Source organism: Loktanella sp. M215 (genome assembly GCF_021735925.1).
Classification (GTDB): Bacteria; Pseudomonadota; Alphaproteobacteria; order Rhodobacterales; family Rhodobacteraceae; genus Loktanella.
On sequence record NZ_WMEA01000004.1, the window covers coordinates 1 to 56,563 of the forward strand.

The 56,563-nt window shown below is 60.2% G+C and carries 53 protein-coding genes and 5 pseudogenes (1 of these 58 cut by a window edge); 21 read left to right on the forward strand and 37 right to left on the reverse strand.

The genetic code is table 11. The features are described from left to right. The 6 genes and pseudogenes from GLR48_RS19995 to GLR48_RS26120 form a co-directional block, all read left to right on the forward strand. On the forward strand, nt 1-588 hold a 588-nt coding region (locus GLR48_RS19995; protein ID WP_237064671.1), incomplete at its 5' end, for a type IV secretion system protein. Between the two features lie 33 nt (nt 589-621). Further along, complete coding sequence (locus tag GLR48_RS20000; protein ID WP_237064673.1) at nt 622-1,377, forward strand: virB8 family protein; 756 nt, start codon at nt 622-624, stop codon at nt 1,375-1,377. Beyond that, complete coding sequence (locus GLR48_RS20005; RefSeq protein ID WP_237064675.1) at nt 1,374-2,075, forward strand: TrbG/VirB9 family P-type conjugative transfer protein; 702 nt, start codon at nt 1,374-1,376, stop codon at nt 2,073-2,075. Before GLR48_RS20000 ends, GLR48_RS20005 begins: the two co-directional genes overlap by 4 nt. Next, entirely contained in the window at nt 2,068-3,378 is a 1,311-nt protein-coding gene (locus GLR48_RS20010; RefSeq protein WP_237064684.1) for a TrbI/VirB10 family protein, read from the forward strand. The genes GLR48_RS20005 and GLR48_RS20010 overlap by 8 nt, the downstream gene beginning before the upstream one ends. Beyond that, the gene (locus GLR48_RS20015; RefSeq protein WP_237064686.1) at nt 3,378-4,364 is read left to right on the forward strand and encodes an ATPase, T2SS/T4P/T4SS family; all 987 of its coding nucleotides are present in this window, start codon (nt 3,378-3,380) and stop codon (nt 4,362-4,364) included. Before GLR48_RS20010 ends, GLR48_RS20015 begins: the two co-directional genes overlap by 1 nt. 324 nt (nt 4,365-4,688) lie before the next feature. After that, nucleotides 4,689-4,826 (forward strand): annotated as a pseudogene (locus GLR48_RS26120) (IS66 family transposase); the annotation flags it as partial. Nucleotides 4,827-4,853: 27 nt separating this feature from the next. Here the strand turns inward: GLR48_RS26120 and GLR48_RS20020 are convergent. Together GLR48_RS20020 and GLR48_RS20025 are read right to left on the reverse strand one after the other, a co-directional pair. Continuing rightward, nucleotides 4,854-6,926, reverse strand: coding sequence for a recombinase family protein (locus tag GLR48_RS20020; RefSeq protein ID WP_237064688.1), 2,073 nt, complete (start codon nt 6,924-6,926; stop codon nt 4,854-4,856). Beyond that, nucleotides 6,913-7,092, reverse strand: coding sequence for a hypothetical protein (locus tag GLR48_RS20025; protein WP_237064696.1), 180 nt, complete (start codon nt 7,090-7,092; stop codon nt 6,913-6,915). The genes GLR48_RS20020 and GLR48_RS20025 overlap by 14 nt, the downstream gene beginning before the upstream one ends. Before the next feature lie 306 nt (nt 7,093-7,398). Between GLR48_RS20025 and GLR48_RS20030 the strand changes: the two are divergent. The 8 genes and pseudogenes from GLR48_RS20030 to GLR48_RS20065 form a co-directional block, all read left to right on the forward strand. Then, nucleotides 7,399-7,626 (forward strand): annotated as a pseudogene (locus tag GLR48_RS20030) (transposase domain-containing protein); the annotation flags it as partial. Nucleotides 7,627-7,686: 60 nt separating this feature from the next. Then, nucleotides 7,687-8,541 carry a helix-turn-helix domain-containing protein gene (locus tag GLR48_RS20035; RefSeq protein ID WP_237064698.1) on the forward strand — a complete coding sequence of 285 codons (855 nt, stop codon included), beginning with the start codon at nt 7,687-7,689 and terminating at the stop codon, nt 8,539-8,541. 116 nt (nt 8,542-8,657) lie between these two features. Next, entirely contained in the window at nt 8,658-11,642 is a 2,985-nt protein-coding gene (locus GLR48_RS20040) for a xanthine dehydrogenase family protein molybdopterin-binding subunit (RefSeq protein ID WP_237064702.1), read from the forward strand. Continuing rightward, nucleotides 11,639-12,466 carry an FAD binding domain-containing protein gene (locus GLR48_RS20045; protein WP_237064703.1) on the forward strand — a complete coding sequence of 276 codons (828 nt, stop codon included), beginning with the start codon at nt 11,639-11,641 and terminating at the stop codon, nt 12,464-12,466. Before GLR48_RS20040 ends, GLR48_RS20045 begins: the two co-directional genes overlap by 4 nt. Next, on the forward strand, nt 12,454-12,960 hold the full coding sequence (locus GLR48_RS20050; protein ID WP_237064705.1) for a (2Fe-2S)-binding protein: 507 nt from the start codon (nt 12,454-12,456) through the stop codon (nt 12,958-12,960). The genes GLR48_RS20045 and GLR48_RS20050 overlap by 13 nt, the downstream gene beginning before the upstream one ends. Then, a complete protein-coding gene (locus GLR48_RS20055) occupies nt 12,953-14,482 on the forward strand; it encodes an AMP-binding protein (RefSeq protein ID WP_237064707.1) in 1,530 nt (509 codons plus the stop codon). Before GLR48_RS20050 ends, GLR48_RS20055 begins: the two co-directional genes overlap by 8 nt. Before the next feature lie 46 nt (nt 14,483-14,528). Then, nucleotides 14,529-15,323, forward strand: coding sequence for an enoyl-CoA hydratase/isomerase family protein (locus tag GLR48_RS20060; protein ID WP_237064709.1), 795 nt, complete (start codon nt 14,529-14,531; stop codon nt 15,321-15,323). Nucleotides 15,324-15,359: 36 nt separating this feature from the next. Further along, a complete protein-coding gene (locus tag GLR48_RS20065) occupies nt 15,360-16,619 on the forward strand; it encodes a benzoate/H(+) symporter BenE family transporter (RefSeq protein ID WP_237064711.1) in 1,260 nt (419 codons plus the stop codon). Nucleotides 16,620-16,757: 138 nt separating this feature from the next. Here the strand turns inward: GLR48_RS20065 and GLR48_RS20070 are convergent, their stop codons facing one another. The 9 genes and pseudogenes from GLR48_RS20070 to GLR48_RS20100 all read right to left on the reverse strand — a co-directional run bounded on the left by GLR48_RS20070 (nt 16,758) and on the right by GLR48_RS20100 (nt 27,610). Continuing rightward, nucleotides 16,758-17,360, reverse strand: a complete 603-nt coding sequence (locus GLR48_RS20070; protein WP_237064713.1) for a plasmid pRiA4b ORF-3 family protein — start codon at nt 17,358-17,360, stop codon at nt 16,758-16,760. Then, nucleotides 17,357-19,005: pseudogene (tnpC, locus tag GLR48_RS20075) on the reverse strand (IS66 family transposase). The gene GLR48_RS20070 and the pseudogene tnpC overlap by 4 nt, the downstream one beginning before the upstream one ends. Nucleotides 19,006-19,064: 59 nt before the next feature. Next, the gene (gene tnpB, locus GLR48_RS26125) at nt 19,065-19,205 is read right to left on the reverse strand and encodes an IS66 family insertion sequence element accessory protein TnpB (protein WP_442915864.1); all 141 of its coding nucleotides are present in this window, start codon (nt 19,203-19,205) and stop codon (nt 19,065-19,067) included. A gap of 34 nt (nt 19,206-19,239) precedes the next feature. Further along, nucleotides 19,240-19,416: pseudogene (tnpB, locus tag GLR48_RS26130) on the reverse strand (IS66 family insertion sequence element accessory protein TnpB); the annotation flags it as partial. Nucleotides 19,417-19,548: 132 nt separating this feature from the next. Beyond that, nucleotides 19,549-19,812 carry a transposase gene (locus GLR48_RS26135; RefSeq protein WP_442915856.1) on the reverse strand — a complete coding sequence of 88 codons (264 nt, stop codon included), beginning with the start codon at nt 19,810-19,812 and terminating at the stop codon, nt 19,549-19,551. Nucleotides 19,813-20,231: 419 nt separating this feature from the next. Next, nucleotides 20,232-22,322 (reverse strand): UPF0149 family protein, encoded by a 2,091-nt coding sequence (locus tag GLR48_RS20085; RefSeq protein ID WP_237064715.1) that lies wholly within the window; start codon nt 22,320-22,322, stop codon nt 20,232-20,234. A 352-nt stretch (nt 22,323-22,674) separates the two neighbouring features. Beyond that, nucleotides 22,675-24,690, reverse strand: coding sequence for a type IV secretory system conjugative DNA transfer family protein (locus GLR48_RS20090; protein ID WP_237064724.1), 2,016 nt, complete (start codon nt 24,688-24,690; stop codon nt 22,675-22,677). Continuing rightward, on the reverse strand, nt 24,687-27,065 hold the full coding sequence (locus GLR48_RS20095; protein ID WP_237064733.1) for a relaxase/mobilization nuclease domain-containing protein: 2,379 nt from the start codon (nt 27,063-27,065) through the stop codon (nt 24,687-24,689). Before GLR48_RS20095 ends, GLR48_RS20090 begins: the two co-directional genes overlap by 4 nt. Next, on the reverse strand, nt 27,062-27,610 hold the full coding sequence (locus tag GLR48_RS20100; protein ID WP_237064735.1) for a hypothetical protein: 549 nt from the start codon (nt 27,608-27,610) through the stop codon (nt 27,062-27,064). Before GLR48_RS20100 ends, GLR48_RS20095 begins: the two co-directional genes overlap by 4 nt. A 668-nt stretch (nt 27,611-28,278) precedes the next feature. Here GLR48_RS20100 and GLR48_RS20105 point away from each other — a divergent pair. Both GLR48_RS20105 and GLR48_RS20110 read left to right on the forward strand, forming a co-directional pair. Continuing rightward, nucleotides 28,279-28,980, forward strand: a complete 702-nt coding sequence (locus GLR48_RS20105; RefSeq protein ID WP_237064737.1) for a ParA family protein — start codon at nt 28,279-28,281, stop codon at nt 28,978-28,980. Then, on the forward strand, nt 28,980-29,465 hold the full coding sequence (locus GLR48_RS20110; protein WP_237064739.1) for a hypothetical protein: 486 nt from the start codon (nt 28,980-28,982) through the stop codon (nt 29,463-29,465). The genes GLR48_RS20105 and GLR48_RS20110 overlap by 1 nt, the downstream gene beginning before the upstream one ends. Nucleotides 29,466-30,240: 775 nt before the next feature. Here GLR48_RS20110 and GLR48_RS20115 read toward each other — a convergent pair. From GLR48_RS20115 to GLR48_RS20130, 4 genes are all read right to left on the reverse strand, one after another. Further along, on the reverse strand, nt 30,241-31,425 hold the full coding sequence (locus GLR48_RS20115) for a helix-turn-helix domain-containing protein (RefSeq protein WP_336886660.1): 1,185 nt from the start codon (nt 31,423-31,425) through the stop codon (nt 30,241-30,243). A gap of 225 nt (nt 31,426-31,650) precedes the next feature. Beyond that, nucleotides 31,651-32,610 carry a ParB/RepB/Spo0J family partition protein gene (locus tag GLR48_RS20120; RefSeq protein WP_237064745.1) on the reverse strand — a complete coding sequence of 320 codons (960 nt, stop codon included), beginning with the start codon at nt 32,608-32,610 and terminating at the stop codon, nt 31,651-31,653. After that, nucleotides 32,610-33,827: an AAA family ATPase gene (locus GLR48_RS20125; RefSeq protein ID WP_237064748.1), complete on the reverse strand. Its 1,218-nt coding sequence runs from the start codon at nt 33,825-33,827 to the stop codon at nt 32,610-32,612. Before GLR48_RS20125 ends, GLR48_RS20120 begins: the two co-directional genes overlap by 1 nt. A gap of 1,265 nt (nt 33,828-35,092) precedes the next feature. Next, entirely contained in the window at nt 35,093-36,013 is a 921-nt protein-coding gene (locus GLR48_RS20130) for an ArdC family protein (RefSeq protein WP_237064756.1), read from the reverse strand. Nucleotides 36,014-36,523: 510 nt separating this feature from the next. Between GLR48_RS20130 and GLR48_RS20135 the strand changes: the two genes are divergently transcribed. Next, complete coding sequence (locus tag GLR48_RS20135) at nt 36,524-36,994, forward strand: hypothetical protein (RefSeq protein ID WP_237064758.1); 471 nt, start codon at nt 36,524-36,526, stop codon at nt 36,992-36,994. Nucleotides 36,995-37,207: 213 nt separating this feature from the next. Here the strand turns inward: GLR48_RS20135 and GLR48_RS20140 are convergent, their stop codons facing one another. From GLR48_RS20140 to GLR48_RS20155, 4 genes are all read right to left on the reverse strand, one after another. Then, the gene (locus GLR48_RS20140; RefSeq protein WP_237064759.1) at nt 37,208-37,396 is read right to left on the reverse strand and encodes a hypothetical protein; all 189 of its coding nucleotides are present in this window, start codon (nt 37,394-37,396) and stop codon (nt 37,208-37,210) included. Nucleotides 37,397-37,449: 53 nt separating this feature from the next. Next, on the reverse strand, nt 37,450-37,641 hold the full coding sequence (locus GLR48_RS20145) for a hypothetical protein (RefSeq protein WP_237064761.1): 192 nt from the start codon (nt 37,639-37,641) through the stop codon (nt 37,450-37,452). A gap of 67 nt (nt 37,642-37,708) precedes the next feature. Further along, nucleotides 37,709-38,221, reverse strand: coding sequence for a hypothetical protein (locus GLR48_RS20150; RefSeq protein WP_237064763.1), 513 nt, complete (start codon nt 38,219-38,221; stop codon nt 37,709-37,711). A gap of 229 nt (nt 38,222-38,450) precedes the next feature. Continuing rightward, a complete protein-coding gene (locus GLR48_RS20155) occupies nt 38,451-38,906 on the reverse strand; it encodes a hypothetical protein (RefSeq protein WP_237064765.1) in 456 nt (151 codons plus the stop codon). Nucleotides 38,907-39,061: 155 nt separating this feature from the next. Here GLR48_RS20155 and GLR48_RS20160 point away from each other — a divergent pair, with 155 nt between their 5' ends. Beyond that, entirely contained in the window at nt 39,062-40,156 is a 1,095-nt protein-coding gene (locus GLR48_RS20160; RefSeq protein WP_165798175.1) for an IS110 family transposase, read from the forward strand. 211 nt (nt 40,157-40,367) lie between these two features. Here GLR48_RS20160 and GLR48_RS20165 read toward each other — a convergent pair whose 3' ends face one another. From GLR48_RS20165 to lspA, 7 genes are all read right to left on the reverse strand, one after another. After that, nucleotides 40,368-40,598 (reverse strand): hypothetical protein, encoded by a 231-nt coding sequence (locus GLR48_RS20165; protein ID WP_237064767.1) that lies wholly within the window; start codon nt 40,596-40,598, stop codon nt 40,368-40,370. Nucleotides 40,599-40,627: 29 nt separating this feature from the next. After that, nucleotides 40,628-40,831 (reverse strand): hypothetical protein, encoded by a 204-nt coding sequence (locus GLR48_RS20170; protein WP_237064769.1) that lies wholly within the window; start codon nt 40,829-40,831, stop codon nt 40,628-40,630. 307 nt (nt 40,832-41,138) lie between these two features. Then, nucleotides 41,139-41,456 (reverse strand): hypothetical protein, encoded by a 318-nt coding sequence (locus GLR48_RS20175; RefSeq protein WP_237064771.1) that lies wholly within the window; start codon nt 41,454-41,456, stop codon nt 41,139-41,141. A gap of 57 nt (nt 41,457-41,513) precedes the next feature. After that, complete coding sequence (locus tag GLR48_RS20180; RefSeq protein WP_237064779.1) at nt 41,514-43,361, reverse strand: ParB/RepB/Spo0J family partition protein; 1,848 nt, start codon at nt 43,359-43,361, stop codon at nt 41,514-41,516. Nucleotides 43,362-43,467: 106 nt separating this feature from the next. Continuing rightward, the gene (locus GLR48_RS20185; RefSeq protein WP_237064782.1) at nt 43,468-43,839 is read right to left on the reverse strand and encodes a DUF3768 domain-containing protein; all 372 of its coding nucleotides are present in this window, start codon (nt 43,837-43,839) and stop codon (nt 43,468-43,470) included. A gap of 712 nt (nt 43,840-44,551) precedes the next feature. Beyond that, nucleotides 44,552-45,334 (reverse strand): ZIP family metal transporter, encoded by a 783-nt coding sequence (locus tag GLR48_RS20190; RefSeq protein ID WP_237064784.1) that lies wholly within the window; start codon nt 45,332-45,334, stop codon nt 44,552-44,554. Between the two features lie 94 nt (nt 45,335-45,428). Continuing rightward, entirely contained in the window at nt 45,429-45,893 is a 465-nt protein-coding gene (lspA, locus tag GLR48_RS20195; protein ID WP_442915865.1) for a signal peptidase II, read from the reverse strand. 164 nt (nt 45,894-46,057) lie between these two features. Between lspA and GLR48_RS20200 the strand changes: the two genes are divergently transcribed. After that, on the forward strand, nt 46,058-46,732 hold the full coding sequence (locus GLR48_RS20200; RefSeq protein ID WP_237064786.1) for a L,D-transpeptidase: 675 nt from the start codon (nt 46,058-46,060) through the stop codon (nt 46,730-46,732). Between the two features lie 419 nt (nt 46,733-47,151). Here the strand turns inward: GLR48_RS20200 and GLR48_RS20210 are convergent, their stop codons facing one another. The 9 genes from GLR48_RS20210 to GLR48_RS20250 all read right to left on the reverse strand — a co-directional run bounded on the left by GLR48_RS20210 (nt 47,152) and on the right by GLR48_RS20250 (nt 53,302). Next, nucleotides 47,152-47,607: a DUF411 domain-containing protein gene (locus tag GLR48_RS20210; RefSeq protein WP_237064795.1), complete on the reverse strand. Its 456-nt coding sequence runs from the start codon at nt 47,605-47,607 to the stop codon at nt 47,152-47,154. A 3-nt stretch (nt 47,608-47,610) separates the two neighbouring features. Further along, nucleotides 47,611-48,984, reverse strand: coding sequence for a M23 family metallopeptidase (locus tag GLR48_RS20215; RefSeq protein WP_237064797.1), 1,374 nt, complete (start codon nt 48,982-48,984; stop codon nt 47,611-47,613). Then, nucleotides 48,981-49,607: an SCO family protein gene (locus GLR48_RS20220; RefSeq protein ID WP_237064799.1), complete on the reverse strand. Its 627-nt coding sequence runs from the start codon at nt 49,605-49,607 to the stop codon at nt 48,981-48,983. Before GLR48_RS20220 ends, GLR48_RS20215 begins: the two co-directional genes overlap by 4 nt. Further along, nucleotides 49,607-50,074: a copper chaperone PCu(A)C gene (locus tag GLR48_RS20225; protein ID WP_237064800.1), complete on the reverse strand. Its 468-nt coding sequence runs from the start codon at nt 50,072-50,074 to the stop codon at nt 49,607-49,609. Before GLR48_RS20225 ends, GLR48_RS20220 begins: the two co-directional genes overlap by 1 nt. Nucleotides 50,075-50,109: 35 nt before the next feature. Further along, nucleotides 50,110-50,769 (reverse strand): DsbA family protein, encoded by a 660-nt coding sequence (locus tag GLR48_RS20230; protein ID WP_237064802.1) that lies wholly within the window; start codon nt 50,767-50,769, stop codon nt 50,110-50,112. Next, nucleotides 50,759-51,190: a disulfide bond formation protein B gene (locus GLR48_RS20235; RefSeq protein WP_237064804.1), complete on the reverse strand. Its 432-nt coding sequence runs from the start codon at nt 51,188-51,190 to the stop codon at nt 50,759-50,761. Before GLR48_RS20235 ends, GLR48_RS20230 begins: the two co-directional genes overlap by 11 nt. Further along, nucleotides 51,187-51,717: an SCO family protein gene (locus GLR48_RS20240; protein ID WP_442915866.1), complete on the reverse strand. Its 531-nt coding sequence runs from the start codon at nt 51,715-51,717 to the stop codon at nt 51,187-51,189. Before GLR48_RS20240 ends, GLR48_RS20235 begins: the two co-directional genes overlap by 4 nt. Nucleotides 51,718-52,526: 809 nt before the next feature. Next, nucleotides 52,527-52,850: a YnfA family protein gene (locus tag GLR48_RS20245; protein ID WP_237064816.1), complete on the reverse strand. Its 324-nt coding sequence runs from the start codon at nt 52,848-52,850 to the stop codon at nt 52,527-52,529. A gap of 8 nt (nt 52,851-52,858) precedes the next feature. Next, a complete protein-coding gene (locus GLR48_RS20250) occupies nt 52,859-53,302 on the reverse strand; it encodes a MerR family transcriptional regulator (RefSeq protein ID WP_237064817.1) in 444 nt (147 codons plus the stop codon). Nucleotides 53,303-53,389: 87 nt separating this feature from the next. Here GLR48_RS20250 and GLR48_RS20255 point away from each other — a divergent pair, with 87 nt between their 5' ends. Both GLR48_RS20255 and GLR48_RS20260 read left to right on the forward strand, forming a co-directional pair. Further along, the gene (locus GLR48_RS20255; RefSeq protein ID WP_237064819.1) at nt 53,390-55,663 is read left to right on the forward strand and encodes a heavy metal translocating P-type ATPase; all 2,274 of its coding nucleotides are present in this window, start codon (nt 53,390-53,392) and stop codon (nt 55,661-55,663) included. A gap of 220 nt (nt 55,664-55,883) precedes the next feature. Further along, nucleotides 55,884-56,063: pseudogene (locus GLR48_RS20260) on the forward strand (hypothetical protein); the annotation flags it as partial. On the opposite strand, the gene GLR48_RS20265 reads toward GLR48_RS20260, so the two are convergent. Together GLR48_RS20265 and cydB are read right to left on the reverse strand one after the other, a co-directional pair. Then, nucleotides 56,053-56,163 carry a DUF2474 family protein gene (locus tag GLR48_RS20265; protein ID WP_237064829.1) on the reverse strand — a complete coding sequence of 37 codons (111 nt, stop codon included), beginning with the start codon at nt 56,161-56,163 and terminating at the stop codon, nt 56,053-56,055. The pseudogene GLR48_RS20260 and the gene GLR48_RS20265 sit on opposite strands and share 11 nt — an antisense overlap. Beyond that, nucleotides 56,163-56,563, reverse strand: the final stretch of a protein-coding gene (gene cydB / locus GLR48_RS20270) for a cytochrome d ubiquinol oxidase subunit II (RefSeq protein ID WP_237064831.1). It continues 610 nt past the right edge of the window; only the last 401 of its 1,011 coding nucleotides appear in the window; its start codon lies beyond the right edge, outside the window; it ends in the stop codon at nt 56,163-56,165. The genes GLR48_RS20265 and cydB overlap by 1 nt, the downstream gene beginning before the upstream one ends.

A 56,563-nucleotide genomic window follows, 5' to 3' on the forward strand; every position in this document is an offset into this window, starting at 1 on the left:
AAAATCATGATCGGTATTCTGGTCGGGCTGGCACCCTTCGCCATTGCGGCAACATGCCTGAACCGAACGCAGTTTCTTTTTGAGGCATGGGTGTCGTCGTTAATCGGTTACTTCATGTATCCGGTCGCCGCTGCCGGTGTGATGGGGTTCGTCGCAACGGTGGCAGAACGGGCGTTTTTGGCACAAAGCGAAGAAACCTTGATCGGAATTACTGGCGTCGTCGTCATTATTATTGTGGGCATCTACGCTTTGCTGACGATCCCGCAGGTCGCCTCGAACATCACCGGACAACTGAACCTCGGCGGCATCGCCCCGCAGGCATTGAGCATCGTCAGCCGTCCGGGAATCGCTGCCGGTGGGTTTATCAAGCGGTCGGGTGCGCAGGTTCTAAGCGGTGCCACCACTGGCGGCGAAACTGCCCAGCGTGCCGCCCAGACCCGCCGCTTCGGATCGGCCATGGACATGAAGCTGGCGAACGTCGGCGCGAAACTTTCAGAGAACGCGGCTGGGCGTTTCGTCCAGCGACGGCGCGACGTGCAATTTGCCCGCGCGTCCAACGAACGCCTCCGGGCCAAAGCCAAAACTTAACCGCAAACGCGACCTCATAGATTGGAGAACGGCATGACCTCGCTCACTGCTGAACAGAGAAAGATTCTCAAAAGCCCACTTTCAAAGGTCGAACCGCATGACCGCGCCGACGTGGAAAAAGCGGTCGCTGCGGCCAGTGAAGCGGGCGGTTCCTACTTCATCGCTGAAACGATCCTTGGGATGCGCCAGCGGGAAAAGCGGGCATGGGCCGTGGCCGTCGTCGGGATGGTTCTGGGGCTCGCCGGGGTCGGCATGGGGGCCTACGGGCTGGCTCATAACGAGACCCAAGCCTACCTCGCAATCGTGGACAAGGACACGGGCGTGGTGGAGCGCGGTGTCAGCGTTGACCGCGCCAGCGTGGACCAGCAACAGGCGGTCGTGGAAAGCCTGATCTACGCCTACGTCATGGACCGCGAAACCTACGATGCGGACGACAACGAATATCGCATCCTGTCCGTGTTCAAGCGGTCTGCGATCCCGGTTCGCCAGTCCCTCGAACGGTTCTGGACGCCGGGCAATGCCAACTATCCGCCCGAAAGCTACGGCGTGGACGGCACCGTCGATGTGTCGATCAACAACGTCCTGATGATCGACAACGACACGGCACAGGTCCGGTTCACCAAGACGCTGCGGCGTCCCAACGCCCCCGTCCAGCGCGGCGATTTCGTCGCCACCGTCACCACCAACTTCAATCCCAGCACGGTCGATAACAACCTGCTCCTTTGGCAGAACCCGTTCGGGTTTCAGGTCACTGGCTACCGTGTCGCATCGGAAGGAACGCGCGAATGAACAAGCTGCTGTGCGCCGCCTTGTTGGCGGCACTTGCCACCCCTGCCCTCGCGGAGACAACGCCGCGGTCCATGCGCGTCGATGCGCGGAGTGCTGTCGCGATCTATCAGGAAGGTCAGGTTTACAAGATCAACACTCAACTGCGCCGGGTCACGCTGATCACGCTGGCCCAAGGCGAACGCTTTGTGGATTTCAAAGCCGGTGACACGGAAAGTTTTCAGTTTGCCGACACGGGCGGCGGCAACGCCATTCTGGTCAAGCCGGTGATCGCGGGGGCCGTGACCAATGGCGTGATCGTCACGAACCAACGGTTCTATCTGGTCGAACTGCACGAAAGCGCCACGGCGCGTCCGCACTATTCGGTTAGCTTTCAATCGCCTGCCGGAAGCACGGCGGCGGCGGCGCAATCCTCGGTCCCTGCGGGGAAACCGCAAACCTATGTGATTTCCGCCGCCACGAAGGACGCCCAGATTCAGCCGGTAAATGTCTATGACGACGGCAGGCGCACGTTCTTCACCTTCAGCCCCGACGCGCCGATCCCCAGCATCTACCGGGCCGACGCTCAAGGCCGGGAATACATCGTCAACGGGCGCACGGATGGCACGCGCGTGACGGTCGGATCGCGGTCTGACCGCTGGGTCATTCGCTACGGCGACGCATATATCTGCATCCAGAGTGGGAACGTGACCAATGGCTGATGCAGTGGCAAACCGCGCTGCCCGCTTGAAGGGTGGCAAGAAAAAGTCGAACGTCCCTGCCCTGCTCGGCATTACATTGGTCGTCGGTCTTGGAGCTGGCGGGGCCGGGGTAGCCCATCTGATGGGACGGGATGGATCGGTGACGATCCAGCAACGCGACACGTCGGATGCGTCCGAGTTTCCGCGCAATTCTTCTGACGGCATGACCTCTGTCATCACGCCAGAGCCCGCCTTTCCAGTGACAGAGGCCGGCCCCTCTGAAGCGGAAATTGCGCTGCAAAAACGTCTGGACGAAGTGAACCGCCTGCTGGATGCAGCCCGCAATGAGGCACCCGCCGCCCCGGTCATCGATACGGCACAGCTTGACGCGCTACGGACACAACTTGACGGGCTGGCGGTTGATATGGCGGCACGGTCGGCGGAAGTGCAGGACCTGACCATTGCGCGTGACCAGCTCACCCGTGACCTTCAGCGCACCCAAGCGGAAAATTCCAGTCTGCTGCTGCAACTCAATCAGGCCAGTGACGACTCACTGGCCGAACAGATGATGGCGGAGGAAAGGCTGGCGCGGCAACAGGAACTCGAACGGCGGCGGGCGGAAGCGGAATCCATTCGGCAAGCCCAGATCAACAGTCCCATCGACGGCATGTCAGGCGGCGGGACGGAAAGCGAAGGCCGCGACTATACCGGCGATGAGGCGTTCATCCGTGCCGGGTCCGACAAGATCGCGCCAACGCAATCGCGGGTCATCGGTGCGCCGTCCAATACCGTCATGCAAGGCACGGTGATCGAGGCCACGCTGACGACCGGCATCAACTCGCAACTGTCTGGCACGATCACGAGCACGGTCTCCTACGACATTTGGTCATTCGACATGAGTCGGGTCCTGATCCCGCGCGGGTCCCAGATGTTCGGGCGCTACTCGAACGAGGTGGCCGTTGGTCAAAAGAGGGTGCTGGTCGCATGGGACCGGGTTGTCACGCCGAACGGTCAAGTGGTCGACCTTGAAGCCTACGGGTCGGATCGGCTGGGACGGTCTGGTCTGACGGGCAAGGTCAACAGTCGGTTCCTGCAACGGTTCGGGTCTGCGGCGCTGATTTCGGTATTCAGCGCGGCTCCGGCTGCTGCTGCGGCAAGCGTTCAGAACGATGAAAGCGCGATACTGGCAGAGGCCGTCAGCACGGACGCCAGCGACAACGCCAGTGCGGTGATCGAAGAATACCTGTCACTGGCGCCGATCATCACGGTCGAGCATGGCTCGGTGATTATGGTCATGGTCACGAACGACATGGAGTTGTTCTAGTGTCCTCTTACCTCGCGGAATATCTCAAGCCGTTCGATCCTCTCTTTCAGGACCCTACGGTGATTGAAGTCGTCATAAATGGTGATGGTCAGTGCTACGTCGAACGACAGGGCTTGGCCCAGATGGTGCGGGCCTCTGAACACGACATTACGCCGCAAGCGGCCAAGGACATTGCACAGCAAAGCGCGAATGCAAGCGCTGTGGCGCTGACGGAAAAAGCGCCATTGCTGTCCACGTCGGTTGAACACGCGGGGATGATGCTGCGCGTCCAGGCGGTAATCCCGCCCGCGTCAGCCAGCGGCACGGTGTTGTCGTTTCGGATATTCAGACCGGGCCATACCGGCGAGCCGCGCACCTTTTCCTTTCTCCGAGATGATGTGACGGCTTCTCAAGATGAAGAGCGGATAGAAAAGCTGCGCCACATTGAGGTTATCGCCCGGGCGGGAAGCGTCGATGATTTTTTGAAGGAAGTGCTGCGGCTGGAACTGAACATCGTGATCGCGGGCGGCACGTCCACCGGGAAAACGGAATTGGGGCGGCGTATGCTCTACCTGATCTCTGACTACGAACGGGTAGTGACGATCGAGGATTCCTCCGAACTGCGCCCGCGCCAGCCCAACGTGGTCAGCCTGATTGCAGACAGATCCCCGGCCAGCCCGCGCACAGCGGAAAAACTGCTGCAAGCGACTCTGCGCCTGCGTCCTGACCGGATCATCGTGGGCGAGCTGCGCGGGTCAGAGGCCGCGACGTTTCTGGAAGCGATCAACACGGGCCACGGCGGATCATTCACCACCCTGCACGCCCAGACCGCCCGCAAGGCAATGGATCGGTTGGCGCTGATGGTGATGGGGACAGGAACGCAACTGCAATATGCGGAAGTCATGCGGTATCTTCGGTCCACAATCGACCTGGTGATTCAGGCCGGTCGGGTGGGGAATGAGAGGGGCATTGTAGAAATCTACGTGCCGCCGCTTGATGTTTTGTAGCTGTCAAACGTAGTGAATCGCTGTCTCAGAGGGTCGGATCTTCGGTGTCCAATCGGCTCGGACTGTCAGGCTACCCTGACCCAAGCACCAAGCGCGTCTGACCGAAACCGGAACTTCGCCGCGGGGCGAACGTAGGTCTGCTGTGCGGACATCGTATGCTTTCGCTGCAAGCGCGAAAAACAGGACACGAGCAGATTGGCATCAACAGAATGGGCGGGGAGCGGACGTTCGCCGCGCATGGCTGCAAAGTTTGTTGAGCGGACGTTGCGGACGGTCAGGTATGCCGTCATCCTCCGCCTACAGTGACACGAAGGGACGCCAGTGTCTGAGCACAATCCCGTCGCGAAGGCGATCAGCTACATGTTCAAGAAGGACCGGTGGGATGCCTTCACGATGTTCCTTAAGGATGGGCGCATCTGCGTGACAAACAACGCGGCTGAGCGCGCACTGCGCGGTATCGCGAAGTGTGTTTCATTATGCACTCCTTCTTCAAGTGACTGTAAACATTGGAAGTGTGTCGGCATCAGTGATGCGACACGGGCGTCCTTTTCGGGCTAAGGCAGTTTTGACTGCCTCCAACGCCAGGTCTTCGGCACGGATTTGATAAGGCGCACCGGATACAACCTGCACAGCCGGAAGGATGCCGGTTTTGATAAGGCGCCGTATCAGGTGGTTTGTAACGCCTGATGCCTTTGCTGCTTCAGTCATGGTGAGCCATTCGCCATCTTTTTCAGCGGATCGGTAGGCGGGGATCCCGCGAACGCGCCGAACGGATGCCACGCGGTGTGCTGTCCAGGTCTTGCCTTGCCCGGTGGGCAAACCCATCCGATTGAGCGACGCGGCGATATGCTCGTCAGACCAACGCCCAGCCATGCTGCGCATTACAGCCAACGCATCGTCAGCTGTCGCACAACCATGCTCCCCGGTCTGGGGTTTACGAACGCGCAATTCCGAGTGCTGGCCGCCTCGCCAGTGGATCGTAAGAACGACGTCACGCACTGCATCGTCGACATCGACGATGATGTCGGCAATCAAAGTGCGCAGCAGTTGCTGACGCGCTCGCATCGTCACATCGGGACTGTGCCAGGCTGCCGACAGGTTCTCGGCCATGTTGGCAAATGCGGATGGATCGACTTCGAGGGTCGATGCGCTGTCAGTCGGCTGTCGTGCTTCGAGATCTTGCACACGGCGCAACGCGATTTCCCAGTTCTTCTCCAACTGGGCGGCGATGAGACGGTTGTCGGGATCGCATGCTGCATAGCGACGCTCAGCCAGGCCGGCCTCGTAACGGGCCTGCTGAAGTTCCAGATCGAGGATCTGGCGTTGATCATCCTGTCGTTTCCGATACATCCGCTCCGCCTCGAACGCGGCCTCGATCGCCAAAGGTTCTACCGCGCGCAACAGTTCACGCGCAACAGCCACGTCCACGCGGGGGCCCCCGAAGGTCATACACCGGGGTAGGCCCATCATAAGATTGGGCTTGTCGCAGCGATAGACAGGGCGGCTTTGCGGGTTCCCGGTATAAGCAACCGAGAGCCGCCGTCCGCAACGGGCGCATGTCATCATGCCCGAGAGCAGCGCCCGACCTCCTCGGCCCGATTTCACGCCGCCGGCGCGACCATAGTTGTTCAGCGCCAACTGCTTTTGGTTTCGTTCATATTCGCCCCAGCTGATGTAACCTTCGTGATGATCCTTGATAAACACGTCCCAGGTTCCAGCCGGCTTGATATGGCCATAACTCCGCCGGGCACGCCCATCGACAATGGACGTTCGCTTCTCGCTTTTGCCATAGACATAAACGCCCGCGTAGAACGGGTTTTTGAGCACAGAGATCACGTTGCGATATCGGATCGGCAGCCATTTGAAGCTGGTCATGCGCCCCTCGTCTGAGGGCCGCGGGAAGTGGATTTGATCAGCCGTCATCGACAACAAAACCTGGCGCGCGCTGCCGAGATCACTGAAGCGGGTAAAGATGAGCCTGATTACCTCCTGCAAACGCAGATCAGGATCGAGCCCCAGACCCGCTTCACGGTGCCAGATGTAACCGAACGGGACTGACAAGCGCAGCTCACCCCGACGCGCTTTTGCCTTGGCGGCATCAATCATTCGCGTCCTGAGCACGCCAAGCTCAAACTCGCTGATGCTGCCTTTCATGCCCAGGAGCAGGCGGTCATTCGGCTGGCAGGGATTGTAGATGCCATCATGGTCGATGACACGGGCTTCAACGAGCCCACATAGTTCCAGAAGATGGTGCCAGTCCCGACCATTTCGCGCAAGCCGCGACGCATCTTGGCATAGAACAGCGCCAACCTTGCCTGCACATAACCACGCGACCAGACGATCGAAGCCGGGGCGCGCCACAGTTCCGCTCGCGGATCGCCCAAGATCGTCGTCTATAACCTCGACGTCGATAAAACCGTGCTCTCGCGCAATGTCGACGAGGTCATATTGCCGCCGCTGGCTTTCCAGATTGGTCATGACCTGAGACTGTGTCGATTGGCGCACATAGACGACTGCCTTGCGCTTCAGAAGTTGCGCGGGGATCAGATCAACGCTGGTCATCTTCAAGCTCCTCCACGATGAGGCCTGCGGCCTGCATCAGAATCTGGGCAAGTATGGCTATGCACTCTGCCCTCTCCACGTCGTCCATCCCGTCCACATTGCTGGGTTCGAACATCAGGCTCATCTGCCTGCCCGAAGTCGGCAATGACGCTTTGTGCTGTTTCATTAGGTTTCTCCCTTACGACTCCGCCTTCGCGCAGGGATTTTGTGGGAGCAGTAGCCCTCATGACCAGACTTTTGAGCTCCAACAGCGCCGCGAGATCAACTTGGGGCTGGCCAGTGTTCATGTCGGCGCAAACGAGGGGATCCACCATCCAGCCAGGTAGCGAGATGACAACCCCAGATGGGCCTTCGACCTTAAGAAACTGGCCAATCGAGCGCTGTTCCACCCGCCGGATACAGACCTTCAGGCCGAAATAGGGATGCCACCGATAATGGACTTCTCGCTCTTCGCCGACATGGGCAGAATGAACGGGCAATGGCATTGGGACGGAAATCCTGGCTCTTCGCCGGCTCCGAGCGTGGAGGCGACCGTGCCGCCTTCATGTATTCCCTGATCGTCACCGCCAAGATGAACGGCATCGGCCCGCAGGCCTGGCTCGCCGAGGTCCTTGCAAAGCTCCTCAATACAACGGCTTCACGCGTGCAGGAATTTCTGCCGTGGAACTGGCAGTCATCGGGGCGCCAACTCGCTGCATGACCGCGGCCTACGCCGTATGTTTACGATTGACCCATTTGCGAAGAGTGATAACAATATCAAATGTCTTCTGCGCTCAGGATCGCCATCGGGAAGTTCGGAAGGGTCGCTCTGCTGGACATGGACCGGCCCCTTGTCAAGCATGCCCATGCGCAATGCCACGTGTTGCTGAAGGTCGAGGGCGTCGATACGGAGTTCGATGTGGGCGGGCGGCGCGTGGCGCTGACCAATGAAAGCGCTGTGCTCATTAACGCCTGGGAACACCACAGCTACGTGCACCGCGCGGGCCAACCGCCGACGATCATCCTAGCGCTTTACATCGAACCAAAGTGGTTGAGCGCCTTTCGCGGCAATTGGCAGGCGAGCGCCGAACCTGGGTTTTTCCCGCATCCGGGCGGTGCGATTACCCCACAGATTCGCCGCCAGGTCTGCGAGACCGCTGAGGCGATGGTGCAGGACCCGGGCGATGCCGCCACACATGAGCGGTTGATCGGTGGATTGATGGTCTCGATCATCGAACGTTTGGCGCTATGGCGAGAGGTGCGGCCGTCGTTGCGGGAACGGGCTATGGCGATGAGCGCGCCCGACCGCCGGATTGCGCAGGCCCTCGCCCTGATGCGCGCGGAGACAGCCCGCATTCCCTCGATGGAATGGCTGGCGCGCGAAAGCGGCTTGTCTCGCTCACATTTCTTTCGGCTGTTCGAGACAGAAACTGGCATTTCTCCGCGTGTCTATTTGAACACCCAGCGGGTCGAGCGCGCGGTGCAGGCGGTCGCGAATGACACGCGCAGCTTCACCGACATCTCGGACGACCTTGGATTCTCGGTGCCAGCGCATTTTTCGCGCTTCTTCCACGACCATGCGGGTTCGTCGCCAAGCGTCTTTCGGCAGGTGTCAGCGCTGCGCGACAAAGGCTGACCCCGACTTTTTGAGACTCCTGGGTAAGGTCCGAGACCTGGCGGGATCGCCGGGCCTACGGACGCACGCCTAACGTCACTTCCCAGGGGCTTGCCCATGACAAGCCGGGAGGAGACATGAAAGATACCGTTGACAATCGGCTGATCGGCCGCTCGGTCGCGCGCGTCGAAGATCCGGCGCTTTTGTCGGGGCGCGGGCGCTATATCGACGATTTGCCGGTCGCACCCGGAACGTTGGCGCTGGCCTTCGTGCGATCGCCGCATGGCCACGCCGACATTCGTTCAATCGACATCGGCGAAGCGCAGCGCGCGCCCGGCGTCGTCGCTGTCATCACCGGACGAGACGTAGCGGCGCGCACCCGGTCGATGACCGTGGGCGTGAAGGCCGATGTCGACTGCTGGCCGATGGCGGTTGATCGCGTGCGCTATGTCGGGGAACCGCTGGCCATGGTCGTGGCAACCGACCGCTACCTTGCCGAAGATGCCGCCGATCTGGTCTTGGTCGATTACGCCCCGCTCGGCGTGGTCGTCGATCCGGTCGCGGCACTGTTGGAGGACGCGCCGGTGCTGCATCCCAGCCTCGGCGGCAACCTCATCAACGAACGGCACTTCCGCTATGGCGATCCCGAAGCGGCATTCGACGCAGCCCGGCACCGGATCGGGATCGATGTGACCTATCCACGCAGCGCCTGCACCCCGATCGAGACCTACGGCGTGATTGCCAGCTACGAGCCGGGCGAGGATGCCTATGACGTCACCGCAAATTTCCAGGGCCCCTTCTCGATCCACGCGGTGGTGGCCCGGTCGCTGAACGTGCCGGGCAATCGATTGCGGCTGCGCACACCGCCCGATTCCGGTGGCTCCTTCGGTATCAAGCAGGGCGTCTTTCCCTACATGATCCTTGCCGGCATCGCCGCGCGCATCGCGGGCGTACCGGTCAAGTGGATCGAGGACCGGCTGGAGCATCTGTCGGCCAGCGTCTCTGCAACCAACCGCCAGACCCGGATCGATGCGGCGGTCGCGGCGGATGGCCGGATCACCGCGCTCGACTGGGACCAGATCGAGGATTGCGGCGCCCATCTGCGCGCGCCGGAGCCTGCCACGCTTTACCGGATGCATGGCAACATGACCGGCGCCTATGACATACAGAATCTTGCGATCCGCAACCGCGTCGTGCTGACGAACAAGACGCCGACGGGCCTCAATCGCGGCTTCGGCGGCCCACAGATTTATTTCGCGCTGGAGCGGTTGATGGATGCCATCGCGCGGCAGTTGGGCCTTGACCGGCTGGAGGTCATCCGCCGCAACCTCATTCCCGCCGACGCATTTCCCTACCGGACCGCCAGTGGCGCGCTTTACGACTCGGGCGATTACGCCACCGCGATTGATCGCGCGGTCGCGGAAGGCGGTCTGGCCGATCTTTACGCTCGCCGCGACAAGGCCCGCGCCGAAGGTCGGCGCTACGGCATCGGTTTTGCCTGCGTGGTCGAGCCTTCGGTCTCGAACATGGGATACATCACCACTGTCCTGACCCCGGAAGAGCGTGCCAAGGCGGGGCCCAAGAACGGCGCGCAGGCGACGGCGACCATCGCGATCGACCCGCTCGGCTCTGTGACGGTTAAGGTCGCCTCGGTCCCGCAGGGCCAGGGACACAGAACCGTGCTGGCGCAGGTGGTGGCCGACAAGCTTGGCCTGTCGATGGCGGCGGTGCGCGTCTTGGCCGATGTGGACACGATGCGTGACGCATGGTCCATCGCCTCTGGCAACTACGCCTCGCGCTTTGCCCCGGCGGTTGCCGGCGCGACCGAGATCGCAGCGTCGCGGCTGCGCGACAAACTGGCAAAGGTCGCGGCCGCGCAGTTGAACATTTCGCCAAACGACGTGTCCTTCGCGGACGGCCGCATTGCTGCGACGAGCAATCCTGACAACAGCCTGTCCTTCGCGCGGGTGGCGGCAATGGCACATTGGTCGCCGGGCACCCTGCCGGACGGCGTGGATCAGACGCTGCGCGAGACGGTATTCTGGAGTCCGCCCGAACTGGAGGCCCCGACTGCCGAGGACGGGATCAATTCCTCGCTCTGTCACGGCTTCATTTTCGATTTCTGCGGGATCGAGATTGACCCGGAGACCGCAGAACCCAGGATCGACCACTACGTCACCATGCATGACTGCGGGAGCATCCTGCATCCCGCGATGGTCGACGGACAGGTGCGCGGCGGCTTTGCCCAGGCGGTCGGGGCGGCGTTCCTTGAGGAATATGCCTATGGTGCGGACGGCTCGTTCCAGTCCGGCACGCTGGCCGACTACCTCTTGCCCACAGTGATGGAGGTGCCCGATCCTGTCATCCTGCATCATGTCACCCCGTCGCCCTTCACGCCGCTCGGGGCCAAGGGCGTGGGCGAAGGCAATTGCATGTCGACGCCCGTCTGCATCGCCAATGCCGTAGCCGATGCGCTGGCTCCCGACGGCGATGCGCCCGATATCGTCCTGCCGGTGACCGCATCCAAGCTCGCGTCGCGCATCTTCGGCGACGAACCCACCCCGAAGAACCCCGTGCCCGAAACGGAAGCCGGGCCAGTGACGGGCGGGCGCAAGCTCACGGGCGAGGGTCGTGCCGTGGTCAAGGCCAGCCGCACAGAAGTCTGGGAAATGTTGCTCGATCCCGCGACACTTGATGCGATCATTCCCGGTTCACATGGCGTCCAGAAAGTCAGCGACACCCGTTTCAAGGCGGATGTGACGCTGGGGGTCGGACCTGTCCGCAGCCGATACAAGGCCGACATCGAACTGTCTGACCTCGATCCGCCCAACGCCGTGACCTTGTCAGGGCAGGCCGTCGGCGCGCTCGGCACCGGCGGCGGACATGGCCGCATCACCCTTACCGACACCGACAACGGCACCGAAATTGCCTACCGATATGAGGCGGAAATCGGCGGAAAGGTCGCTTCGGTCGGCGGACGGCTTCTGGACGGCGCGGCCAAGGTCGTGATCGGTGAGTTCTTCCGCGCACTGGCCCGCCATTGCGGCGGCAGCGCGCGCAGCGGGCCTTTTGCGCGGCTCATTGGCCTTTTCGACCGCATCAGAAAAGGAGGCCGGTCATGAAGCCCGCCCCGTTTGATTTTGTCGCCGCCACCGAGATGAGCGAAGCGCTGAACGCGTTGCATCAGGGCGGCACCGAGGCCCGGGTCATCGCTGGCGGCCAATCGCTGGTGCCCATGCTGAACATGCGCCTGGCGCGGCCGGCTACGCTCGTCGACATCACCCGCATTCCAGAGCTGTCGCGGATCGAGGCCACGGGCGATCACGTGACCATCGGGGCCGCCGTGCGGCAGAGCGCGCTGGAACGCTGGCCGGAACTGGCGGATCGCCTGCCGCTGGTGCGCGCCGCGCTGCCTTGGGTCGGACATATGCAACTGCGTAATCGCGGCACGGTCTGCGGCTCTGTCGCTCATGCCGATCCCAGCGCCGAGCTGCCGCTTTGCCTCATCGCTCTCGGCGGCACCGTGACCCTGCGCAGCCGCCGCAAGACGCGCACTGTCGCGGCGCGCGATTTCTTCTTGGGCATGATGTCGACCGACCTCGCACCCGGCGAGATGATCGTGTCCGTGACCTTTCCCGCGCCACAGGACGGAACGGGCTTCGCCTTTCGCGAGGTAGCGCGCCGGCATGGCGATTTTGCCATCGTGGCCTGTGCCGCGACCGCCCGGCCGGACGGCACCGCCACGCTTGCAGTGGGGGGCGTTGCCGACACCCCCGCCACGCTCGATCTGCCTGCCAACCCGACGGACCTCGATGACCGTCTGAACGAATTCGCCTGGCACTTGCAGGCCCGCGACGACCTGCACGCCACCGCCCGTTACCGCCGCGATCTGGTTCGGCGCCTCGGACACGCAACCCTCAAGGAGGCTTTGTCATGCCGCGACTGACCAAGGACGCCGCGCAACCTGTCGGCTTTAGCCTGAATGGCCGGCCCGTCGTGGTCCGCGTCACACCGCGCACGCTGCTGACCGATGCGCTGCGCCACGAAATCGGTGCGACGGGCACGCATGTCGGCTGTGAACACGGCGTCTGTGGGGCCTGCACGGTGCAGGTGGACGGAGAGCCCGCCCGCGCCTGTCTGATGCTCGCGCACCAAGCCGAGGGCTGCGAAATCCGCACGGTCGAGGGACTGGCGCGGGGCGATGCGCTGACCACGCTGCAAGAGGCCTTCCGCGCGCATTTCGCGTTGCAATGCGGTTTCTGCACCGCGGGCATCCTGATGACACTCGACGCGCTGTTTTCGCGCCAACCGGACGCGGATGAGGACGCGATCCGTGAAGCACTTTCGGGCCACCTGTGCCGCTGCACGGGCTACGCGCCCATCGTTCAGGCGGCGCTGGCCGCCCGGAACCGCATCAAGGGAGGACCAATCGATGCTTGACCTCGGAACCAGCTTTCTTGCGTCCGTGGAACGCGACCCCGGCGCGATGGCCGTCGCTGCGGGGGACCTGACGCTCAACTATGCCGACTGGTATCGCCGGATCAGCGCGCTCGTGGATGGGCTTGGCCAGATTGGCCTGCGCAAGGGCGACACGCTTGTCACTGCCATGCAGAACCGTTGGGAAAATGCTTCGTTGCATTGGGCCTGCCAGCTTGCCGGGATTGTCGTGACGCCCGTGAACTGGCGCGTCACTGCCGATGAACTGGACCACGCGCTGCGCGACAGCGCGGCCCGCGTCCTGGTCCATGACGATGCCGCTGCGGCGGCCGTGGCCGGATCGACCCTTGCGACGGACCTCAGCGTGGTGGCGCTGGACGGCGAACATGGTCTTGCCACCATGCTGGCGGGACGCGCCGCCGACGCAATGCCACAGGCCGGGGCGGACGACCTGTCGGTCATGCTCTACACATCCGGCACGACCTCAAGGCCCAAGGGTGTGCCGCGAAGGCACCGGGCCGAGCGCGCCGCTGCCATCGCCCATGTGGCGCAGAACATGTATCACCACGGCGAACGGACGTTGGGCGTCATGCCGCTCTATCACACGATGGGCATCCGTTCTCTCCTGTCCGCCAGCGTGATTGGCGGCGCCTTCATCTGCCTGCCGCGCTTTGACGTGCCCGGCGCGCTTGACGCCATCGAGACGCACCGGGTCACCAACCTTTATCTGGTGCCGACGCTCTATCACGACATCGTCCACCACGCCGCATTCAAGACGGATCGTGTGGCAAGCGTGCGCAAGCTGGGCTTTGCCGGTGCGTCGATGACCGATGGCCTGGTGCAGAAACTTGTGGAGGCGTTTCGGCCCGATCATTTCATAAACCATTACGGCTCGTCCGAGATCTACACCTTTTCGATATGCCAGAACGCGGCGGCCAAGCCTGGATCGGCCGGCCGCGCGGCGATCAACCAGCGCCTGCGCGTCGTGCCGCTCGGCGCCGCGGATGCGAGCAAGGTCTGCGCGCCGGGCGAGGAAGGCGAAATCGTTGCCTCCATGCAGGGCGACGAGGCTTTCGAAGGCTACTGGAACCGCCCGGAGGCTGACCGCAAGGCGATCCGCGATGGCTGGTATTTCACCGGCGATTGCGGGCTTTTCGACGATGACGGCGATCTGTTCGTCACAGGCCGCACCGACGACATGATCATCACCGGAGGCGAAAACGTCTCCCCCGTGGAGGTGGAAAGCTGTCTCTCGCTGCACCCCGCCGTGGAAGAGGTCGCGGTGGTCGGCCTGCCGGATGCCCGCTGGGGCAAGATTGTGACCGCCTTCGTCAAACGCGCCGGCGACGTGACCGAGGATGAACTCGACGCCCATTGTCGCAGTTCTGACTTGTCCAGTTTCCGCCGTCCGCGCCGCTACGTCTTCGTGCGCAACATCCCGAAATCGCCGGTCGGAAAGCTCCTCCGCCGCCTGCTCGTCGCGGGCGAATACGAGGCCGAGACGACCGAGACAACCACCGCGTAAATCCAGAAAACACACCGAAATGAAAGATATACCGATGACAGAACCCATGACCTTCAGCGACCCGCGCCTCGCCAATCTCGACGGCTTTCGTGTGGAAATCGACGCCGGCAACGAACGTGCCGACATCATCCTCGCGCGGCCGCCCTACAACGTCATCTCGATGGGTGCGCGCGATCAACTGCGCCTCGTGTTCGAGGCTCTCGATGCCGATGACCGCGTGCGCATCATCGTGATCTCGGGCGAGGGCGAGCACTTCTCGTCCGGTGGCAACATCAAGGGTTTTCTCGAAGCAAGTCCCGAGCATGTCTCCCACCTCGCCTGGAACATCGCTGCGCCGGCTCGTTGCACGAAGCCCGTGATCGCGGCCAACCGCGGCTATACCTTCGGTGTCGGCTTCGAACTGTCTCTCGCCTGCGATTTCCGGATCGTCTCCGAAACCTGTCGCTACGCGCTGCCCGAACAGAAACTTGGCCAGATCCCCGGGTCGGGCGGCTCTGCGCGACTGCAGAAGATCGTCGGGGTGACCCGGACGAAGGACATCGTCATGCGATCGAAGCGCATCCCGGGGAAACAGGCCCTCGACTGGGGGATCGCGACCGAATGCGTGCCCGACGGTGATCTGGAACAGACGGTGGCCGACCTCGTCGCCGAACTGAGGGAATTTTCACCGATGGCACAACGCACGGCAAAGAAGCTGCTGAACGACACCGACGATGCGCTTCTGAGCACCGCGATCGAGATGGAGGGGCTGAACTACAGCCGACTGCGCCAGTCCGAGGATTTCCGCGAAGGCGTCGAGGCGTTCCATGCCAAGCGCAAGCCCGCATTCACCGGCCGCTGAGCCGCGCGAAAAGCACAATCAGGGGAGGAGACCCAGATGCGACAGACAGAACAATCGAAGTGGATAGAGAAGGGGCCGGGCTTCACCGCCGGTCTGTCCGGCCTACGCCAGGCGCTGGGCATCAAGACCGCAAGCGCGGGACTGGTCGCGGCGATCTTCGGATGCTCGGGCCCCGCGTTGATCGTGATCGGCGCGGCCAACAATGGAGGGCTCACGGAAGGACAGACCGTCGCCTGGCTCCTAGCGATCTATGGCCTCGGCGGGCTGATCAGCCTGATCATGGCTCTCTACTACAAGCTGCCGGTCACCGGCGCCTATTCGATCCCGGGTGCCGCACTTGTCGCGGGCGCTCTCAACACCTTTCCTTTCGAACAGGCCGTCGGCGCGTTCCTGATGGCAGGCGCGATGGTGTTCGTCCTCGGTATCACCGGGCTGATCGGCAAGGTCATGCGCTGGCTCCCGATGCCCATTGTCATGGCGATGATCGCCGGCGCGCTGATCCGCTTCGGCGTCGGGGCGGTCACCTCGATCGAGAAACTGCCCATCGTGGTCGGGGCCGCGACGATTGCCTTCTTTTTGTCGATGCGCTTCCTGCGCGCAGTTCCGCCGGTGCTGACGGCACTGGTCGTCGGCCTTCTGGCCGTGACCTTGACGGGCGGTTTTCAGGGCGGAGAGGCGGCGATCAGTTTCGTCGCGCCGGAGTTTACCGCGCCCGTGTTCACCCTTGACGCCTTCCTCGCCATCGCCGTGCCGCTGGCCGTGCTGGTGATCGGGGCCGAAAACGCCCAGGCCGTCGGTGTGCTCTATGCCGAAGGTTACCGTCCACCGATCAATGCGATGACGGTGATCTCGGGCATCGGCGGGATGATCGCGGGGCTGATGGGAGGCCACAACGCCAACATTGCCGGACCGATGACCGCGATCTGTTCGTCCGATCAGGCAGGCGAGGATCAGGCGGGACGCTACGCCGCGACGGTCGTGAACGGGGTTCTTTTCGCGTCGTTCGGGATCTTTGCCGGTGTCGCAGTTCCCTTGATCATGGCGCTGCCCGGGCCGCTGGTCGGCGCGGTTGCTGGCCTCGCGATGATCACCGTCCTTCTGAGCGCGTTCCAGTCCGCCTTCGACCGCAACGCGGGTTACCAGATCGGTGCCTTTGTCGCGCTGATCGTCGCAATGTCGAATGTGACGTTCCTCAGCATCAGTGCGCCCTTCTGGGCGCTGGTCGCCGGGGCAGCGGTGTCGATGCTGAACGAACGGGTGGTCGTATCCAAGCCCGCGGTTGCCCCGGCGTCCTGAAGACCACACCAGGTGTGGTGCCAGCGATCAAACGGAGGGCGTCAGTCATCGCACTACGCCCTCCGCGAATGCCTTGTTTGTTACTGCAAAAATACTGTTGAACCGTAAGCATCCGCCGAAGGCCGCCGCTGTGCCCTATCAGACGGGCTTCGGAACCGCTTTTGGTTTGCGTGGCTTTGGTGCCCATTTTTTGGCGAGGCGCTCAAAGTTGTCGAGGATGCGGCCGATCTCTGCCTCATCTGGGTCGAACTGTCCGCCATACCATTCCAGCATCCGGTCGTGTTCCTCGTGCTTGGGATCGGTCATTGCATCAAGGAATTCAGCATAACCGGGCACGCCACCGACATCTTCCGGGGGACAAGCACCGATAGCCCTGACAAGGCGCGGATATGCGGCGCCCGGGATGGCGTCATCGATCTTCTCGACCTTGACCACATGGTGCCAGTTGTCGCCGAAGTCATAGACGTAATGAATGGTTTTGGTGCCGACATCTTCGAGCACATCGAGCAAGCTTGTTTTGCTGGCGGGCAGCGGATCATCGTAGTCGTATTCAGGATCTGGCACGCCCCAGCCGACTCCGCCGGCCCGGAACTCATAGAGATGGCTGTCGGTCCATCCCATGGCGGCTTGGATCACATCATGTAGGCGGTTCAGCTTGATCTTGAGGGGCACATCGAAGCGCCGGAGCACCTGAGGTGCGACATCGGATAATGTGACCTTGAGGCGCGCGACCGGTATCATGCAGCAATCCTCCCCATTTGCGTTGCTGACTTCCAGTGCCATGGCAGCAGCTCTGGCAGCCGTGACACGGGCAAATCCGGCAGGCGCGCGAGCACATCGGCCATCCATGCCTGCGGATCGATATCATTCATCTTTGCCGTGACGATGAGGGTATACATGAAGGCCGCCCTGTCGCCACCGCGCTCTGACCCTGCAAAAAGCCATGACTTTCTGCCCAATGCGATACCGCGCAGAGCGCGTTCGGCGGCATTGTTCGTCAGGCAGAGGCGCCCGTCATCAAGGAATGCGGTGAAGGCCTCCCAGCGACCTGTCCCGTCGAGCATGTAATTGATCGCCTTGGCGACAGGGTTGTGCTTTGACATCCGCGCCCGCTCGGCCAGCATCCAGTCATAAAGATCCTTGACCAGCGGCGCGACCCGCTGGCGCCGGACTTCATGACGCGCTGCAGCTGACAGGCCGGTGATCTCGCGCTCGACAGCGAAGATGGCATCGATCCGGGTCACAGCGTCCAGCGCGATGGGCGAGATTTCTTCTGCCACCTTTTTTTGCCCTTACGGGCGATGGACTTGATGTCGGCCAGCTCGAATAACTTGCGTCTGGCATGGCTCCAACACAGCGCAGAGCGCACCGGCCCGGACTACGATCTGCCAGATACAGGTCATTGTAGCCGCCATAGACGTCCGATTGCAGCACACCATGCCACCCGGCCAAATGCCGTGTCGGGTGTTCCTTGCGACGATCTGTTGAGAAGTGGAAGAGCGCGGCAGGCGGCGCACCCCCATCCCATGGTCGGTCATCGCGCACATAGGTCCAGAGCCGCGCAGTCTTGGTGCCGCCGCGCGCCAGAAGCGGCACGGTCGTGTCGTCACCATGCAAACGGCCACCGTCCAGCACGTGGCGCGCGATCAGCGCATGAATGGGGGCCAGTGCTATACAGGCATGACCGATCAGATCAGCCAGGGTAGACAGGCTGAGATCGACACCTTCCCGCGCAATCCGATCGGATTGGCGGTTCAGTGGTTGGTGCTGTCCATACTTGTCGAAAGCAATCATGGCGATCAGCTGCGGCCCGGCCCAACCGCGCGGAATGGCGTGGAAAGGCGCTGGCGGCTGGCTGATCTTCTCGCATGACCGACAAGTGAACTTTTCGCGGACGGTCTGGATCACCTTCCACTGCCGCGGAATAACTTCCAGCGTGTCGGTAATGTCTTCACCCATCTTCACGATGCGGTCCGAGCCGCAGCAGGTGCAGTTGGTCGGCGCCTCAACCACCACACGCTCGCGCGGCAGATGCTCGGGAAAGGGTTTGCGCACCGGCTTGCGCCGCGTGAAGGCGCGCACGGTGCTGGCCTTGTCCTGCGCTGCGGCTTGTTCAGCCGCCAACGCATCCTCGGTGGCAGCTGCTTCCAATTCCTCAAGCTGCAATTCCAGCTGATCGATCAGCCGCGCGCGACGCTCGGAAGAGATGCCGTATTTATCGCGCCGCAACTTTGCGATCTCCAGCTTCAATTCCCGGATCATTGCTTGCGTGCAAGAGGCCGGGGGCGCGGGCCTGTGCCAGTTCGACCTCCGCCGCGTGCGCGCGGGCTGTCTGCGCGGCAAGGGCGGCACTCAATCTGGCGATTTCGGAAGCGGCATCTGACATGGCAAATATTTACCACAGACAGCATGAAGCGCCAATAAAAACAGGCGTTTCACCGTAATTTACCCAGCCGTTTTGGGCCTCTGCGTCCAGCGTGGGTTTCTCCAGTCGATCCCTTCCAGAAGATAGCCGAGCTGGGCGGCGGATATCGAAACAGCCGTCCCATCCTGGCTGACCGGCCAGATGAACTTCCCCCGCCTCAAGCCGCTTCAGATACAACGACATGCCGACACCGTCATGCCAGAGCAGTTTAACCAGATCGCCTTTTCGCCCCCGGAAGCAGAAGATCTCACCGGTATGCGGATCACGTCCAAGGCCCTGCTGGACCGACAACGCCAAGGTATTCATCCCGCGCCGCATGTCCGTCACGCCACCCGCGATCCACACGTTCGTGCCCGCCGGAAACGCGATCATCGCCCCACCGACAGACTGTTGAGCAAACGCGCTGCAGCCTCCATGTCAAAGTCGGACGGGATCGACACACGACAGCGCGCGCCAAAATCGACAGTCATCACAGGTGCCGGCGGAGCCGGCATATTATCAGGATCAGGCCCACGGAGCTTCGTCGATGTTAAAAACACGCAAAAACTTCGGGCCAGAACTCAGCAAACCATGCCGACAACGATAGCGCCAATCGTAAAGCTGGGACCGCGAAACGTCATGGCGCCGCGCGACCTCGGCCAAGGTCACGCCATTGACAAGGCTTTCCTCAACGATCCGGACCTTCTCGTCATCTGTCCAGCGGCGACGCCGCCCAGTATCAGAGACTGATAAAACTTGAATGCGGGGGGTGTTCTCGTGTGCGTCCATAAGAACACTCGATAAACAATCACACCCACAAGCAGCCAGACGGCCCCCGGCGAATGTTTACGTTGAACCGGCGCAAATCCAAACTTTAGACAGATAGGAAACTTTTGGGCGTGGATGTCCGGTTTGGGAATCTGCGCCGCAGTGAACGTATGGACCGGGAAAGGCAGCTATGGGCCGTTCGCGTAGGGCAAGTTTTTCTGCACTCGCAAAGTTCTTCGGGACAGCATCCGGTAAAGAGGGCTCAAACCTGACCTTCGCAGCGTCAGGCACGAATGGCCGCTCTAGCACTCAACGAAGGCAGTCGCCTCGAAAGGCACAGGCTTGCGCAACCCTGATAATTTTGGGCTGACAGCAGATTTAGGATATCGAAGACTACGGGTATTGGACCGGATGAAAATCAGCATATGTGGGACAAGGTCTCACCCGTCGACCGCCCTTGCTGCCATGACTGCGAGCCAACCGGGCAGCAAAGGCTTTAACGTGGACTGGATGTTGTCATCGGATCCCCCTTCCCTGATCAGCTTCAGGATTTTCTGATCATCCTTCGAGAGCCCGCGCTTCGGCCAGGCGGCCGAGATCGTACTGGCGAGGGCAAAGCCGGCGAGCCACTCCTTGAACCGCTCTGCTGTGCGTGTCCTAAGGCCCGATCCGATGTCCCCATCGAAGGCTCCGTCTTGAATATCACCGTAACGCAACATGATGATGTCGAGCACGCGCTGTACTTTGTTGCCACCGGGAAACTCGATGCCACCCAGAAGCGGCGGCAGCCAGTCTGTTGGCGTGACGAACCGCGGTGCCACGATGACGGCCGTCAGATACCCATCAATCAGATCCGGACTGAGGGGGGTTTTGCGGAGCAGGCGCTCGAGCTCGCCTTTTGATTCAGGCGCGATGTCAGGACCCATGTCGTCGTCGTTTTCCGAATCGCCCAGCGAGGATTCACCGTCAGAATGCAGCCCGTCACCCTGTTCTGCGACATCCAGCGTCAGAGCGACGATCATCTCAAAAATGGGTATTTTTTTCAACGCCCGGCCGGTGTCCAGACCGTTCGCGACGGCCGCGAACTCAAGCCACGCATCGCCATCACCATGGCGCAAAATTGCGGCCGACCGTGCGAAGAGCGATGACCAGAAGCCGCGTTGGGTTTCCAGATGCGCCCAGACCGCCTGCGTCGCCTGACGCTCGGTTCTGACCTCCTCCAAAGCTGATGAGAGCTCCGCATTGCTGACAAACCAGCTCGACGATATCTCGTGGTCGCGCACCCACGAGATGCTGCGGTTAATGAGCTGTCCGCGTTTGGCCCCGGACAGGCTGGCCAACTGGGCGTCAGGATCGGCGATGTCGGCTGTTGACGCTGAAGAAGTATCAGAAGGTGTGATGTCGCGGAGTCCGAGCATCTCTGCCACATCCAGGAAACCGGGTGCGGGCGGCAGGTCTGCGGCGAGGCCCTCGCCCAGTGCCGCGGCCAGTGCAGCGGGCAGATAATCCGTCGGCACATCGTGCATTGGCATCGATTCTTCGATCTCAGCGAGCGTGCGCCGCTGATCGCTGGCACTGCTGCAGGGGATGGCATAAGCATCCTTGATGCCGTGACCACTCTTGAGCAGCAGCGCTGCAATGCACTTTTGGCTGCCCAGGCTGACGCTCGCCAGGATGCTCTGACTGCCGGTGCCATCGGGCAGTGACGACACCAGTCGATGAAGTGTCCATGACCGGGGGACAGACCCACCGGATGGTTCGCGCCGGAGCGCCTCCTTGATTCCACGATCCAGGATCGTCTTGGTGTCCAGATCCGGGATCCATTTGCGCAGCTGGATCAAATCGGAGAGCACGCCTGCATCCACCCCGCCCGCGTGCGCGAGATCGGCAAACCCCAAGGCCGCGGCGGTGCGCATCTCGCCCACAGGATCGAGCAAAAAAAAGCGTCCGACCGAAACAAGCTTTGGGATGCCCTGCGTCACCATCTGCGTGACCAAGAAGACCGCCGCGGGCCGGGGCATTGACCCAATCGCTTCCCGCAGGATCATGTAGGCTGGATAGCCCGTGGCATTGTCCGGGATCAGGTCACGGATCAACTCCGCAATATCGGGCATGTCCATGGTCGCGATGTCTGCATCGTCAGCGGCGACGTCGGGACTGAACCGGATCCCATCGGGAGGCTCCAGACCGGCCTCGATGAACGCCCGGCACAGTCCCACCTTTTGTCGGTTGTCAAAACTGTGCGATGCCGCTTTCACTTCAACCCAGCCATCCAGGACCGCAAAAATGTGCTGCGCATCCGCTTCGCGATTCTCGCGGTTCATGCGCATGGCGGCAAGAACAGCACTGAAGAGCGCAAGCAGGTCATCTGGGAGGTCCGGCTCGTCATCCATCAGCGCGAGAAGACCGGATACCGCATGACGATTTAATGCAATGCGCGGCGCCCAAAAGTCAGCCCACCGATAGACCAGGTGGTCACCCCCCTGCCCGGGTCGTTCTGCGATACAGGCCTGAAGTATGTTCTGTCTCATGCAGGCAATCTTATCGATTCAGGACGGCAGATAAAGGCCCGGATTTTAGAAGGCGACGAAGCCATGCCCACGCGCCCGTGACCAGTGTGAAGACATGAATAGTGACCATCAACGCCAACACGAAACGTTGGAGGCGATCTGTCATCCTTTTCGCAACGGCATCTTTCATACGACCTGTAGGAGAGACGGACGCAGACCACCACCGGTCCTACCGGAGACGACGATAAGCGTTTACGTCCTCCAGAATTGCTATGCCTTGAGCGATACGACGGTCGACCGGTCGTTCTTCCGACGCAAAACTGTTTATCGCTTCGCCGTTCGCGTTGAACGATGACGGCAGCATAATGGCGGATCAGGCGGCCTTCGGGCCGCCTTCTTGTCTCAACTGATTTTGGGCGCTGTTCATTGTATCAACCAACGCAGCTTGCGCTGCTGGCCCTAGCTTTCCTTTTGGCTTTGCTTTTGCGGGGGCCTTTTCACGCCGCCTTTGTGGCACGGTTGTTTTCGGTTCACGCGCCTTCGTCATGTTCTCGTCGCGGTGTTCAATCTCAACCTTCTGCGCCTCCGTGGCCTGCGTCGCGCGGGCCCGAACCTCCGTCATGGTCATGGCACGGTGCTTCGGATCGTCGGCGTCGGGGTAGGGATAGACGGTCTTATCCTGAGCTTCGTAGATCGCTCGGATCTGCCTGGACTCATAGTATTTGATGCGGTCGCCCAAAATTGGGTTCTGGCTATCGGGAACAATCAGAATCTTGTTGGGGTCCATCTGCCGGATTTCCTGCTTGGTCAGCAGCGGGCGCTTTTCCGTGCCGGTCGTGACACCGCCGCCGCCGAAGCCGACAGTCTTGACCTCTTTCTGACGGTTCTTGGTTGATCCCGTCCGATCCCCGAGCAGGGTTTCAATCTCGCTGGCCGTGCGGTCTTCCTTGGGCGCAAGATAGAGTTTGACCTGACAGGCGCTTTCAATCGCCTGCACTTCCTCCGGGGTGTACGGAACGGACAGAAGGCCGGGAACGGACTGGGTAACGATTGCGAACCGTCCACCGTGACCGGCCGTTTGCTTCATCGCCTGGACGACAAGGGGCATATGGCCCAACTGGTCAAACTCGTCCAACAAGATGAACACTGGAAAGGGCTCGTCGGCCTCCGGCTTTGACGACCGCAGGAATGAAATAAGGTCTGCAAAGAAAAGCCGGATCAGGGAATTCAGGTCCTGAACGTCGTCGGACAGCACTTCAAGATAGATCGACATTGGCGTGCGACGCATTTGTCTGAAGTCAAAGTCGCTTGTGCGTGTGACGCGCTCCACCTTGGGGTTCGCCCACTGCGACAGGCCCGCTGTGCTCAGGATAGAGATAAAGCTCTGCGAGATTTTTGCGTCCAGCGATGCCGTGTAGTTGAGTTGGCGTGCCGCGGGCGGATACTGGCATTCCTTTGCCGCTTCCAGCAGGCGCTCGGCGGAGGACTTGCCAATATCGGCCCCCTCGCCCGTCCCAAAAATGATCCGGTAGATTTCTCCCATCGTCGCGTTGCCACGTTGGACGGCAAGGATGCCGGCGGAGATGAACAGCAGGATCGAACCATCCAGCCAATCCTGATTGCCATCTGACTGCAGAAAAAGATGCGCGACCCGACCAATCGCCGTCCATAGCTCCTCCATGTTTTCAATATCAGCGACACCGGCCAGGGGATTGTAGTTGTGTGTCGGGTGCTTGAAGTCGAACGGCGCGAACCGGAAAACTTTGTCGCCAAGTTGTGCACGCGCTCTTGACGTCTCGACCCACAGCTCGCCTTTCACGTCCAGCGCGACCATAGAGCCGGGGAAGGTCAGCGCGTTCGGGATGACGAAACCCACGCCTTTACCGCTCCGCGTCGGCGCGACCAACAGGATGTTGCTGACGGTGCTATAGAGTGCCGCGATGTAGCGGACGCGGCGGGTGTTCAGAGACTTGTTCTTTTCGGGGTCAGTGTTGTTGGCTTTGATGTTGATCGGTCGATCCGGGTGCTGTGCTGGTGGGGCGACATGCTCACCGAGGACAAACCCTGCGCCCGGCTCGTTCAGCATCCGATTCCTGCGGACGCTCGACTTGGACTGAAACCGTCTGTCGCCGTAGTTGACAAGGCGATCCTGGGCGACGGTTACAAACGCGATAAGCAGAAAAAATGCGACGGCTGAAATGACGATCAGATGGCCGGTCAGGTATGGCTGTTGAATCAACATGCGGGCCATCAGCGTCTTGGTGTGCAACATGAGGTCGGTTGCCAGAAGGTCGCGCCCGAGGGCGACAGTCAGATAGACGCTGGAAATACCGGACCCTGCGACAAGGCCGCAGATAACTGCGATCAGACAGGCGACGGTCATTTTCATATCGAAATCCCCCGCGAGCGCGAATAGTTCGGATCAACGGCCTCAAGACCAGTTTCAATCTCGTCCAGCTCCAGGCCCACATCGACAGACTTTGCGCTTTTCAAAAGTTCCCTCGCCGCAAGTCGCTGGTTGGCGGGCGTATCGACGTATTCGGCAAGTGCATCCATGTTGCCGGATGCTATTTCCTGCATGGCCCCCCTGCCCTCTAACGCGACGAATGCTGTCAGCATTTGTCGGCCCGCGGCACTGTCCGCCAGATCGGCGCGTCCCGTCGTTGCAGCGGTGTTGGCAATGTCCTGCATAACGCGGGCAACGCCGTCACGATCATAGACCTTGCTGTCTGCGATGATCCTCTCTTCGACCTTGCCAAGATCCAGTTGCCAGTCGCGGTAACGATCGGCTGCGGCTTCGTAGTTCTCTGATACCGCCCGCGACTCGACGGCCTTCGCGCCAAACTTGCTTTCCAGCTGCAAGACGCGGCCTGCGGCCTCCTGGCGTATCATCGCTTCATTCTGCTCGCGCGTCAGATCAGGCCGCAATACCTGCCGATCATTTTCAGCTGAATCAAGATCGTTGGTCGCAACGGCCATCATTGCGGCTTTAATGTCTTTGCCGTGCCGTGCGAAAATCTCCGGCGCAACAGCATCGTAAGCCTGCTCCTGTTCTTTCGTCAGATCGCTGCGCTGCTTTGCCGTCGCAAGGTCGATCAACTCGTTTCCAAGCTGATCGAGCGCACGTTCTTTGTCGGGCCGACCTTTTGCGGTTTCCGCCTGAGAGAGTGCGATCTGCATCCCCTCAAAACGATCAAGCGGGGTCGAAACTCCATCCTCCAGGATAAGAGTAGTCGCTTCTTCAATACGGCGGGACGCATCTTCAAAAGCCTTCACGTCGCGGGGCGGCGTCGGCATCGCGGCGGCAATCGCGGCAATGTCGCCTCGCTCTATGCGGGCGTTTTCGACCGGATCACCAATCGCATTGATAAGTCGCTCTTGCATGGTGGCGCGGTCCAGGCCCATCTCGACCCCTTTCTGGACGTAGGCTTTCATCTCCTTCGGGATCTCTTCGAGCCTGTGGTTGTGCATTTCCGCATAAGCGTTAGCCACGGCGGGCATCACAGCCTTGAAGCGGTCAGGCACGTCGCCGGTCACAAGGTAGGAATCCAGCACGTTTTCATTGACGAACTCTTGTAGCAGATCGGCGTTTTCCTCTTTGACATAGAGGGCCGCGCGGGCCTCCAAAGCGCCGGTGTCAGGAACGAGATACGACGACGGCGTTTCCTTGAAAGCAGGCCAGATCGTGTCGTCCGTCAGGTCCGGGGTCACGTCCGTTTCGATGATGTTCAAAGCGGTGTCGATCTTGGACATGACCGACGCCCGACGGCTTTCTGGCAAAGCGTCAATGGCGTCTTTGTTCTGCTCGGCCCAGCCAATCAAAGATGTGCGTATGTCCTCGCGGTCTGCGGTTACATCAAGGTCAATGTCCATCATCTGTCCTTTCGGGACTTCATTGCCTGCGAAAAGGGCTGCTGCTGAAATATACGCACGCTTCGCAATCATCGGTGCGCCGATGGTCTCGGCAAATTCTGCCAAGGTGGTGTAAAGCTCTGCGGTCTCCCGCATATCCTGCCTGCGCCATTCAGAGGTCAGACTGCTTTTAACTTCGGGGGTTGCGAGCGTGCGGCCTTCGCGGGCGGCAAAGACCGCGGCACTCGTGATCGGTGCGCCATAAAGGCCCCGGTCGGCACGTGTCAGGCTTTCAAGCCGCAGGCCGTAGTTGTCTGCAATGTCGGTCATGCGATCCCGCATCATCTGGGGATTGAAAATCCCTTCTGATGAGATGGAAAACCACGTCCCATGTTCGCCCCGATTATTCAGAACGACATGAACGTGAGGATTGGCGGTGTCCGTGTGCAGGACGGCCACGTATTCCCAGGTATCCGCGATATGCGTCTGATCCTCGAACATTTCGGCGCACCACTGTTGCGCAATCACGAAGGCGGCGTCCTGGGACACGTCGTCTGGGAACGACAGCACCATGTGGCTCGTATGTCCGTTGCGGGGCCTACCCTTCCAGTCTTGCGCCCATGCACCGATCATCTGATCGAGGTCAGCCTGGTCAAAAGCGTCCTTGTCGATGCTAACGCCGGGGGCGAAGCCGAAGATGCCCTTGGCCTTGCCGTTCACATAGGCCAGCTGTCCTGCCAGTTGCTTTTGATGCTGAACGCCGGCGCCGGGAATGCGCTTGACGAAGGCGCTGCCGGTCGAGGTCAGGCTTTTCCAGATACGATTGCCGCGCGACTTCGCACCGCCAACGGATGTATGGCCCGCGCTGCGCCGCGCCCGGATCATGATATCATCGTAGAACCCGCCGCTCACAGGCGATCTCCCGCGTGCAATGCGTTCCGGCCCTGCTGTCGCACCTCGCTGAAACCGTCAGAAATCAGCCTGTCGACGACGGTAAAAGTATGCCGAACCGTCGCCAGAAACTGCTTATCCTCTGGCGATAGCCTGGCCCCACCCCGCAATGCCGACCTGTTCATCGCGTAGGTCAGCTGATTGAGGTTACGACCCTGTGCCCGCAACTCGCGTCTCGCCTCGGTCAGATCGAGCAGTTCATCGCGACGCAGCTCCAGGAAACCCGTCGCGGAGCGCACCAGTGACCGCAAGGCGGCGGTTCGCGACGGCAATCCCGCATCCACAATGAAGACGTCCAACGCCCGCAATTCGACGTCGGACAGGCGGAATGTGATGTTGTGGGAGGCGCGATCCGGCTTGGTATGGCCGTGACCCCGATCCTTTCGCAAAGCGTAGATCGTGGAAATGTGGACGCCAAATTTTGCCGCAACCGTCTTCGGGGCAGCGCCCTCCAGGAGCATAAGCGAGGCCGCGATCTTGTCCGTGGTCTTGAACGATTTCGGCATATCGAAAGCCCTAAAACGAAACTGTCTTGCAAGCGACATATCCTGCTACCTCTTCCCTAACATTATAGATAAATCACCACAACGAGTAGTTTGGTACATATCTATAATGTTAGTCCACTTGAGCGACCCGCAGGGGCGCGACGGAGCGCCCACCGAGGTAGCGACCGAACTCCGATGGAGTGACCGCCCCGCAGGGGCGAAAATTTCCACAGAGGCCCCAGCACCGACCTCTCATTGCGAAGTCGGACCTTGCCCCACCGCCCCCCCCTGCCCCGCTCGCGTTCCTCACGGCTCCTCAGCGAGCGCAAACGACGTTTCGATCCACACCTCCCTGCGCGATCCCGATGAGCTCGATATGCCGGTGCGCCTGTGCGCCTAGAATTGCTACGAGAACCAAGTCTATTCGTGCGGCACAAGGCTTGGGCAGAAGGTGGCAGGCCGCAGGTTTTAGCCGGTAAGTCGCAGGCTCGACGATATAGGTGAAAAGTTTCAGGCCACGGGATTGAGGTTTGAGGTGATACGCCGCAGGTTGCATCCAATAGATCGCAGGTAATAGGCTAAAACCTAGCGGTGGCGGGTTATAGGTTTCAGGTCGCAGGCTGTAGGCAGTCGCCTAGGACTCCGGAGGCTTCAAGCCATGCATCGGCCCCAACACTCAGGACAGCAGAATGAAGATCATTACTTTCGCTTCAACCAAAGGTGGCGTTGGCAAGTCCACGACAGCAGCCGTCGTCGCGGACAGCTTCTTTCGGAGTGGTCAGACCGTCCAGCTCATTGATTTCGACAATCAGGCCAGTGTCACGAACTGGGCGATCCCTGTTTGCGCACGCAACGAAGGCATCGATATCATCGCGTTTGATATACCGCACGACGCGACAGTGGCGGAGTGCTACAACACGATGCTGGACCGGCTTCAGGATGACACTGACTGGGTCATTATCGATACGAAAGGCGGTGAAGATGCCAGGCAAATGGCAGCTCTTGCGATCTGCGACCGCGTATTCTCGCCCTGCGGCCCCGAAAAAAACGAAGTGACCGGCGTCGAAAAAACATTGGCCTACTTCAAAATTGCTCTCGAAGCGACGGGCGATCATGAGACCGACCCCAACGACCTTTTGACTGTCATTTATCAAAAGGAGGGTCAGTTCCCGAATGCCCAGATGCTTGCTTACGAAGAACTCATTCATAGTCATTACGGCGCGATCAAAGGGCTGCATCGCTCAAGCGCGATCAAATCGTTTATTGGCGACGATATGACCAGCGACGAAGCAATCGCTGCTGCAAAATCTGACGGTCGAAGTTTTGAGGCGATCAAGAAAATACAGAAGGCTGCAGACGAACTGGCAGCGCTTATCACGGGAGAATTTTGATGGCCGTTGAACGCAAGCCCCGCCAAAAGATGCCTGTTCCGGGGCTCACTGACCGCGACCGGGCTTCCATTGCCACGACAGCGAAGGCTAACGGCCTCGGTCAAACCGAAGCTGACACGTCACAATCAGAGCCGACGCCGGCACTAAGCAAAGCGCCTCCGGCTCACACAAAGTCCGATCACGCGTCAAAGGCAGCACCTGCGGAACGACAGTCTTCGGAAGAAACAATGAACTTCGCTCCAACACCCACTGCGCAGACCCCGGCTCGCAAGCCTGAGCCAGCCGCGGTTGCCGCAGACCTCAAGCAACTGCGGGTGACCGTGGCTCATTCGAGCGACCTCGCGCTCGCCATACGCGAAAAATTATTAAGTCTGAGCCCCGATGCTCAAAAGTTCGCAAGCCCCGGGATTTTGCTGCGTGAATTCCTGCGTGACCATGACGAAGAACTGGCGGAAATCTTTCGCAAGACCAACGAACTTCAATAGACCGAGTCGTTTCATGGTCGTCCGACAGGTATGGTTTTCGGCTGGGCGACAGCGGCAGCGACAGCGGCAGCGGCTGCAATTACCCATTCTTTTGGTGTGCGCAATCCAGAGGCTTTGCTCCTAAGCCACGCGGATATCGCCCCAAGCTGCCAGATCAATCCTGGTCCGGCTTCTCCGCGACTACCGCCCCCCTTTCGGTCACTTCCGGCACTAGAGGCGTATACCGTGCGAGGACTGCGGAGGAGGTATGAAAGGTTCACGCACGCGTCTGGATCGAAATCGATCTGGACGCGCTGCTGATCTAGCTGCCGCCGTTCTACGAAGGCACCGTGAGCCCGCGGGCCACATCCGGCGGAACATCGGACGCGGATATCATCCCTCTGGTGTTCGGCAACAAAAATTTGAAGATCTATCACGTGGAGGGCTGCCCGGGCCAGGCCGCGACATCCGCAAGGAACCGGGTCCTTTTCAAGACCGAGAACGACGCATTGAGCGCGGGCTAGGGCCGGCGTCCAAAATGACTGAAGACCGTTCTTGTGCTCAAGGTCGTCACGCTGGATGACTTGAAAAGCACCTAAACCGCAGAGAATGAGCGTGCGGCGGCACGGCTTGTCGGAGAAGGTGGAGTCTAAACGGCGACGACAACTGAGGATTTGCATGCTTCACGGCCAGCCTTCAGATGAGCGTCGGGGCACTGAATATGGCGACGCGATCGCCGCTATAGCGCCGGCCATATTTTGATGGGTGACATGGCGTTAAGGCTGGGGTGGCACCCTCATTGCACTGCCGATCGCTCTTCTGCCTTACGCTCACCCCGCGGTATCACGCGCCCTGAGGCGATGGGCTGACCAGAGGCATAGCTTCTCAGCATGGATGTGAGGTATCCCTCGGGCTTAACGATATCGGCCGTCCTGCTCGCCAGGTAATCGACCACCAGGATTGTGCTGTCCCAGCCCAGTATACTTATGGCCTTGAGCATGGCGGTCTGTCCCAGTCCGATAAAAGATGAAAATTGAATTAGCACCGCTGACAAATCTCGTTCGGTGGATGGGGGGTCTGGATAGAACTCCCGCAAGGTTACGGCCTGCGCCCAAGCCAAGTGTATTTTACGAAGATCGAAAGATGTGCTTTCTTTTTTTAGATCTTTGGGTTTCGACTCTATGTGCCGGACAATCTGTCCGGCATCCGGGGTATATATGTCCTGCGCGATAGCCTTATCCGTCGGCTCAACCAGCCGGGCAGGGCAGGGGGCAATGACATCTCTCACGGCAGCGTTCTCCGGGAGATGCATGTCTGCTTCAGCCGTAATTTGGGCGATGTCGACGGCGAGTGCGTCAAGATCTTCCTGCGTCGTGCCGGTGCGACGCAGGGCATTGCGGACGGACGTGCGCAACGCATCAGCCCAGTCGGGAAGGAAACGACCCGACGATGCGAGTTGGCGCAAGGCCTCTTGGAGACGGGCGCTGAGCGCATTCTTGCGCTGGCGCAGGGCGAGGTTTTCCGCAGTCACCGTTTCCTGCAGGACCAATAACCGCGGATATAGTTCGAAGATCGGAGCCAGGTCGATTCCGTAGGCCTGCACGATTTGACCCGTGCGGTCTCGTTCAGGAAACCGCCGCCCATTTGCACTCAGGTGGCGTCGGATCAGACCGACCTCCTCCAGTCGCGCCTCACCTCGGCGAAACCGTCGCGCATCCATGCCGCAGGCTCTCTGCAGAATTTCGGTCACGTTCATGAACGAGACATTCATTCCCGATGCGATCAGTGGGCCCTGAGGCAAGACAGTAAGATGGGCGCGAAGGACCATGACATCGCGATCAGTGAGACCAATTTCACGGCGCATGGCCGTGACAAGTGTCAGCAGCTCCCATCGATCCAATGACTGGACAGGTTTGCTGTGTGTCGGGCAAGCGTCATCAGCCTCCCGGCACGGTGATACCGCGGACATAAGTTTGTTCATATGTTTTCAGAAGGCAGAATTTACCCGTTCACCGAAAACCGGTGTTGAAAACGATTCGGATAAGCGCTAAGCAGTCTGTGCAAAGAGAACTACGAAGCCCTTCCGAAGAGTGATCTTCGGGGGGGTTTTTTATGCCTTGGTCTGCTCCTGTTGCTGCTGTTGCTCGATGGTCTCGATTTACCGCGGTAAATCGAAATGTGTATTATTTATCAGTGTCTTAGGAAATCATCCTCGGACGTTTTTCTGAAATTCTGAGAGAATGGTTTCGATTTCCTGTTCGATCCTGACGAGAATTTCTTGCGGCATGTCCTTGCGCGTCTTGATCACGAGTTGCCGAGACTTCCGCACGGTCGACACGCCGCCGGAAAGGAATTCCCGATGAATCCCGGTCTTTGGCGTAGGTGATTGTTTCGCCGTCTTGCGTGCTGCTTGCACCGCCATCACGAAGGTCTCGAAGCGTGTGGAGCTGTCCGCGATATCACGGTCTACGAGCTTCACGGCGCGTTCCGGGCTGAGGTCGTTCTGGTCCATCAGCTTGACCAACGCATCCCATTTTCGCCGTCCGATACCGCGGGCAGGACCGATTGCAGTGACCAGGTCTTCGCCGACTGATCGGTAAGTGCCGACCATGAAATTGATCAGCGTGCGCGAGATGTTGAGGAACTCGGCCACGTCCTTCTGATCGAAACCGACATCCAGAGCCTGTGCGGCGGCCCGGGCGCGTTCAATATAGCTCGTCTCGAGGCGGGCCGTGTTCTCGATGCCCTGCGCAATGAAGGCTTCCCGATCGTCCATCCGGGCGACAAAGGCCTTGATCTGGTGTTTGCCGAGCTGGCGATGCGCCGCAAGCCGGCGCCTGCCGACGACGATCTCGAAGGGCTTGTCACCTCCGGAAAAAATGCGCACCAGGATCGGAATCTGCTGCCCGTTCTCGCGGATACTTTCCACCAGGGCATCGAGGTCCTCATTGACGTCGATGCGATCCATGACCGCGCTCTCCCGTATCTGGTCGACCGGAATTTCCTGGTAGGTGCGGTCCGCCCCTCCTTGTGTGGCGGCGCTGATGTATTTCGGACTTGCCGCGCCACCCTTGACGAGGGGTTTGCGCCGGGGAGTCAGTGGCTGTGCCTCCGTCGTCGCGTTCGGATCGTCCGTCGGTCCGTGCTCAAAAACGTTGCGCGCCATCATGCCACCTCTGCGCTGGCATGGATCCGACCGCGGCTTCGCATGATCTCTTCCTCGATCTCGACCGCAATTCCGTGAAGACTTTCCAGGACACGGTCGTAGGTCTTGCGGGTGAAGGTCGACGGATCGACCTCGAGTAGCGGATTCATCGTGTTGCCGGCGTCTGCGATCGCTGTCGAGGCGAGAAAGTCCGTCTTCAGCATCGCTGGTCCCAGCGTGTTGCGCAGGAAGGAACTCAGTTGCAGCTGCGCAGGGTCATGCGCTGAATATCGCGTGAGCAAGATCCGGATGAAGTGGAACCGCTTATTGGGATCCACGCCCTCGATGCTCGCCAGCGTGCTCGAGGCCAGCTCGAGGAACTTAACGAGGCTGACGACGTCGAGCATGCCGGCCGAGAGGGGGACCAGCATCGCATTGGAGGCGTAGAGAGCCGCGATGACACAGAAGGACATGTGAGGCGGCGTGTCGAACAGGATGACATCGTAGGTGTCCTCAACCAGGCTCAGCGCGTCCGAGATGCGGGTATAGAAGGGGACGCCGCGGGCTGCCGCCGATGCAGTCTCATACTCGAACTCCGTGAGCGCGATCGATCCCGGGATGATGTCGATGTTGGGGAAATACGTGGGCTGGATCGCATCGGCTATTCCGATGCGGGTGCTGTCTTGTCCTTCTTCATCGTAGCGCAGGACGTCGTAGATTGACGGCAAATCATCGAGGTCGGCCTGAATGTCGAAAAGATCCGAACAGCTTGCCTGCGGGTCCAGATCGACCATGAGGACCTTGAAGCCCCTGAGAGCCAGAAACTGTCCGAGATTGACGGCCGCAGTCGTCTTGGAAACGCCGCCTTTCAAGTTATATATCAATAACTTAGTGGTAACCTCTCCGTCGATCTTGCCCGGGAACATGTCCACGGAAATCTTGCCGGCCACGTAAAGCTTGTTCTGAATATCGATGATTTCGTCTAGGCTGAATGTGCGGCGGTTGCCGGGCTCCATGATGCCTTCAGGCAGATCGGGCACGTTCTTAAGGTGATGCCGCAGCGTATTGTAGTTCATGCGGAAGGTGATGTCGGCCATCTCGCGGATGGTGAATCTCCGCAGGCCGCCGTCTGATTTACGGGAATTTGGAGCGTGCAGCCGTGCAGACTGCTGTCTCAATGCCTGATCGAGTGCTACACTGAAGGCATCCAGGGCCTCCGAACCCACTATCTGCGTCATCCTGCCACCTGCGCGTTATTATGTTTTTTTCAGCCTTACATCAGTAAATGCCAATAATCTACAGAAAGCTGACGGGTTCATGCAAGGTGCGTGAGGAGCCACTGCGTTGATGAGTGCGCATACCCTTATTTTTGCTATGATAAACAATAATTTGTCAGAAAACGTGGGCATGATCGTGGCATCAAAAATAATTATCCACCGCCCACCGATATGCTGACCCGTCCCGTAAATCCATCATGCGATATCGGACCTCGGTCTCTCACGCCTATTTCACGTGCCCGTGATTCCCGGAAGATAGGAGGGCTTTGGCGGAAGACGGAGGCGTCGATCCCCATGCGCTCTCGGGCACGCACCCGCTTTTGACGGGGCTGCAGGGACGCCCGCAGTCCTCTTCCGCGTTGGTTGGACGCAGTCGATGAAACGAGGGCCGTAGCATTCCTGGTTATGTCCGCGAGGGACACAGGTGTGCCGGGCCCTGTCGCGGACAGCGGAGGTGTCGATCCCCAGCGCCGAAGCGCCCAGCCCGTTTCCAACGGGTGCCAGGCACACGCCTGGATTACTGTCCATCTCGGTTCTCGATGACCAGCAAACAGCGGGATGAGATATCCCTCGGTTCGCTGCCCATCCTGTGCCGCTGCAACGGCCGAAATTCAGTAAAAAAAGACCTGCAATGCAGGGCTGTAACGGGACAGGTCATTCAGGTCGTAAGGCGAAATCCAGATTTACAATAGGAATCCTGAATCGCCTCAGGCCGTCGCAATGTATTTCTCAGGCGGCCTGACTGGTCCATGTCAGACAAGATTTGCAAAGCGCGTTCGCGATTGTGACGAGCTTGCGAGCAGCTGCTATGATCACAACCTTATTGGAACTGATGATTCCGAAACGAAATCGTTGGCCATTGAAACGCAGAGTACCTCGCCTGAGGTTCAAATGCGGCAGACGCCGCTCATGTGAACTCAATCAGCCCCGCAGTGTTGCTATGCCCTTCACTTTGTTGAGACTGTTCATGACGGACCATGACGAACCCCTTGCAATGCTGTCTCCTTGTAATATCGCGTTGAAGTGATCCAACTTGGCCTGACGCCGGGCCGAAGTTCCTGGCCGTCAGGCTGTCTTTTTTCAGCGGGGAACCCGCTAGAAAAAAGGCGGGGCAGGGGGGCGAGCGCAGCTCGTCGCCCTGTCGCGTCACCTCTTGCAACGCAGGCAACAAAAAACCCCGACTATTTAGGCCGGGGTTCAAGATGGTGCAGACTGTCAGGATAAGGTCAGGCGGCGGCGCGGTCTTCCTCTGTGGTGGTCTCGGCGTCGGCTGCTGCCAGCACAAAATCCACGGCCTTTTGTGCCTCGGCTGCGGCTTTGAAAATCAGCCCTTTGTCGGATTTCAGCGCTTCAAGCCAGCCCTCGATGTAGGCTGCGCTTTGGTCAAATTCCGGCTCAACGCCAAGGCGCACGGCCAACAGGCAAGCGCCAATCTCGGCCACAAGCTCCTCGAACGCATAAGCCGCCTTGTTGCCAAACTTCTTGATCCGGTCCAGCCGCTTTTCCGCGCCAGTCCAGTGCGTGATTTCATGTGCCAGAACGCCATAGTAGCGGGCGGCATTGGTGAAAGTGCCAACGGGCGGCATGTGAACCTGATCCGTCGCGGGGCGATAGTAAGCGCGGGGGTCTGTGGTGCTGACAATATCGGCCCCGATGCTGCCGAAAAATGCCTCAAGCGCCGGGTCGGCCTCGGTGCCAAGGTCGCGGGCGGGATCGGGCTGGACATAGTATTCAGCGGGCAAACCCTCGATCTGATCCGCGTTAAAGACGTTGTTCGCCTTTGCAAAGCCGATCCGGGCCTTGCTTGCGCCTTCGGTGCCGCCGTCGCTCTGTCCGTCGTCCTTCTGCTCGAAGGTGCCATAGAAAACGCTGCGGGCGCATTTCTCGCCCTTCTTGACGATGCCGCCAAGCTGCTGCGCCTGATTGAATGTCATCCAGCGTTCGGACGCATAGCCGCGCTCGGATGCGACAGCCCACAACATCAGGACGTTGATGCCGCGATAGGCTTCGCCATTGTGACGGACGGGCAGGCAAGCGCCAACCGCGCCACCTGTCCACGGCTTGCGCCAAGGCGGGGTGCCTGCCTCGATCTGTGCGATGATTGTGTCGGTGACATGCTGGCGAATGTCCAAACGCTCTTTAGCCATTTTCTCGATCCTTTGCGGTGGTGCCACGTGTCCGGTCTGGTGCCGAAACTCGGGCGAGGGGTCAGACGAGGAAGCGCTTCAGCGCGCCCCTCTTCTGAAACCTTGCCTCCCGGCGAGGGCTGGGGGGGAACCGCCGCAATGGGAAAATCAAGCGGACAAGGGGGTGGTGCGGCCCGCAGCCGTAGGCGAGGACACGGCCCCACAGGACGCGCAGTATTTTACTGTTGCGGTGGGGGACCGGCGGTCCCCGTCTTGTTTTCTTTTTTTCTGAGCGGTGCAGCGGCGTATCGCGCTTGCGCGAACCCCGCGCCGCGCCCCAGCGATCGTAACCCGTCAGGGCGCATCGGCACGGACCAGGACGACCATGGCCGAAGGCCCGCACACTGGCTCGGAGAGACAGGGCGCGGGCTATGCGGACAGGGAGGATGGGCCGGGACGTTGCGGGCGGAAGCCGGTTTGCCGGCTGGAGCCTAGAGCGCGGTGACACGCCCAAAGGGCGGGGCAGGGGCTATGTTCATCACGCTTTCAGATTCACGGATCAACGATTTCGTGGTAGAAAACCAAGAACACAGAAAGTGCAGAAAGAGGCTGTCGATGTTGAAAAAAGACCTCCGAATCCGCATGGATCAATGGATCGGTCAAGCGCGTCTAGCTGGTGGCCTGGATGATGAAACCGACGTTGAAGAAGCCTTGCAAAGCGCAGCTCTTGCCTTCGGATCGACGGATCTTGTTGCTCGCGCGCAAGGAACAAGAAAGTGGATGGAAACAGGGACGCAGATATTGAGCGCGTTCATGGTCGCCGCCGCAAACACGCCAACTGGAAGTGCAAGGGCGCTACTGGGCAGTCCCTTTGAGACGCAACGCATCTTTGCGAACCTCGCGAAAAATGAGAGCGCCGGGGAGTTGAAGGCGCAACTGCTATGGGCTGCGGGCCTTGACCCAACGGTGTTTGCCGCGGCGTTGGTGGCACTGGCGCTTTAATTCGTCGTGGACCGGGCAAGTGGCGCGACCTGAGCCAACGGAACAAAGACGTATGGCGTGGTGCCGGGGGCGCGGTAGCGCCTCGGAGGCATGCGCTGCGCCTCGCGCGGCCATTTTGCAGCGATGATCCCAGCACGGGCGATAGCGACACAGACCGACTACCATCGGTCAAGATGTTCGCTATATGTTCTGGTCATGTCATATGAGCCCGTCTCACTTGGTCTCAAGTTCTCGATCAGGATTTGCAACCTGACGGCGCGGGACGTTTTGGTCGTGACCTGCACTGCCTGCCATGCGCAATTCAATGTCGCACCCCATCATTTGCACGCCCGGTACCATGAGCTGCGCAAGCTGATCGACGTGGAAAAGGACTTCAAATGCAAGCGATGCGGCGCTGACCATGATCTGCGGTGGCACATTATGCGGGCGACGGGCCCCAAATATCCAGCCAGCGCCTAAGCAGTGTCGGGAAACTGCGGATAGGGAAAAGCGGGGCCGTAGGACACGCCGTCCTGTTCGAAGTAACCGAGCCAGCCCGCCAACCAGGCGCGGTGGATCTCGGACCTTGCGATGACTCGGCGCAGCCAGCGCGGCGCAGGCTGCCGGGCATAACCATGCAGATATGCGCGTAGATAAATCGAGGTCATGGCGTCTGGTTCCATCGGATCAGAAAAGGGGTGGGGCCTGACGCAAGGGACGGCCCAGCCTGTTCGGTCACTTGCGGCGCGACACAACGCCGTCCGGTGTGAAGCCGTCAAAGGTGGCCTCGGTTTCTCGGGACATGCGGCCGCCGTCGGCTGACACGACAATCTTGGTGTCGGGGGTGAACCGGAAAATCTCGCCGGTTCCTTCAAGGTGGGTCTTTTGAAAGTCCCTCTCGACCACAACGCTACCGTCCGCATCGACGCGGATCATAGCACCATCGACTTTTATCTGAATCTGATGCTCGTCAATAATGACGCCTGACCAGCCCAGCTCGCGGTCGCGCCTGAACACGATCTTATCGGAGTGAATCTTGATTTGAACGTCGGCGCCGTCGTCGTCTGCGGCACGCATGACGACGACGGCCTCCTGATCCTCGGGCTTCGCCAGCAGGCGGGCAAATGCCTCCTTCGGACGCCAGAAGAAGGGTGCATCCCGCTTGGTCTGGTTCTTGTTCTTATGAAAGGCAATCAAAAGTTCGGCGGACTGCCAGACAGCTTGAACGGACGTGGCAACAAGGGACATGAGCGCGGCCTTTTGGCTGAATTACCGTAGGTTGAATCTAGCACAAGGCCTGATTTTACTCAACAAAATGTGGGTTCTAAGGCGATTAAACGCCTTAGATCGTGGCCTGTTTTGGCCTTATCCGGTGACGTGTTTCACGCAAAATCCGGTCAGAATATTCGTGCCGCTTTCTGCAGAATTGGCGACGGGCAAATGGTGACATTTGCTTGCTAAGGACGGCGTGCTGCCCTCAGTCATCATCCAGTTCGACGGTGCCGGTCTCTTCGTATTCTGCGATCAGAAAGCGGACACCAAGATTGTCGTTCGGACAAATGGCATACAGCTTCCGCCAGATGGCCACCGCTTCGTCGAGTGATCCATCCCGCGGGTCCGCAACCAGTGCCAGGGAAAGGGATTGAAGGGCTCTCATGTAGGGGCGTGTCGCCATTTGTCCCCAGAAGCGGAAATCGTCATTGGGAGCGGCAAGAACTTCTTTATAGAACACCTTGTCGCCGATGCGGGCACCTTCCCGCAAAAGTGCGATCTTCTCGGCGTTGGTCCGAACGGTCCGTGACAGGATGACATAGCTGTCAATCGCATCGGGCTGACGGTTCAAAACCTCACGGGCGCATTGCGCCGCATTCAGGTGGTCGCCCTGTTCGATAAATTCCCATCCGTCGTTTTCGACGTCTTCCCAGTCTTTCATCGACTGTACTCCTGTTGAATGGTGGGTTGACCCTGGCACAACCTTTTCAGTCAGCCTTCCGGTTTGTTCTGAGCAATATAAAAAAATACCATGCTGGACGGCGTTGCACGTGGCTGCTGCAATGCCGGAGTTCTTCGAACAGAGGAGATTCCAGCATGGTCAAGAAAGCAACGCGCCTCGCCCGCTTCGCGGAAGCCGTCGAGGATCAACCTGTCGTCGTCGGTCTCGACGTTCACAAAAAGACCTATTCCGTCGCCCTGTTCTCGTCGCAAGACGGTCAGGTCGAGAGCTATACCTGTCCAGCCGGAGAGGCGGCGCTCGCCGCGCAGCTTTCGGGCCTGGGCTGCTCCATCGAGCATATCGTCTATGAGACCGGGCCAACCGGCTTCGCCTTGGCCCGCACATTGATGGCCGCAGGATTTAAGGTATCGGTGATCGCCGCCTCGCGCATCCCGCGCGGCTACGCAGCGGCGGCGAAGAACGATCGGCTGGATGCGGTGAAGCTGGCGACCTACTTCGCGCGGGGATTGCTGCATTCCGTCGCCATTCCAACCGTCGAACAGGAAGGCTACCGGGCGCTCGTGCGGCGGCGGAAGCGTGTCGCGGAGAGCCGGGGCAAGATCAAGCAGAAGATCAAGGGCTTCCTGCTCGCGTCCGGCATCGGCGAACCGCAGAGTATCCAGAAGTGGTCTCTGGCCGCTTCGGCAGACCTGTCGGCATTGGATATGCCGCCGGAACATCGCATGTCGCTGGCCTCGATGGTGCGTGAGTACCTTTTCTTGCTTTCCGAAGACAAGATGCTGCGCGCCGAGATCAGGACGGCAACGAAACGGATGCACGCAGAGCGGTTCGCGCACCTGACATCTGTCGTCGGGGTGGGCGAGACCGCCGCATCGAACTTCTTGGCCGAGCTGTTCTCTCCCGAACGGTTCAACCGCCCCGAGGAAGTGACCTCCTATCTCGGTCTCGCACCTGTGGTCAGCCAGAGTGGTGGCAGTCAAGCCCGCGCCAGGATCAGACCCGTGGGTCAGAAACGCTTACGCGGCATCCTCATCGAAGCCGCATGGCAATGGACGTGGCGAGACCCCGAAGCGAAGGAACTCTACAATCGACATTTTGCGAAGCATGGGATCGGGCAGAAGGCCATCGTGGCCGTCGCCCGCAAGCTCGCGATCAAGCTTTGGCGCATGGCGGTAGAGATACCGCCCGTGTCAATGGAGGGTGCCGCGCGCGGGGCCTGGTCGGGATAACCGACAGTAAAAAAGGGCGGCACCCTCATCTACCGGCGCGTACCGAAAGCGGTACTTGGTGATCCTGCATCTTGACAGGCACGAATAAGAAAAGGCTTACGCGAGCCGGTCATAGCTCTGGCATGGCCTCAATTCTGTGGCGTGACACGCACGCAGGATGGGTTTTTGCGGCTATAGGCAAGGTCGGCAGTGCGGACAAAGTGACACTTCGCTACTGATCAATTTCACCATTTGAAATCCGAAATTCGACCTTGGAGGCAGCAAGGCGTTCAACAATACTTCTAAAGTAGTCGGCACCATATTTCTCAGTGAACAGAGCTACAAAGAAACTATAGTCGTCATCTGTTCCGAGTTTGCCTGAACGTGAGGCATAACAAATTTGGTTTGCCAATGCATAAATCTTATCACCATCGCTTCCAGCAATCTTGAGGTATTCCTTCAAGGCACGGCGAAACTGGTCTCTTGCTCCCGTCACACCGTAAAAAGCGTGATGAGGCCTTTTAAATATCCTAACGGTTTATCTGAGGCCTTAACCTGTTCATCTAAATAAAGTACGAGAAATTGGGCAAGGCTAACAAGCTCAGTCTCAGCAACTTCAGTCAGTTCATGATGTTCGGAGACTTCATCTATGCACCTTTGCAATTGATGTCTCAGAGGTCGTCCATAATCGCTCATCGTTAGTTAAGTCCGTTCGAGGTGACGGTATTGCCATGTGAAACCATCCATCTAGCAAGCATCATATGACAGCTCAAAGACTGGGGCATTTGTCATGACACATTGGGGCTTCAAGCCGCCATTGGGGGCTGGGTTGAGCACTCGCAGCATTGCCAGCTGCACTTGACAGTTGTCCACATAAGAAAGGCCCCGCACGGTGCAGGGCCTAGTCGCCCCTCATGTCTGAGGGACGGGGAAATTAGCATGAGAGTGGCAGGAGTTGTGGATCAGTTCAACTGCTATCAACGGTCTTGAACCGGCCACGGCTCTACGGAAAATCTGGGTTCAGGACGGCGTAGCTGTCTGCCACGCGGCGCAATGCTTCGTCGCCCTTCATGTCGTCCAGCATCATCAAAAGGCTATCTTTCGCCTCCTTCAGGGTGACTGCCTTTCCGAACCGGCACACTTGGTCGAACGTGCTGATCGACCGGCCAGTGCGGGGATGGTCGGCGTTGTAGCCTCCGCGAGTCTGGTAAAGCGCCACGGCGACGGTTGGCTGACCGGCGCGGGCAAAGGTGACGATGTGGCCCTTGCGAGTGACGGGCGGGCCGTTCCCCATGGCGACGGCGTAGGTCTTGAGTGACATGATCTGTCTCCGGTCGGGATGGGTGGGGCAGGGCGCGTGTCCGCCCTGCGGCTTTGGTCAGGCCATACCTTCGGGAAGCCATGCGTTGATCCGGTCGATCTGATCTTTCGACAGGCCAAGGGCTGTGCGTGTCGCCGGGTCCGCAAACAGGCTTTCCAGCTTTGCGGCCTTCTCTCCCTTCTTCAATTTCTCGAACGTGGTCACGGTGGGGTGGTCTGCGACCAGTCCCAGAAGGTCGCTCCACAGGTCATTGAGGTAAGCGCCGTTCACGCGACCAAAGAAGTTCTCGGCGGTCGGTGTGAAGGTGTCGCGGGTGCGCTTGGCTGTCAGCTTGTCGATCATCGCGCCGAGGTCAGGGCTGCTGATGGTCAGGTGCGCGACCAGATAACGGTTCAACAGGTCCATGATCCTTGCATCGCCCCGCTTGCGAAACTTGGCAAATTCGGCGGCATGATCGCGGTTGAACGGGCTGCGGTCGTCGGTGTCAGAAACGGTCAGGCGCTTGTCCAGCACATAGCCGGTTTCCGTGGTCGGGACGTTTGGCACGTCGTCCGTGCGGACGCCGTAAGCGCGGTCGTATCCCATCTTCCCGCAAAGCTGGAAGGCCAGAAGATGCAGGGCCAGTTTGGGGTCGTCCAGCATCGCGTTCTGCCGTGCGCCTGTGCCGATCCGCTCCAGATCGCCGCGCAAAGTGTCAGAGATAGGCGACTTCGGCGCGGCCTCGGTCGTGGCATGGCGCGACGGCTGCAAGATACCTGCCTCAATCGCTGCGGCCTTGTCCTCGGCCCGGATGAAACCCGCCCCGACCTTCACGCTGCCGTCGTTGGTGACATAGATCACGACACCGCTTGTGGCCAGCTGCTCGTCGGTAAAGTCGCCGTCCCTCTTGGTTTGCAAGGCGTCCAGCTCAGTTGTGCCTTCCTCGTCCAGTGCATCGCCGTTCGCTAGTTCCACAAGTGCGTCATAACGCTCGGCCTCGGCCTCGGTCAGTTCGCCTTCGACGGGATAGACCTTGCCGAATTTGCGGTCCTGATCGAATTGATAGCTGATGTAACCATCAGTGATTGCCTCGGCCCATTTCCAGCCATACGCGGCGGAGTAGTCGGCTGCGGTCTGGGTCAGCTTGGCGGCGAAAACCTCGTCCAGAATGGCGGGGTCGTCAAAGGTCGTCACGTCAGCAAACAGGTCGCCACCCATGCGACCTCCTGCGGCGCTGTAGTCTGCCTCTCCGACAAACACGGCGCGGCGGTCGGTGCCTTTGACGCTGCCGGGTTTCAGGCGGGTCTTGATGGTGTAGTCGTTTAACCCGCCGTAGCCTTTGGCGATTTGCTCGATGTGAAGGGCCAACACCTCCAAGGTAAGAGCCTCGTCGTCGCTGATCGTGAACGCGGCTGCTTGGGACAGGCTCACGCTGCCGTCCCGCAAAGCGTCCAGCACCGGGGCGGGCAGATTGGACAGGGCCAGGCGGCGGTAAACGTGCTTCTCGGTCACGCCATAAGCGACGGCAATATCTGCGACCTTCACGCCGCGCTTCTCCATCGCGCCAAAGTCGCGGATTTCGTCTGCGGGGTGCAGATCCTCGCGCTGCGCGTTCTCGCTCGTCGCCCAAAACACGGCGGTCGCCTGATCGGGGGCCATACGGACGGTCACGATCTGAAACCGGGGGTCGTCCTGCAACAGCGCCAAGGCGCGGTAACGGCGTCCACCCGCCACGATCCCGACCTTGCCAGTAGCATCGCGCAGGCCTGCCGGGCTTTGAATGAGGCCATGCTCTTGAATATTCGCGGCAAGTTCGACGATGGCATCGTCGTTCAGGATGGTGCGGGGGTTGATGTCGGAGAGGTAGAGGTCAGAGAACGGAATTTGCTCGTCGGTCGCTGTGGTGATCTGGGTCTGGTTGGTCATGGGTTCGATCCTTGATGTGTCTGTAGGGAAGGGGAGGGGGGTGCCGCACCCGGTGGGCGCGGCGGGCCGCGCAGGCGGCTCTAGTATTCGTGGCGCTGCATGACGGTCAGGACGCGGCGGGTCGTAGCGGTGTCCTCGGGGGGGCAGCACTGCCGAACGTGTACTCGGTGTCGTAGAGGTCGATCTTCCAGAACAGCTTGACCGTCTCACCCGCTTCGATTGCCTCGAAAGCGCCAAAGGTGTGATCCCCATAAGGGTCGTTGTCCTCGGTGAAGGTGTCGAACGTCTGCACGGCCCGCATGATCTGCACCTGTGCCCCTGCGGACAGGCTTGCCACGGCGCGCGTTACGATGATCTGGCCGGGAACGCTGACGTCTGCGCCCCATGTCTTGCGGAAACGGTCGTTCTGCTCTGCGATCTTCGCGGCACGGTCAATCTCGGCCTGCTCATCTGCCGACAGGGTGGTTTGGTCGTTCATGGTCTTGGTCCTTTGCGGTGGTGCCACGTGTCCGGTCTGGTGCCGATACTCGGGCGAGGGGTCAGGCGAGGAAGCGCTTCAGCGCGCCCCTCTTCTGAAACCTTGCCTCCCGGCGAGGGCAGGGGGGGAACCGCCGCAATGCTGAAATCAAAGCCAAAGGGGAGGGGGATCACCCGGCCTGCACAAAGCCGCAGGCGCAGGAAGGACGGGGACACCCCTTTGGGTGCCGTATTTCAGGGTTGCGGTGGGGGACCGGCGGTCCCCGTCTCGCTTTCTTTTTCTCTGAGCGGTGCAGCGGCGTATCGCGCTTGCGCGAACCCCGCACCGCGCCCCAGCGATCGGAACCCGTCAGGGCGCATCGGCACGGACCAGGACGACCATGGCCGAAGGTTCGCGCACTGGCTCGGAGAGACAGGGCGCGGGCCATGCGGACAGGGAGGATGGGCCGGGACGTTGCGGGCGGAGGCCGGTCTGCCGGCGGGAGCCTGAGAAGCGCGGTGACACGCCCTCAGGGCGGGTCAGGGGCCTTAATTCAGGGAGGGCTAGCTGCAACAGTTATGAAGTGAAAAGGTCACGCAAGACATAGTAGCGACAATAGCGGTTCTGAGTGCGAAGTTCAGCAGCAGGTCGATCCAGTTCGGTAGATTGCCGAGTCAAAGATTAGTCTAGGCATTGAAACCGCGCTTTTAAGCCAAGCAATCCAGTTGCACTTTCAACCCAGCCAAACGTCAAGAAAGAGCATGATCACCAGACCAAATGCCAGTCCGAGCGTGGCTCTGTTCTGGTTTCCGCTGCGATGCGTTTCAGGGATGATTTCGTGACTGATGACGTAAAGCATGGCGCCTGCTGCGAAGGCCAAACCCCACGGCAAAATAGGCTCGGAGAGACCGATGATGCCAGCCCCCAGCAATCCACCCACCGGTTCGACCAGACCCGTCATCGCGGCGATACCCCAAGCCCGCCATTTTCCATAGCCCTCGCCTAGAAGCGCAACGGCGACTGCAAGCCCCTCAGGCGCATTTTGCAGACCTATGCCGATCGCAAGTGGCATTCCGCCTTCCAGGCCCCCTGACCCGAAGCCGACGCCAACGGCAAGGCCCTCGGGAAAATTGTGGATCGTGATCGCGATGATGAATAACCAGACACGGCGCAGCGATGCGGCTGCCGGTCCCTCCCGTCCCCCGCTGAAGTGTTCGTGAGGCAACTTCTCATTCATCAGAGCGACAGCACCCATGCCAAGCAAAATTGCGAGACACACGATGGCAGCGGGTGCGGCCTCGCTCTGGTACTGCGGTTCTGCCGCATCGAGTGCGGGGATGATCAAAGAGAAAAAGGATGCAGCTAACATGACGCCTGCGGCAAATCCGAGTGACAGATCTCGCGTCGCGCGAGACGGGATGCGTCCAAACAGGACTGGAATCGCACCAATCGCGGTAAGCGAACCGGCAGCGAGACTTCCCAGAAATCCGAGCAAGATGGGTGACATTGAGATCATCAGGGCCTCTGAGGCGTTGCGATTGCTTGTCGGGTGCCGAAATGCTGGCTCGAACCAGTGCCCGTTAAAGTGAAGATTTCGATCTGCTGCATGATCATGTCTGCGCCGGTCGTGAAAATCTCTCCGGCACAAACAAAACGGCGACACCTGTCACGATCGCAACATCAGCGATGTTGAACGCTGGCCAATGGGTATTGCCAACATAGAAATCCAGAAAATCCGTAACCCCTCCGAAGCGAAGGCGGTCGACGATATTGCCGAGCGCGCCTCCGATGATCAGGCCATAAGCGACCGCCTCGAGATACCTTGTTGTCCGCCACAGCATTACTGCAAGCACGCCACAAACAGCGAAGGCGATCAGGCTCAGGGCCCACCATGGCATGTTACCGAACAGACCAAATGTAACGCCGTCATTGCGGAGGAATGTCAGGTTGAACCCCGGGAGCACCGGCAGGCTATCCGAGAGGCGATCAGCATTCATCGCCACGATGGTTTTCGAGACTTGGTCGGTAACCAAAGCCGTGCACAGCGCCATCAATCCTGCATTTTGTGTGTTCAGGACTGGCAATCGATGACCTCCCCTACAGATTTTCCCGACAAAACGGGACCCTTCTGCTTCACGGTCACTTGACTGGACATTGATGACGCCTTCTCTTTTGGGTGGTCCATACTGATTGCTGTCAAAGGCATGACCATCATATTTCTTGCCGGAGACACTTCCACATGTTGACCAGACGCCATTTCATCGCGACGACAGCAGCCATGTTCTCTGCTCCGCTTGCGGGGCCTGCCTTCGCGAACACGTGGCCGACCGGCGCGGAAAAAGCTGCCTGGGATGCGCAAGTTACCCCACCCGGGTACAACCCGACTACGTCGAACCCATGGGGGTTGCATCCGCGCCTGTTGCCGCAGCGTGTCGAGGCGCGGCCGGGTCTTCTGCCCGGCGACATTCATGTCGATGCCGTGGCGCGTTACCTCTATCATATCGAAGAGGGTGGAACGGCCATGCGCTACGGCGTCGCCATCGGCCGCGACGGCCTTTATGAGCCGGGCACCTACACCATCAAGCGCAAAGTCGAATGGCCACACTGGACCCCGACCGCGTCGATGATCGAACGATCGCCGGACACCTATGCGCAATTTGCCGACGGTCAGGAACCCGGTCCGGGCAACGCTCTCGGATCGCGGGCCCTCTATCTCTATATTGGTGATCGGGACACCTATCTGCGGATCCACGGCACGCCGCAACCGCGGTCGATCGGCAGCCGTGCAAGTTCCGGCTGCGTGCGCATGGTGATGCCGCACATTAACGATCTTTATGAACAGGTGAGTACCGGCGTTACCGCTTACCTTTATCCGGCTGAAGGCGATGGCCCGATGACGGCGCATACAACCTGAGATCAAACCACAGGGCGGGTAAGGCATGCCCTTACTCATCCTGTGATCTGCGGCGTACCCTCACGTTGCAGGCAGATCGGGCGACCCTCCGATGTGCGCAATGGCAAGAGCGTCGTTTCGACCGGTCCTGCATGTTGGTACCAGTAACAGCCATCTTCCGGCTTCAACCGCACCAATTGCAGATTTTGGTAGGGGGCTGCCATCGCGACGACCTCAGGCGGAACCTCCGCGAGAAAAAACGATGGTTCTGGCGGGACAGGCGGTAACGGTCTGGCACAGGCTGCAACGGTGATCAGCGCCAACCCGATCCCAGCAGATTTAGCCCAGTTTCGTGTCTGCCGACCACGTGTCTGATGTATTGTCGTCAGATTGTTGCCTGTCTGACCGGTTTGTCTTGGATAAATTACAAGATGCATGAATCAGTTTCCCGGATAGCTGGCAAAGACGTCCGTGGATCCGTCGTCGTTGATGAGAAAGACGTCGTAAGCGTCCGCACGTCGCCCCTGATCCATACCTGGCGAACCAAGCGGCATATCCGGCACGGCAAGTCCAACCGCATCCGGGCGATCCTGTAAGAGGCGGCGGATGTCAGCAGCGGGAACATGTCCTTCGATAATATAACCATCAACCATGGCGGTGTGGCAGGACATCATATTTTGCGGGACCCCACTTTCCATCTTGTACCGAATGAGCAGTCCCCCATTCACATCTTCGCCCGTTGGCGCAAAACCATTGGCTTTGAGATGCTCCATCCAGGCGAGGCAGCAACCGCAACCATTGGTTTTCTGCACATTGATCGGCGTCGCTTCTGCAAAGGCCTGCGTGGCCGAAAAGAGTGCGAGGGTGCCAATCAGAGCGGCGATACGTGGTTTCATGTTTCAAAGCCTTCCGTTTGTTGTTGTGACGTGCGCGCTGGCCAGACTTCGCTCCAGACCAGACCGTGCGGAGGCCAATTGTACCAGGTTCGCGGCATCATCGCCTTTGGCTTCCAAAGCCTCATTAAGCCGGTCGTCGGAGAGGGGATCTGTAGGACGGCCGTTTACGCGCACTTCGTAATGCAAATTTGGGCCGGTGGCCGTGCCAGTGGCACCAACATTGCCGATGACATCGCCTGCTGTGACGCGGTCGCCGATGGAAAGCCCTTCTGGTACGGCGCTCAGGTGTGCATATCGGGTCATGGTGTCTGATCCATGCGCGATTTCTACGGTCCGGCCATAGCCGCCGCGGGTGCCAATGAAGCTGACGCGCCCTGGGGCCGTTGCCTGCACCGGTGTGCCCCGTGCCGCCGCAAAATCGATGCCTGTATGCATCCGGGTATTCCCGAAGACTGGGTGCTTGCGCTGGCCGTAGACCGAACTCAGGCGCGCGCCCTCAACCGGCTGCGCAAAGGTCCGCATCACGGCACCATCGCGGTAGATGACAGCTCTCCCCGACCCATCTTCTGGCCAAACGATCTCGAAGACCGCGTCTCCAAGATCAAGAGCCGCAAACGTCATGTCTGGTTCGCCAATCACTGCATCGCCGACCCGTGCCTCGCGCCACATCACTTTCAGTGTTTCACCACCGGACAGGTCGCGACGAAAATCCACGGTACCGCCCAACATCTGAGCTAGATCGACAGCAAATCGTGCGGGTATCCCGGCATCCTCAAGCGCTGCGAAAATCGAACTGTCTATGACGGTCTCACCTGCAAGGGTCGTGATATCCGGCGCGGGGGTCACGACACGCGTTGCAACACGGTCTCCGAAGACGGCTTCGATCTGAACGCCGTCGTCCACGTCGAGCGACACGCGTTTCGGGCGGCCATCCGCAGTTGTAATGACGGTGAGTGAATGACCTGGACGCAACTGCCTCAAATCGAACTCTACTCCAAGCGCCAGAGCGATTTCTGCACGATCGGTGGCGGACAGTCCTGCCTCGCCCAGAACCGCGTCCAAAGTCTCACCGGTGGCGATCTCGCGGGACCAGGTCGTGACTGAGGGTTGAAGCGCGGGAAGGGACATTTGGACCGGCGCTATGTTCAAGACGGCAGGTGCCGCGAGCGCCGGCGTTTCGTCTGGCGAAGAGACTATGGAAGCCATATCGACCATGTCATCGAATGGCAGGGGTGCCACGGTGTCAGGCTCCCAACGACCAATGTCCGTCAGTGCGACGGGAACAGCTTCCTTCGCCATAACATTCGACAGTACGATGACTGCAGACGAAGCGCCGCCTGCCAAAACAAGGCCTACGGCCAGGTATCTGAGTTTCATGTGGTGTCCCCCGTCTCGTTGTCCAAAGCGCGGCGGATCTTGGGCACCGCAAACGCTCTCGGCTCATGATAGTCGATGGTGCCGGAAAATCCACCGGTTGCCGCGAAGGTAAACACGGTCGCGGTATGGTTCATCGTGTAGCTCCCGGTTTCGGCGGGAACCTTCTCATAGCGCACACGAAAGCCATCGGCCGCGCGTGCAATCTGATCCGTCGTGCCCGTCCAGCCGCGAATTGCGGGGTGAAAATAGCCGACGTAGTCGGCCATGGCCTCCACCGTGTCACGATCAGGGTCGACGGTGATGAACACCACATTCAACCGCTCGGCGTCTGCCCCCAAGTCGTCGAGCCAGCCTGAGATATCCGACAAGGTGGTAGGGCAAACGTCAGGGCAAAAGGTGAACCCGAAAAATACCAGTGAAGCGCGGCCAATCAGATTTTCTGGCCCCACCGTGCGCCCTTCGTGGTCGGTCAGCTCAAAATCCATCGACGTCAGCGGCGCCGGTCTCTGTGCAACCGGTTCTACCGCGCCGGGGCCGTCGACGCGCCACCAGCCGGCAAAGAGTGTCAGCCCGAGCGCACCCAGACCTGCTGTACCGTATGTCAGAGCCGCGCGACGTTGCATCAGCCGTCAGGCCCGCGGGCGGCGACACCAAGGATGGGGACCTCGACAGGAATTTTAGCGCCATCTTCAAGTGTAAGTATGAGTGGAAAGGTTCCACCTTCTTTCATCGGACTTTGCAGCATCATTAACATTGCATGCATGCCCCCTGGTTCCAGCGCGATACTGTGGCCCGGGGCAATCAATATTTCTTCGACCGGCACCATGGTACTGACGCCATCGGCACTTATCGTCGTCCGATGTATCTGAGCCATCATGGCGAGGGGTGTGGTGATGTTGCCCATAAGCGTCACCGCCTCGTCGCCGGTGTTATGAACAATGAAGTATGCCGCACCAGGGCGCGTGGTCCCGATCGCGGCGCGGGCCCAGGGGCTTTCCACGACGACGTCGTCGGATCCCGCAAAGGCATTTCCGGGGATTGAAATGATGGCGGCGCATGCGGCAAGTGCCGCAAGTGTCAGGCGTGTCATGCTATGGGGCCTCGAGGTGTGAAACATTGTTTTGTTCATGAGTCACCTGCCGCAACCTCTGCCGCTACGAGGGCCCGCAGTTCCGCCTCACCGAATGGGTCAACCGGTTTGCCGTTTACAAAAAACGTAGGCGTCTGCCGGATGCCCATGGTCTCGACGTCGGTGCGGTCCTGATTCATGACCGCGACCACGTCCGGCATCAGCATCTGCGATTGTGCGGCGGCGACATCGAGCCCGGCGGAGCCTGCGATTTGCAGGATCAGTCCGGGCTCCGGCGCACCATGGGATGCCCATCGCGGCTGTTCGGTCAGGATCGCTTCCAATACCGGCTCATAGACGTCCTGCATCCGCGCGGCTTCCAGAATGCGAATTGCCTCGTCAGACCCCGCACCATGGAATGCGGTGTAGCGGATCGCGACGCGCACTGCGCTGCCATGTTCGGCCATGATGTCTTTCACCACCGGATAGTAAGCGCGGCAGGCTTCGCAGGCGGGATCGAAAAATTCGACGATGGTCACGGGGGCATCCTGCGGTCCAAGGATCGGCGAATAAGGACGCAGCAGAGCCTCGACCTGTTCAGGGGGCACCGTTGCCACGTCAGTCAGGGGCTCAGAGCGACCCACAAACCAGCTTGCAGCGGCAAAGAGCACGATCGCTCCCGCAAGAACGGACAACAGAAGTGGCTTACGGTTCATGACCAGGGTCCTTCAAAGAGAGAGCGGAGAGGGTCGCTGTCAGGGCGAAGGCCAAAAGCGACAGCAGTGGGATTGGTACGCCGACGATCAACTGGTTGTCGTCGGTACAGGACGGGCCGGTTGCCGTGCAAGGCTGGATCGGTTCAGGGATAATCCCTACGTACAGGCCCACATGCCAAAGTGCGATGGCCCCGCCGCCAATACTGAGAAGCACGCCATAACGTCCGATACGGGTGTCGCCCCACCACAGGCCAAGACCAAGGATGATTGCGAGCGGGAACATGAAGACCCGTTGATACCAGCAGAGCAGGCAGGGCATCTGACCCAGCACCTCGCCGATAAACAACACGGCCAACGACGCGCAGAGCGCGACGACCCATGCGCCAATCAGCGCGGGCTCTCCGGTCAAGCGCACCGTCATTCGCGCAGACGACCGGTCAGGTCGGCAAGAATGTCTTCCGCCGGGGTGCCGTAAGCGTAGGTCGACAGAAAGTCGCCCTCGGGGCCAAACAGAAATAACTGCGACGAGTGGCCCATCGTGTATCCCCCGGGTGCGGCGGCTTCCGCAACCTTCTCATAGAAGATGTAGAAGCCCTCGGCCGTACGTTCGATCTGCTCGGGCGTGCCCGTCAGGCCGATGATCCCGGCGTCGAACTGTGGCACGAACTCTGCCAATGCTTGCGGGCCATCGCGAGCCGGATCGATTGAGATGAAGAGCGGTTGCACAAAGGAGGCGTCAGACCCCAGCCCATCCATCACGGCCGCCACCTCAGCCAGTGTCGTGGGGCAAACATCCGGGCAATTCGTGAAGCCGAAAAAGACCAGCATCCACTTGCCTGCAAAGTCATCCTGTGTGCGGATCATACCGGTATGGTCCGTCAGCTCGAACACGGCCTTGAAGGCGGTGTCCTGTGTCGTTGCCGCCTCCGTTGGATCATTGCCCCAGATCTGAAGTGCTATGACGGTCGCCGCAGCGACGCCCACCAGCCCCCAGAGGATCTTTTGAAGAGATGTCAGTTTCAATGCGGATGGCCTGCCAAGCATTCTTAAGTCTTGAGGCTGATACAACCTCCAGCCACTTGAGCTTCAAGCGGTTATCGCAATTATATCCGCAGGATCACCGCCCTGTGAAACAGCGTGAGCAGGGTCGCTTGGCGAAGCCCGACATGCACGTGATTGGGAAATCGAAATACTGCCTCAAGCCAACTTTATTGATGAAGCGAGGTTGCAATGGTCGCGTTACGACATGGCGATTTTGTCACCGCCGCAACTTCGGCCGATGCCCCGCGCTACATGTCAGGGCCAATCTGAAGCCCGATAAAGATGGGCGTGCCATTGGCCCGCGAAGTCGTGACGTGTTCGGACCGTCCCGGTGTGGTCCGTCAGCCGTTCGGATACAGGATGGAAAGCGCTGTCTCGGGCCAAAGCGTATTCTTGTGTGCTTTGCGGCCAGAGTTGGAGCCCGACGATCGCGACCGCAGGAATAACGGCCAGCGTCCAGGGAAACTTTTGGCGAGAGGTCGGTTTCATTGCGTATAGCCTGCCTGAGATCTGTCATCGTCTGTCCCGATACAACCTCCAGCCCCTTGAGCTTCAAGTCCTTATCGCTACGTCGCCGCCAGTCTCACTGACTGGTATATCTGCGGCATCAAGGCGGGCGATCGTAAGCGGAGGCATTCCGCTTGCCGCATTCTTGATCGCGCACCTGTCCGTAGTGTTCCAGCCGTCTTGATGATGCTCTGGAATGCGGTTCGGTTTCAGACGGGTCGCGATCCAAACAGGATAATCCCCGCGCCGACCAGGCAGATCGCAGCACCGGTCAAATCCCACGGATCAGGGCGCTGCTTCTCGATGACCCACAGCCAGGCCAGCGATGTTGCGATGTAGACTCCACCGTAGGCGGCGTAGGACCGACCGGCGAACTCCGACGGGGCGAGAGTCAGCAGCCATGCAAATACACCTAAACTGATCAGGGCAGGGACCAGCCACAAGCTGCTCGCTTCGTGGCGCATCCACATCCAGACCGCAAAACAGCCTGCGATTTCCGCCGCTGCGGCAATGGCAAAGACGATGAGTGTCATGGCGGTCGTTATGGTGTCGCCTCCATTTCGGGATGATGATGGTCATCCGTTGTGCACAATGAATGGTCCCCCAATACTTCGATGACGCGGCAGTCGGCAATGCGCCCGCCCGAGCATTGGATGACCATGCGTTCCAATTCGGCTTTCAGGGCCGTCAGTCGCACGATGCGGCTTTCGACCTCCGCCAGTTGCGCACGTGCGATAATGTCGGCAGCGGCGCATGACTGGTCAGGGCTGTCAGACAAGCTCAACAGGTCGCGGATGGCTTCCAACCTGAAGCCCAGATCGCGGGCATGCCGGATGAAGGCGAGACGGTCGAGTGTCGCCTGGCCGTAAAGACGCTGGTTTCCCGCACTCCGGTCGGCCTCGGGCAGCAGACCGATTTGCTCGTAATAGCGGATCGTCGGAACCTTCACCCCCGCCGCCGCCCCAAGTTTTCCTATGGTCAACATCAGATACCTCTTGAAGCTATAGTTGCTAGAGACATTAAATCTATGATTCGATGAAGGCAACGGCCCGTGCCGGGCAAGAGGAACACGATGACACAAACGGAAATCGACGGTGGGACAGCCTGTGACTGGACCGTATCCGGCATGGATTGCGGATCCTGTGCGACCAAGGTCAGATCGGCAGTGGCCCGTTTGCCGGGTGTCAGCGATGTCGAGGTTGGCATCATGACCGAACGGTTGCGCCTGACGCTCGATGAAACGCAGACGGCGCGGGACAAGGTCGAAAAGACCGTGCGCTCCCTTGGCTATGGCATCGCCCCTCGGACTGATGCAGCCAAAAAGGAATTCGTGATCCCGGGCGACGGCAAAGACTCCCACGGTGATGGCGATCATACGGAGCACGACCATACCTCGAATTCTGAAACGTCTGCTCCCGCTGCCACTGGTCACGGCAGCCCAGGTCACGTACACGACGATCCCGCCGATCGTGGCAAATCCTGGTACCGGACGGGCAAGGGGCAATTGGTTATCTTTACGGCTCTCTTGCTGGCGGCAGCCTGGAGCGTTGAACTGATTGCGCCGCAGATCGGAAGCTGGGCTTTTGTCGCAGCCTGCCTGATCGGTGTCGCGCCCGTCGCACGCCGTGCTCTGGCGGCGCTGCGTGTCGGACAACCGTTCACCATCGAAAGCCTGATGACCATTGCTGCAGTCGGTGCACTGTTTATCGGTGCCGCCGAAGAAGCGGCCTTGGTCGTCTTTCTCTTTGCGGTGGGCGAGGTGCTGGAAGGTGTCGCGGCCGGCAAGGCCCGTGACGGGATCCGCGCCCTTGCAAACCTCGTCCCCAAAACGGCTCTGCTGGACACGGACGGCGTCACTCGTGAAGTGCCCGCCGCAAGCCTTGCTGTGGGCCAGATCGTTCTTGTCCGTCCGGGCGACCGGATCCCAGCGGACGGAGAAATTGTCGACGGCACCAGCGGCATCGACGAAAGCCCGGTCACCGGTGAGAGTGTGCCCGTGACCCGCGGCCCCGGCGAGGGGGTCTTTGCGGGCTCCATCAATACCGAAGCTGTACTGCGGGTCACGGTGACGAAGGCCGCAGAGGACAACACGATTTCGCGTATCATTCGCCTGGTGGAAGAGGCGGAGGAGGCACGTGCGCCAACCGAACGCTTCATCGATCGCTTCAGTCGCTGGTATATGCCGGCCATTGTCGCCATCGCGGCGCTCGTCATCGTGGTTCCACCTTTGGCCTTCGGTCAGGTATGGGACATATGGATCTACCGCGGGTTGGCGCTGCTGTTGATCGGGTGCCCCTGTGCGCTGGTCATATCGGTCCCGGCTTCGATTGCATCTGCCATGTCCACGGGGGCCCGGCGCGGTCTCTTGATGAAAGGCGGTGCCGTGATCGAAGCGGCGGCACAGGTCAGTCACATCGCATTCGACAAGACCGGCACCCTGACCCATGGACGACCGCGGGTCACCGACGTCGTGACGTTTGGTGCGACAACACAGGCCGAACTTCTGGCCGTTGCCGCCGGTGTGGAAAGCGGGTCCAGCCATCCCTTGGCCAAGGCAATCCTGAACAAGGCAGAAGAAGCCGGGATCACACCGTTGGTTGCAGGGGATGCAAAGGCCCTGCCGGGCAGTGGCGTCGTCGCCTCAGTGGGCAACGCGCTGGCCTGGGTGACCTCGCCTCGTTACGCGACGGACAACGGCGGTCTCGACGCGGAGAACCTGGAAAAAGCGACGGCCTTTGAGGAAGAAGGCAAAACCGCCGTTGCCGCCTACCGGGAAAACCAGCCACTCGGCTTGATCGCGATGCGTGACGAACCACGCGCCGATGCAGCAGACGCGGTGCGCCAGCTGTCGGCTATGGGGATCACGCCGGTGATCCTGACCGGCGACAACCCCCGCACTGCGGCGGCCATCGCAGGCAGCCTTGGCATGCAATTCCAGGCGAACATGATGCCAGAGGACAAGCTCGCAGCCATCCGCACGATGAGTGAGCAGGGTGGTGTCATGATGATCGGCGACGGGATCAATGATGCTCCAGCATTAAAGCAGGCAAGTGTCGGTGTGGCGATGGGATCGGGCACCGACGTGGCACTGGAAACGGCCGATGCGGCGATCCTGCGCGACCGCGTGACCGACATTCCCGCCACGATCCGCCTGTCACGCGCCGCGATGGCCAATATCCGGCAGAACGTGACCCTCGCGTTGGGGCTCAAAGCCGTGTTTCTGGTCACGACCGTCTTTGGACTGACCGGACTGTGGATCGCGATCATGGCTGATACCGGGGCGACGGTCCTCGTCACGATGAACGCCCTGCGCCTGTTGCGGTTCGATCCGGAGCGCGAGGCCTGACGGATGATCGCCGGCTTCGGGTGGGGTGCCCTCGCCATCCTCTTCGGCTATCTGGGCCTTTTCACCTGGGGCAATACCGTGAGCAGAATGGCTGCGGATGAAACGGTCTGGCTGTTTCACCGTGCCACAGGACGCGATCGCCTTGCCTTCTTTGGCCCTTTGATCTGGTTGGTTCTGCCCCGGTTGCACAAGTTCGATCCGCCATTCGCGGCCGTTCTTGCACGGTGGTGCAGTGGCGCTGGGGCATCCGATCGGCGCATCGGGTGCGCAGATCGTGGTGACGCTGCTGGGGGCGATGCGCGCGCGCGGCGTCCGGTGTGGGATCGCCAGCATCTGCATCGGCGGTGGCGAGGCGCTGGCCCTGGCGCTGGAGGCCGAGGGGACTGCGCCTAGAGAATAGCCATACGGATCGCGAAAGCGACGACGGTCAGGGCGGCGACACTCGCCACCCAGATTGCCACGAACCACGCGACCCGCTGCCACAGGGGGCCATCCGCCATCAGTGATACCCGTTCTCGGGGTCTAGTTTGCCGCGGAACACCCAGTAGGCATAGGCCGTGTAGGCAAGGATCAGCGGGATCAGGACAGAGGTGCCGACCAGTGCGAACTTCAGGCTGGCATCCGGGGCCGCAGCGTCGACGATCGACAGGGACGGCGGCACGATGTTGGGATAAAAGCTGATCCCGATCCCGATGAAGCTGATCACGAACAGCGCCATGGACGACAGGAACGGCGTGACGTCGTGCCCGCGCGCCAACCCGGTGAACAGCGTGTAGATCGCGATCGCCAGCAGCACCGGGATCGGCAGGGTGTAGAGGAACCCCGGCATCGCGAACCAACGCTCGAAGTAGGTGTAGTTCTGGAACGGCGTCCAGATGCTGACGGCGGCGATGAAGGCCA

What these genes read in the sequence shown, in the direction of transcription:
- GLR48_RS20000 (WP_237064673.1), top strand. Translation starts at nt 622, where the DNA reads ATGACCTCGCTCACTGCTGAACAGAGAAAGATTCTCAAAAGCCCACTT.
- GLR48_RS20005 (WP_237064675.1), top strand. Translation starts at nt 1,374, where the DNA reads ATGAACAAGCTGCTGTGCGCCGCCTTGTTGGCGGCACTTGCCACCCCT.
- GLR48_RS20010 (WP_237064684.1), top strand. Translation starts at nt 2,068, where the DNA reads ATGGCTGATGCAGTGGCAAACCGCGCTGCCCGCTTGAAGGGTGGCAAG.
- GLR48_RS20020 (WP_237064688.1), bottom strand. Translation starts at nt 6,926, where the DNA reads ATGACCAGCGTTGATCTGATCCCCGCGCAACTTCTGAAGCGCAAGGCA.
- GLR48_RS20025 (WP_237064696.1), bottom strand. Translation starts at nt 7,092, where the DNA reads ATGAAACAGCACAAAGCGTCATTGCCGACTTCGGGCAGGCAGATGAGC.
- GLR48_RS20035 (WP_237064698.1), top strand. Translation starts at nt 7,687, where the DNA reads ATGTCTTCTGCGCTCAGGATCGCCATCGGGAAGTTCGGAAGGGTCGCT.
- GLR48_RS20040 (WP_237064702.1), top strand. Translation starts at nt 8,658, where the DNA reads ATGAAAGATACCGTTGACAATCGGCTGATCGGCCGCTCGGTCGCGCGC.
- GLR48_RS20045 (WP_237064703.1), top strand. Translation starts at nt 11,639, where the DNA reads ATGAAGCCCGCCCCGTTTGATTTTGTCGCCGCCACCGAGATGAGCGAA.
- GLR48_RS20050 (WP_237064705.1), top strand. Translation starts at nt 12,454, where the DNA reads ATGCCGCGACTGACCAAGGACGCCGCGCAACCTGTCGGCTTTAGCCTG.
- GLR48_RS20055 (WP_237064707.1), top strand. Translation starts at nt 12,953, where the DNA reads ATGCTTGACCTCGGAACCAGCTTTCTTGCGTCCGTGGAACGCGACCCC.
- GLR48_RS20060 (WP_237064709.1), top strand. Translation starts at nt 14,529, where the DNA reads ATGACCTTCAGCGACCCGCGCCTCGCCAATCTCGACGGCTTTCGTGTG.
- GLR48_RS20065 (WP_237064711.1), top strand. Translation starts at nt 15,360, where the DNA reads ATGCGACAGACAGAACAATCGAAGTGGATAGAGAAGGGGCCGGGCTTC.
- GLR48_RS20070 (WP_237064713.1), bottom strand. Translation starts at nt 17,360, where the DNA reads ATGATACCGGTCGCGCGCCTCAAGGTCACATTATCCGATGTCGCACCT.
- GLR48_RS26135 (WP_442915856.1), bottom strand. Translation starts at nt 19,812, where the DNA reads ATGGACGCACACGAGAACACCCCCCGCATTCAAGTTTTATCAGTCTCT.
- GLR48_RS20085 (WP_237064715.1), bottom strand. Translation starts at nt 22,322, where the DNA reads ATGAGACAGAACATACTTCAGGCCTGTATCGCAGAACGACCCGGGCAG.
- GLR48_RS20090 (WP_237064724.1), bottom strand. Translation starts at nt 24,690, where the DNA reads ATGAAAATGACCGTCGCCTGTCTGATCGCAGTTATCTGCGGCCTTGTC.
- GLR48_RS20100 (WP_237064735.1), bottom strand. Translation starts at nt 27,610, where the DNA reads ATGCCGAAATCGTTCAAGACCACGGACAAGATCGCGGCCTCGCTTATG.
- GLR48_RS20105 (WP_237064737.1), top strand. Translation starts at nt 28,279, where the DNA reads ATGAAGATCATTACTTTCGCTTCAACCAAAGGTGGCGTTGGCAAGTCC.
- GLR48_RS20110 (WP_237064739.1), top strand. Translation starts at nt 28,980, where the DNA reads ATGGCCGTTGAACGCAAGCCCCGCCAAAAGATGCCTGTTCCGGGGCTC.
- GLR48_RS20115 (WP_336886660.1), bottom strand. Translation starts at nt 31,425, where the DNA reads ATGAACAAACTTATGTCCGCGGTATCACCGTGCCGGGAGGCTGATGAC.
- GLR48_RS20120 (WP_237064745.1), bottom strand. Translation starts at nt 32,610, where the DNA reads ATGGCGCGCAACGTTTTTGAGCACGGACCGACGGACGATCCGAACGCG.
- GLR48_RS20125 (WP_237064748.1), bottom strand. Translation starts at nt 33,827, where the DNA reads ATGACGCAGATAGTGGGTTCGGAGGCCCTGGATGCCTTCAGTGTAGCA.
- GLR48_RS20130 (WP_237064756.1), bottom strand. Translation starts at nt 36,013, where the DNA reads ATGGCTAAAGAGCGTTTGGACATTCGCCAGCATGTCACCGACACAATC.
- GLR48_RS20135 (WP_237064758.1), top strand. Translation starts at nt 36,524, where the DNA reads ATGTTCATCACGCTTTCAGATTCACGGATCAACGATTTCGTGGTAGAA.
- GLR48_RS20140 (WP_237064759.1), bottom strand. Translation starts at nt 37,396, where the DNA reads ATGGTCAGCGCCGCATCGCTTGCATTTGAAGTCCTTTTCCACGTCGAT.
- GLR48_RS20145 (WP_237064761.1), bottom strand. Translation starts at nt 37,641, where the DNA reads ATGACCTCGATTTATCTACGCGCATATCTGCATGGTTATGCCCGGCAG.
- GLR48_RS20150 (WP_237064763.1), bottom strand. Translation starts at nt 38,221, where the DNA reads ATGTCCCTTGTTGCCACGTCCGTTCAAGCTGTCTGGCAGTCCGCCGAA.
- GLR48_RS20155 (WP_237064765.1), bottom strand. Translation starts at nt 38,906, where the DNA reads ATGAAAGACTGGGAAGACGTCGAAAACGACGGATGGGAATTTATCGAA.
- GLR48_RS20160 (WP_165798175.1), top strand. Translation starts at nt 39,062, where the DNA reads ATGGTCAAGAAAGCAACGCGCCTCGCCCGCTTCGCGGAAGCCGTCGAG.
- GLR48_RS20170 (WP_237064769.1), bottom strand. Translation starts at nt 40,831, where the DNA reads ATGAGCGATTATGGACGACCTCTGAGACATCAATTGCAAAGGTGCATA.
- GLR48_RS20175 (WP_237064771.1), bottom strand. Translation starts at nt 41,456, where the DNA reads ATGTCACTCAAGACCTACGCCGTCGCCATGGGGAACGGCCCGCCCGTC.
- GLR48_RS20180 (WP_237064779.1), bottom strand. Translation starts at nt 43,361, where the DNA reads ATGACCAACCAGACCCAGATCACCACAGCGACCGACGAGCAAATTCCG.
- GLR48_RS20185 (WP_237064782.1), bottom strand. Translation starts at nt 43,839, where the DNA reads ATGAACGACCAAACCACCCTGTCGGCAGATGAGCAGGCCGAGATTGAC.
- GLR48_RS20190 (WP_237064784.1), bottom strand. Translation starts at nt 45,334, where the DNA reads ATGATCTCAATGTCACCCATCTTGCTCGGATTTCTGGGAAGTCTCGCT.
- GLR48_RS20200 (WP_237064786.1), top strand. Translation starts at nt 46,058, where the DNA reads ATGTTGACCAGACGCCATTTCATCGCGACGACAGCAGCCATGTTCTCT.
- GLR48_RS20210 (WP_237064795.1), bottom strand. Translation starts at nt 47,607, where the DNA reads ATGAAACCACGTATCGCCGCTCTGATTGGCACCCTCGCACTCTTTTCG.
- GLR48_RS20215 (WP_237064797.1), bottom strand. Translation starts at nt 48,984, where the DNA reads ATGAAACTCAGATACCTGGCCGTAGGCCTTGTTTTGGCAGGCGGCGCT.
- GLR48_RS20220 (WP_237064799.1), bottom strand. Translation starts at nt 49,607, where the DNA reads ATGCAACGTCGCGCGGCTCTGACATACGGTACAGCAGGTCTGGGTGCG.
- GLR48_RS20225 (WP_237064800.1), bottom strand. Translation starts at nt 50,074, where the DNA reads ATGACACGCCTGACACTTGCGGCACTTGCCGCATGCGCCGCCATCATT.
- GLR48_RS20230 (WP_237064802.1), bottom strand. Translation starts at nt 50,769, where the DNA reads ATGAACCGTAAGCCACTTCTGTTGTCCGTTCTTGCGGGAGCGATCGTG.
- GLR48_RS20235 (WP_237064804.1), bottom strand. Translation starts at nt 51,190, where the DNA reads ATGACGGTGCGCTTGACCGGAGAGCCCGCGCTGATTGGCGCATGGGTC.
- GLR48_RS20245 (WP_237064816.1), bottom strand. Translation starts at nt 52,850, where the DNA reads ATGACACTCATCGTCTTTGCCATTGCCGCAGCGGCGGAAATCGCAGGC.
- GLR48_RS20250 (WP_237064817.1), bottom strand. Translation starts at nt 53,302, where the DNA reads ATGTTGACCATAGGAAAACTTGGGGCGGCGGCGGGGGTGAAGGTTCCG.
- GLR48_RS20255 (WP_237064819.1), top strand. Translation starts at nt 53,390, where the DNA reads ATGACACAAACGGAAATCGACGGTGGGACAGCCTGTGACTGGACCGTA.
- GLR48_RS20265 (WP_237064829.1), bottom strand. Translation starts at nt 56,163, where the DNA reads ATGGCGGATGGCCCCCTGTGGCAGCGGGTCGCGTGGTTCGTGGCAATC.